This window comes from Rheinheimera sp. A13L (assembly GCF_000217935.1).
Classification (GTDB): Bacteria; Pseudomonadota; Gammaproteobacteria; order Enterobacterales; family Alteromonadaceae; genus Pararheinheimera.
This window is the reverse complement of record NZ_AFHI01000019.1, coordinates 1-57,671: the sequence shown is the minus strand read 5'-3', so window position 1 is coordinate 57,671 and position 57,671 is coordinate 1. Positions and strand designations below refer to the sequence as shown.

The 57,671-nt window shown below is 46.4% G+C and carries 55 protein-coding genes; 23 read left to right on the top strand and 32 right to left on the bottom strand.

The features are described from left to right. Nucleotides 1-26: 26 nt before the first annotated feature. From RHEIN_RS11670 to RHEIN_RS11655, 4 genes are all read left to right on the top strand, one after another. Complete coding sequence (locus RHEIN_RS11670; RefSeq protein ID WP_008899177.1) at nt 27-590, top strand: SPOR domain-containing protein; 564 nt, start codon at nt 27-29, stop codon at nt 588-590. A 119-nt stretch (nt 591-709) separates the two neighbouring features. Beyond that, nucleotides 710-1,228, top strand: a complete 519-nt coding sequence (gene hslV, locus RHEIN_RS11665; RefSeq protein WP_008899176.1) for an ATP-dependent protease subunit HslV — start codon at nt 710-712, stop codon at nt 1,226-1,228. A gap of 11 nt (nt 1,229-1,239) precedes the next feature. Next, nucleotides 1,240-2,571, top strand: a complete 1,332-nt coding sequence (hslU, locus tag RHEIN_RS11660; RefSeq protein WP_008899175.1) for an HslU--HslV peptidase ATPase subunit — start codon at nt 1,240-1,242, stop codon at nt 2,569-2,571. Between the two features lie 27 nt (nt 2,572-2,598). Further along, the gene (locus RHEIN_RS11655; RefSeq protein WP_008899174.1) at nt 2,599-3,009 is read left to right on the top strand and encodes a gamma-butyrobetaine hydroxylase-like domain-containing protein; all 411 of its coding nucleotides are present in this window, start codon (nt 2,599-2,601) and stop codon (nt 3,007-3,009) included. Between the two features lie 10 nt (nt 3,010-3,019). Here RHEIN_RS11655 and RHEIN_RS11650 read toward each other — a convergent pair whose 3' ends face one another. The 9 genes from RHEIN_RS11650 to RHEIN_RS11610 form a co-directional block, all read right to left on the bottom strand. Continuing rightward, complete coding sequence (locus RHEIN_RS11650) at nt 3,020-3,340, bottom strand: hypothetical protein (protein WP_008899173.1); 321 nt, start codon at nt 3,338-3,340, stop codon at nt 3,020-3,022. Nucleotides 3,341-3,656: 316 nt separating this feature from the next. Next, nucleotides 3,657-4,379 carry a GGDEF domain-containing protein gene (locus RHEIN_RS11645; protein WP_008899172.1) on the bottom strand — a complete coding sequence of 241 codons (723 nt, stop codon included), beginning with the start codon at nt 4,377-4,379 and terminating at the stop codon, nt 3,657-3,659. An 18-nt stretch (nt 4,380-4,397) separates the two neighbouring features. Beyond that, nucleotides 4,398-4,778, bottom strand: coding sequence for a DUF1987 domain-containing protein (locus tag RHEIN_RS11640; RefSeq protein WP_008899171.1), 381 nt, complete (start codon nt 4,776-4,778; stop codon nt 4,398-4,400). A gap of 43 nt (nt 4,779-4,821) precedes the next feature. Beyond that, nucleotides 4,822-5,391 carry a SiaB family protein kinase gene (locus tag RHEIN_RS11635; protein WP_008899170.1) on the bottom strand — a complete coding sequence of 190 codons (570 nt, stop codon included), beginning with the start codon at nt 5,389-5,391 and terminating at the stop codon, nt 4,822-4,824. After that, on the bottom strand, nt 5,391-6,560 hold the full coding sequence (locus RHEIN_RS11630; protein WP_202797817.1) for a SpoIIE family protein phosphatase: 1,170 nt from the start codon (nt 6,558-6,560) through the stop codon (nt 5,391-5,393). The genes RHEIN_RS11635 and RHEIN_RS11630 overlap by 1 nt, the downstream gene beginning before the upstream one ends. A 492-nt stretch (nt 6,561-7,052) precedes the next feature. Beyond that, on the bottom strand, nt 7,053-9,503 hold the full coding sequence (locus RHEIN_RS20440; RefSeq protein WP_008899168.1) for a putative bifunctional diguanylate cyclase/phosphodiesterase: 2,451 nt from the start codon (nt 9,501-9,503) through the stop codon (nt 7,053-7,055). Between the two features lie 341 nt (nt 9,504-9,844). Beyond that, a complete protein-coding gene (locus RHEIN_RS11620; RefSeq protein ID WP_008899167.1) occupies nt 9,845-11,725 on the bottom strand; it encodes a methyl-accepting chemotaxis protein in 1,881 nt (626 codons plus the stop codon). A gap of 147 nt (nt 11,726-11,872) precedes the next feature. Next, complete coding sequence (locus tag RHEIN_RS11615) at nt 11,873-12,397, bottom strand: phosphatase PAP2 family protein (protein ID WP_008899166.1); 525 nt, start codon at nt 12,395-12,397, stop codon at nt 11,873-11,875. A 76-nt stretch (nt 12,398-12,473) separates the two neighbouring features. After that, entirely contained in the window at nt 12,474-14,471 is a 1,998-nt protein-coding gene (locus tag RHEIN_RS11610) for a putative bifunctional diguanylate cyclase/phosphodiesterase (RefSeq protein WP_008899165.1), read from the bottom strand. A gap of 556 nt (nt 14,472-15,027) precedes the next feature. Here RHEIN_RS11610 and rraA point away from each other — a divergent pair. After that, the gene (rraA, locus tag RHEIN_RS11605) at nt 15,028-15,513 is read left to right on the top strand and encodes a ribonuclease E activity regulator RraA (RefSeq protein WP_008899164.1); all 486 of its coding nucleotides are present in this window, start codon (nt 15,028-15,030) and stop codon (nt 15,511-15,513) included. A gap of 3 nt (nt 15,514-15,516) precedes the next feature. Beyond that, a complete protein-coding gene (locus RHEIN_RS11600) occupies nt 15,517-16,548 on the top strand; it encodes a formimidoylglutamase (protein WP_008899163.1) in 1,032 nt (343 codons plus the stop codon). On the opposite strand, the gene RHEIN_RS11595 is transcribed toward RHEIN_RS11600, so the two are convergent. Together RHEIN_RS11595 and hutI are read right to left on the bottom strand one after the other, a co-directional pair. After that, entirely contained in the window at nt 16,545-18,101 is a 1,557-nt protein-coding gene (locus tag RHEIN_RS11595; protein ID WP_237704360.1) for a putative bifunctional diguanylate cyclase/phosphodiesterase, read from the bottom strand. The genes RHEIN_RS11600 and RHEIN_RS11595 overlap by 4 nt on opposite strands. A gap of 52 nt (nt 18,102-18,153) precedes the next feature. Continuing rightward, nucleotides 18,154-19,464, bottom strand: a complete 1,311-nt coding sequence (gene hutI / locus RHEIN_RS11590; protein WP_237704359.1) for an imidazolonepropionase — start codon at nt 19,462-19,464, stop codon at nt 18,154-18,156. Nucleotides 19,465-19,514: 50 nt separating this feature from the next. Here hutI and hutC point away from each other — a divergent pair, with 50 nt between their 5' ends. From hutC to RHEIN_RS11570, 4 genes are all read left to right on the top strand, one after another. Beyond that, nucleotides 19,515-20,240, top strand: coding sequence for a histidine utilization repressor (hutC, locus tag RHEIN_RS11585; protein WP_008899160.1), 726 nt, complete (start codon nt 19,515-19,517; stop codon nt 20,238-20,240). A 13-nt stretch (nt 20,241-20,253) separates the two neighbouring features. Further along, the gene (gene hutU / locus RHEIN_RS11580; protein ID WP_008899159.1) at nt 20,254-21,930 is read left to right on the top strand and encodes a urocanate hydratase; all 1,677 of its coding nucleotides are present in this window, start codon (nt 20,254-20,256) and stop codon (nt 21,928-21,930) included. A 16-nt stretch (nt 21,931-21,946) separates the two neighbouring features. Continuing rightward, entirely contained in the window at nt 21,947-23,482 is a 1,536-nt protein-coding gene (gene hutH, locus RHEIN_RS11575; RefSeq protein WP_008899158.1) for a histidine ammonia-lyase, read from the top strand. Nucleotides 23,483-23,668: 186 nt separating this feature from the next. After that, nucleotides 23,669-25,696, top strand: coding sequence for a methyl-accepting chemotaxis protein (locus tag RHEIN_RS11570; protein WP_008899157.1), 2,028 nt, complete (start codon nt 23,669-23,671; stop codon nt 25,694-25,696). A 468-nt stretch (nt 25,697-26,164) separates the two neighbouring features. On the opposite strand, the gene RHEIN_RS11565 is transcribed toward RHEIN_RS11570, so the two are convergent. Continuing rightward, on the bottom strand, nt 26,165-26,782 hold the full coding sequence (locus RHEIN_RS11565; protein WP_008899156.1) for a restriction endonuclease: 618 nt from the start codon (nt 26,780-26,782) through the stop codon (nt 26,165-26,167). A gap of 109 nt (nt 26,783-26,891) precedes the next feature. Further along, entirely contained in the window at nt 26,892-27,812 is a 921-nt protein-coding gene (locus RHEIN_RS11560; RefSeq protein WP_008899155.1) for a bifunctional GNAT family N-acetyltransferase/hotdog fold thioesterase, read from the bottom strand. A gap of 35 nt (nt 27,813-27,847) precedes the next feature. Between RHEIN_RS11560 and RHEIN_RS11555 the strand changes: the two genes are divergently transcribed. Beyond that, a complete protein-coding gene (locus RHEIN_RS11555; RefSeq protein WP_008899154.1) occupies nt 27,848-28,465 on the top strand; it encodes a hypothetical protein in 618 nt (205 codons plus the stop codon). On the opposite strand, the gene dtd is transcribed toward RHEIN_RS11555, so the two are convergent. The 4 genes from dtd to RHEIN_RS11535 are packed head-to-tail and all read right to left on the bottom strand — an operon-like array spanning nt 28,443 to nt 31,755. Further along, the gene (dtd, locus tag RHEIN_RS11550) at nt 28,443-28,880 is read right to left on the bottom strand and encodes a D-aminoacyl-tRNA deacylase (RefSeq protein WP_008899153.1); all 438 of its coding nucleotides are present in this window, start codon (nt 28,878-28,880) and stop codon (nt 28,443-28,445) included. The genes RHEIN_RS11555 and dtd overlap by 23 nt on opposite strands. Further along, complete coding sequence (pip, locus tag RHEIN_RS11545; protein WP_008899152.1) at nt 28,877-29,851, bottom strand: prolyl aminopeptidase; 975 nt, start codon at nt 29,849-29,851, stop codon at nt 28,877-28,879. Before pip ends, dtd begins: the two co-directional genes overlap by 4 nt. Next, nucleotides 29,848-30,738 (bottom strand): virulence factor BrkB family protein, encoded by an 891-nt coding sequence (locus RHEIN_RS11540; RefSeq protein WP_008899151.1) that lies wholly within the window; start codon nt 30,736-30,738, stop codon nt 29,848-29,850. Before RHEIN_RS11540 ends, pip begins: the two co-directional genes overlap by 4 nt. Nucleotides 30,739-30,744: 6 nt before the next feature. Then, complete coding sequence (locus RHEIN_RS11535) at nt 30,745-31,755, bottom strand: FAD:protein FMN transferase (protein ID WP_158005481.1); 1,011 nt, start codon at nt 31,753-31,755, stop codon at nt 30,745-30,747. A gap of 227 nt (nt 31,756-31,982) precedes the next feature. On the opposite strand from RHEIN_RS11535, the gene RHEIN_RS11530 reads away from it, so the two are divergent. The 3 genes from RHEIN_RS11530 to RHEIN_RS11520 all read left to right on the top strand — a co-directional run bounded on the left by RHEIN_RS11530 (nt 31,983) and on the right by RHEIN_RS11520 (nt 35,642). Then, the gene (locus tag RHEIN_RS11530) at nt 31,983-34,052 is read left to right on the top strand and encodes a S9 family peptidase (RefSeq protein ID WP_008899149.1); all 2,070 of its coding nucleotides are present in this window, start codon (nt 31,983-31,985) and stop codon (nt 34,050-34,052) included. A 143-nt stretch (nt 34,053-34,195) separates the two neighbouring features. Next, nucleotides 34,196-34,783: a DUF6624 domain-containing protein gene (locus RHEIN_RS11525; RefSeq protein ID WP_008899148.1), complete on the top strand. Its 588-nt coding sequence runs from the start codon at nt 34,196-34,198 to the stop codon at nt 34,781-34,783. Nucleotides 34,784-34,898: 115 nt separating this feature from the next. Further along, the gene (locus RHEIN_RS11520) at nt 34,899-35,642 is read left to right on the top strand and encodes a ferredoxin--NADP reductase (RefSeq protein WP_008899147.1); all 744 of its coding nucleotides are present in this window, start codon (nt 34,899-34,901) and stop codon (nt 35,640-35,642) included. 16 nt (nt 35,643-35,658) lie between these two features. On the opposite strand, the gene RHEIN_RS11515 is transcribed toward RHEIN_RS11520, so the two are convergent. The 3 genes from RHEIN_RS11515 to RHEIN_RS11505 form a co-directional block, all read right to left on the bottom strand. Then, nucleotides 35,659-36,384 carry a hypothetical protein gene (locus tag RHEIN_RS11515; protein WP_008899146.1) on the bottom strand — a complete coding sequence of 242 codons (726 nt, stop codon included), beginning with the start codon at nt 36,382-36,384 and terminating at the stop codon, nt 35,659-35,661. 199 nt (nt 36,385-36,583) lie between these two features. Then, nucleotides 36,584-37,240 carry a substrate-binding periplasmic protein gene (locus RHEIN_RS11510; protein ID WP_158005480.1) on the bottom strand — a complete coding sequence of 219 codons (657 nt, stop codon included), beginning with the start codon at nt 37,238-37,240 and terminating at the stop codon, nt 36,584-36,586. 97 nt (nt 37,241-37,337) lie between these two features. Next, nucleotides 37,338-38,060 carry a substrate-binding periplasmic protein gene (locus tag RHEIN_RS11505; RefSeq protein ID WP_008899144.1) on the bottom strand — a complete coding sequence of 241 codons (723 nt, stop codon included), beginning with the start codon at nt 38,058-38,060 and terminating at the stop codon, nt 37,338-37,340. A 201-nt stretch (nt 38,061-38,261) separates the two neighbouring features. Between RHEIN_RS11505 and RHEIN_RS11500 the strand changes: the two genes are divergently transcribed. Beyond that, nucleotides 38,262-39,179: an alpha/beta hydrolase family protein gene (locus tag RHEIN_RS11500; protein WP_008899143.1), complete on the top strand. Its 918-nt coding sequence runs from the start codon at nt 38,262-38,264 to the stop codon at nt 39,177-39,179. A gap of 34 nt (nt 39,180-39,213) precedes the next feature. Here RHEIN_RS11500 and RHEIN_RS11495 read toward each other — a convergent pair whose 3' ends face one another. The 4 genes from RHEIN_RS11495 to RHEIN_RS11480 all read right to left on the bottom strand — a co-directional run bounded on the left by RHEIN_RS11495 (nt 39,214) and on the right by RHEIN_RS11480 (nt 42,816). Then, nucleotides 39,214-41,022 (bottom strand): ABC transporter transmembrane domain-containing protein, encoded by a 1,809-nt coding sequence (locus tag RHEIN_RS11495; protein WP_050801184.1) that lies wholly within the window; start codon nt 41,020-41,022, stop codon nt 39,214-39,216. Nucleotides 41,023-41,025: 3 nt separating this feature from the next. After that, nucleotides 41,026-41,424, bottom strand: a complete 399-nt coding sequence (locus RHEIN_RS11490; RefSeq protein WP_008899141.1) for an MAPEG family protein — start codon at nt 41,422-41,424, stop codon at nt 41,026-41,028. A gap of 94 nt (nt 41,425-41,518) precedes the next feature. Next, on the bottom strand, nt 41,519-42,466 hold the full coding sequence (locus RHEIN_RS11485; RefSeq protein WP_008899140.1) for a hypothetical protein: 948 nt from the start codon (nt 42,464-42,466) through the stop codon (nt 41,519-41,521). Further along, a complete protein-coding gene (locus tag RHEIN_RS11480; protein ID WP_008899139.1) occupies nt 42,466-42,816 on the bottom strand; it encodes a PadR family transcriptional regulator in 351 nt (116 codons plus the stop codon). The genes RHEIN_RS11485 and RHEIN_RS11480 overlap by 1 nt, the downstream gene beginning before the upstream one ends. Before the next feature lie 492 nt (nt 42,817-43,308). Between RHEIN_RS11480 and RHEIN_RS11475 the strand changes: the two genes are divergently transcribed. Next, a complete protein-coding gene (locus RHEIN_RS11475; protein ID WP_008899138.1) occupies nt 43,309-44,178 on the top strand; it encodes a bile acid:sodium symporter family protein in 870 nt (289 codons plus the stop codon). Nucleotides 44,179-44,300: 122 nt separating this feature from the next. Here RHEIN_RS11475 and glpK read toward each other — a convergent pair whose 3' ends face one another. The 6 genes from glpK to RHEIN_RS11445 all read right to left on the bottom strand — a co-directional run bounded on the left by glpK (nt 44,301) and on the right by RHEIN_RS11445 (nt 49,619). Then, on the bottom strand, nt 44,301-45,779 hold the full coding sequence (gene glpK / locus RHEIN_RS11470; RefSeq protein WP_008899137.1) for a glycerol kinase GlpK: 1,479 nt from the start codon (nt 45,777-45,779) through the stop codon (nt 44,301-44,303). Between the two features lie 53 nt (nt 45,780-45,832). Continuing rightward, nucleotides 45,833-46,228: a CBS domain-containing protein gene (locus RHEIN_RS11465; RefSeq protein WP_008899136.1), complete on the bottom strand. Its 396-nt coding sequence runs from the start codon at nt 46,226-46,228 to the stop codon at nt 45,833-45,835. Between the two features lie 3 nt (nt 46,229-46,231). Next, complete coding sequence (locus RHEIN_RS11460) at nt 46,232-46,588, bottom strand: hypothetical protein (protein WP_008899135.1); 357 nt, start codon at nt 46,586-46,588, stop codon at nt 46,232-46,234. Next, nucleotides 46,585-48,060, bottom strand: a complete 1,476-nt coding sequence (locus RHEIN_RS11455) for a DUF1538 domain-containing protein (RefSeq protein ID WP_040555098.1) — start codon at nt 48,058-48,060, stop codon at nt 46,585-46,587. Before RHEIN_RS11455 ends, RHEIN_RS11460 begins: the two co-directional genes overlap by 4 nt. Before the next feature lie 50 nt (nt 48,061-48,110). Beyond that, complete coding sequence (locus RHEIN_RS11450; RefSeq protein WP_008899133.1) at nt 48,111-49,076, bottom strand: universal stress protein; 966 nt, start codon at nt 49,074-49,076, stop codon at nt 48,111-48,113. Nucleotides 49,077-49,289: 213 nt separating this feature from the next. Next, entirely contained in the window at nt 49,290-49,619 is a 330-nt protein-coding gene (locus RHEIN_RS11445) for a type II toxin-antitoxin system Phd/YefM family antitoxin (protein ID WP_237704358.1), read from the bottom strand. 140 nt (nt 49,620-49,759) lie between these two features. Here RHEIN_RS11445 and RHEIN_RS11440 point away from each other — a divergent pair, with 140 nt between their 5' ends. Further along, the gene (locus RHEIN_RS11440; protein WP_008899131.1) at nt 49,760-50,044 is read left to right on the top strand and encodes a type II toxin-antitoxin system RelB/DinJ family antitoxin; all 285 of its coding nucleotides are present in this window, start codon (nt 49,760-49,762) and stop codon (nt 50,042-50,044) included. Then, on the top strand, nt 50,041-50,316 hold the full coding sequence (locus RHEIN_RS11435) for a type II toxin-antitoxin system RelE/ParE family toxin (protein ID WP_008899130.1): 276 nt from the start codon (nt 50,041-50,043) through the stop codon (nt 50,314-50,316). The genes RHEIN_RS11440 and RHEIN_RS11435 overlap by 4 nt, the downstream gene beginning before the upstream one ends. Before the next feature lie 415 nt (nt 50,317-50,731). Here the strand turns inward: RHEIN_RS11435 and groL are convergent, their stop codons facing one another. Together groL and RHEIN_RS11425 are read right to left on the bottom strand one after the other, a co-directional pair. Further along, entirely contained in the window at nt 50,732-52,369 is a 1,638-nt protein-coding gene (gene groL, locus RHEIN_RS11430) for a chaperonin GroEL (protein WP_008899129.1), read from the bottom strand. Nucleotides 52,370-52,420: 51 nt separating this feature from the next. After that, nucleotides 52,421-52,711 (bottom strand): co-chaperone GroES, encoded by a 291-nt coding sequence (locus tag RHEIN_RS11425; protein WP_008899128.1) that lies wholly within the window; start codon nt 52,709-52,711, stop codon nt 52,421-52,423. A 214-nt stretch (nt 52,712-52,925) separates the two neighbouring features. Here RHEIN_RS11425 and cutA point away from each other — a divergent pair, with 214 nt between their 5' ends. The 5 genes from cutA to accC all read left to right on the top strand — a co-directional run bounded on the left by cutA (nt 52,926) and on the right by accC (nt 57,606). Beyond that, the gene (gene cutA, locus RHEIN_RS11420) at nt 52,926-53,246 is read left to right on the top strand and encodes a divalent-cation tolerance protein CutA (protein WP_008899127.1); all 321 of its coding nucleotides are present in this window, start codon (nt 52,926-52,928) and stop codon (nt 53,244-53,246) included. Next, nucleotides 53,239-55,062 (top strand): protein-disulfide reductase DsbD, encoded by a 1,824-nt coding sequence (locus RHEIN_RS11415; protein ID WP_008899126.1) that lies wholly within the window; start codon nt 53,239-53,241, stop codon nt 55,060-55,062. The genes cutA and RHEIN_RS11415 overlap by 8 nt, the downstream gene beginning before the upstream one ends. Before the next feature lie 254 nt (nt 55,063-55,316). After that, nucleotides 55,317-55,775 carry a type II 3-dehydroquinate dehydratase gene (gene aroQ / locus RHEIN_RS11405; protein WP_008899125.1) on the top strand — a complete coding sequence of 153 codons (459 nt, stop codon included), beginning with the start codon at nt 55,317-55,319 and terminating at the stop codon, nt 55,773-55,775. 15 nt (nt 55,776-55,790) lie between these two features. Further along, a complete protein-coding gene (gene accB / locus RHEIN_RS11400) occupies nt 55,791-56,246 on the top strand; it encodes an acetyl-CoA carboxylase biotin carboxyl carrier protein (protein WP_008899124.1) in 456 nt (151 codons plus the stop codon). Nucleotides 56,247-56,262: 16 nt separating this feature from the next. Then, on the top strand, nt 56,263-57,606 hold the full coding sequence (gene accC / locus RHEIN_RS11395; protein WP_008899123.1) for an acetyl-CoA carboxylase biotin carboxylase subunit: 1,344 nt from the start codon (nt 56,263-56,265) through the stop codon (nt 57,604-57,606). Nucleotides 57,607-57,671: the final 65 nt, after the last annotated feature.

Sequence of the window (57,671 nt, the reverse complement as noted above, 5' to 3'; positions counted from 1 at the left end):
TTTCTTTTTAACAAAACTGCAGTAGAATGCGGACATCAGGCCAGTTGTCCTTAGTTGTGAAGATGCCACAAAAAGATTATGTCAAAGCAGGTCGGGCCGCGCCCAGACCCAGAAAAAACACCAAAACAGTGAAACCTTTCCCCTGGCCATTAGTGATAACGGTCGGTGTTTTAGTCATTGGTTTTATTTGGTTTTTATACCATTTATCGCAAAAAACTCCGGTAGCAGATCCAGTCACTCCGGCGATCACCAGCAAAAAAGACGATTTGCCACCTAAGCCTGCGAAAGAGCCTTACCAGTATATTGAAGAGCTGGAAAACAAGGAAATTCAGGTGACAGTGGAAGAACTGGAAGCCAAAGGGCCGTTTTTAATGTTTTGTGGTACTTACCGTGCCAACGAAACGGCTCAGCAAATGAAAGCCAAAGTGGCCTTTGCTGGTTACCCTTCGGAAGTACGACGTATAGAAGGCAAAAACGGCGTATTTTTTCGGGTTACTTTAGGGCCTTACAGCAGCAAACGTCAGGCGGAAAGTGACAGAAGTCGTTTACTACGCCAAAAAGTGGCTGACTGCCGTATCGCCACACTCTGATCCTCCTCTTAGCCCTTTCTGCTCAAAGCAACAGCTTTCCACAGAAAGGGCATTGAAAATCTGCATATCCACCCTTATCTCCTTGGTAATTCGTTTTCCTCAGCCAAAAAGGGCTTCTGATGACCACTATTGTTTCTGTACGCCGCAACGGCCATGTTGCCATTGCAGGTGACGGCCAGGTATCGCTTGGCAATACTGTGATGAAGGGCAATGCCCGCAAAGTTCGCCGTTTATATCATGGCAAAGTGCTGGCAGGTTTTGCCGGAGGCACGGCCGACGCTTTTACTTTATTTGAACGCTTTGAAGCCAAACTCGAGATGCATCAGGGCCATTTAATGCGTGCAGCTGTTGAATTAGCCAAAGACTGGCGCACCGACCGCATGTTACGCAAGCTCGAAGCTTTATTAGCAGTGGCTGATGCCAATTGTTCGCTGATCATCACAGGCAATGGTGATGTGATCCAGCCGGAACATGATTTGATTGCCATTGGCAGCGGTGGCCCTTTTGCCCAGGCGGCTGCCACTGCACTTCTGGCCAACACTGATTTAAGCGCCCGCGAAATTGCAGAAAAAAGTTTAACCATAGCTGGTGATATTTGTGTGTATACCAATCATCACCAGACCATTGAAGAATTGTAAGGGTAATTTGAATGTCTGATATGACTCCAAGAGAAATAGTCCACGAACTGGATCGCCATATTATTGGTCAGGCCAATGCTAAACGTGCAGTAGCCATAGCGCTGCGCAACAGATGGCGCCGTATGCAGCTGGACCCGGCTTTACGTCAGGAAATCACGCCAAAAAACATTCTGATGATAGGCCCAACTGGTGTAGGTAAAACTGAAATCGCCCGTCGTCTGGCTAAATTAGCCAATGCGCCTTTTATTAAAGTAGAAGCCACCAAGTTCACTGAAGTGGGTTATGTCGGTAAAGAAGTGGAAAGTATTATCCGAGATTTAACCGACAGCGCTGTGAAAATGTTCCGTGAGCAGGAAGTGGCGAAAAACAAATTCCGCGCTGAAGAAGCAGCAGAAGAACGTATTCTGGATGCGTTGTTGCCACCGGCCCGTGATGCCTGGGGTAAAGCTGAAACCAGCGAATCAGACAGCGGCACCCGCCAGACTTTCCGTAAAAAGTTACGTGAAGGCCAGTTGGATGATAAAGAAATTGAAATCGATCTGGCAGCCCCTGTGATGGGTGTGGAAATTATGGCGCCACCCGGTATGGAAGAAATGACATCCCAGCTGCAGTCTATGTTCCAGAATCTGGGTTCAGACAAGAAAAAAAGCCGTAAGCTGAAAATTAAAGATGCCTTTAAACAGCTGGTGGAAGAAGAAGCCGCCCGTCTGGTGAATCCGGAAGAGCTGAAACTAAAAGCGCTGGAAGCGGTAGAACAAACCGGTATTGTCTTTATTGATGAAATCGACAAAATTTGTAAGCGCGGCGAAACCAGTGGGCCTGATGTTTCGCGTGAAGGTGTGCAACGGGATTTGCTGCCATTAATCGAAGGCTGCACTGTCACCACTAAACATGGCATGGTAAAAACCGACCATATTCTGTTTATTGCCAGTGGCGCCTTTCAGATGGCAAAACCATCAGATTTAGTGCCAGAGTTGCAAGGCCGTTTGCCAATCAGGGTTGAGCTGGATGCGTTATCAGCCAATGATTTTGAGCGTATTCTGACCGAGCCTAAAGCTTCGCTGACCGAACAAAGTGTGGCTATGCTGGCGACTGAAGGTGTGCAAATACGTTTTGCCGAAGATGGCATTCAGCGTATTGCCAACGCGGCCTGGCAGGTCAATGAACGCACTGAAAATATAGGCGCCCGTCGCTTATACACTGTGATGGAAAAATTACTGGAAGATCTTTCTTTTGATGCCGCCGATCATGGTGGTCAACAAATTTTGATCGATGCAGCTTATGTGGATTCGCATCTGGACGCTTTAGTACAGGACGAAGACTTAAGCCGCTTTATTTTATAACCTGATAGTTGACTCAAGGTGGACCCGATGACAGCACAGACTTCAGCTTCTTTTACAGCTGCAAAAACCTCGTTGGTGTCTGTGCTGCATTACCATCGCTTCAGCAAAGTTCTGGACGTTAAATTTTCAGACAGCCAGAGCTGTAGTTTTAGCGCTGAATTTTTACGGGTGTTTTCGCCTTCGGCTGAAGTGCGTGGTCATGGCAAACCCCAACTGGTCAGCCATAAAAAAGACGTAGCGATCAGCCAGATCGTGCCTGTCGGTTTATACGCGGTGAAACTGGTATTTGACGATGGACACCAGACAGGTTTGTATAGCTGGGCTTATCTGGCAAAACTGGCGGCTGAGCAGGATGAACTCTGGAAGGATTATTTGCTACGCTTAAAACAGGCTAACAGCAACCGCGACAGCCAACTGAGTATTAAACAGATTTCTTGAGCCCAGGAGACTACCCAAACGAAAGTTCATGTGAACCCGCCAAGCTTGAGGACTCACACTCACATTGTTCATCAATGCTGTTGCGCATCTCACTCAATTGCTGCATACGCTCTGGGTACATCGACTGAAGAAATGACTCAGGCAAATAGAAACTGTTATTCACAAAAACAAAAGCCACTTGCTGTTGAGCAGCTTTGTCCATCAGGTCTTTTTCTGATCCAAAAAGCCCTGTATACATAAAAATTTTACCCTGCTCGTCAACTATCGCCAGTCGCTCACGCTCAGATAATTGCAGTTTACGCGAACATTGAACACTCACACATTTCAACATAGTGATGCAAATCCTTGCTGCAATTGAACCGCATAACTATAAGCAAAACTACGCTATAAAACGAGAAACTGCTGCCAAAAATCTGCAACTACTTTGATTTACAACAAATTTGGCCCCGCCAGCCAGATATAGCTAGCCTGATAAAAAAATTCTCTGATTACTGGAGCAGTTTTATTACTTTATGGATATCGCTGCAGCATTTACGGGTGGTAAGCATAGGTTGAAGCAGCTGTATCACAATTAGGATCAGCTATTTCACTCAGACTTGAGTTGGCAGCTTAGGTATTTTGATCATACGAGGATAAGGTTAATCTGGTTACAGCTGGTCGGCTCGCATCACGCGGTTGCGGCCGGCTTTTTTGGCTTTATACAGCGCTTCGTCTGCGGCACCATAAGCAATACTGAAACTCGCGCCTGCCGGTGTCCAGCTTACACCAAAGCTTGCAGTGATTTGCCTCGGTTGAGGTAAGGAGAAATCCCAGCCTGCAATTTCAGCGCGAATGTGCTCTGCAATGGTAAATGCCTGAGTGTAATCGCTGTCTTGCAGCAACACGGTAAATTCCTCACCTCCAACCCGCCCTACCAGGCCACTTTCGGGTAAGCAACGCTCCACCGCTTCTACGACGCCACAAATTACTTTGTCACCCACCAAATGGCCAAAACTATCGTTTACCTGTTTGAAAAAATCTATATCGAGCACAATGATTGCAAGCCCCTGGCTGCGGATAATCTGATTTGCCTTTGCTATAACTGCACCTCTGTTCAGTGCATTGGTCAGTGCATCGTGGGTGGCACGGTATTCCAGTTCACTTGCCAGCTCATTTAGCCTGTTATTAAGCTGATTCATTTCAAATTCTTCGCGGTCACTGCGGCGGATTAAACGGCTGGTCTCACGCAGTAACCGTTCATAGCAGTTAATCAACTCGCCAAGTGCTTCGCGGTACTGGGCAGAGGATGCTGTGTCGCTTTCAAAAGTTGAGCGAGCCGCGGCAAGCGCAAGATTTTCCTGGTCAAACAAATCGGGATTAGGCTGAGACATAATACTGCATCAGTCTTGTCAGACGGCGTGGTTGATAAAGGTGATGTCAGTGAAATCGTCGCTGAGTTCCTGACCAAACTCCAGCATGGTATCGTCTTCTTCATCGTGATACCAATTCACCGTAATTTTATTACCAGCACGTTGTGCATCATTCAGCGCTTCAAAAATATTAAACAACATCTTGGTACTGGAACTGTTGAAATAAGCCAGAGCAATATCCATGCTAATACTAGTATCGGTACAAAGCGCTAAGTAATCACGCAGGGATTTGATGATGTCGCCGTAAAATGCTGCTGCATTCTCCGGATAAGACTCGCCGCGAACACTAAGGTGGTGTTGCGCAAAATCGAAGTTCACTTCTGGCGAACTTGGGGTGGCGGCTATATATAAATTTTCCATCAACAATTTTCTCTCCATCGATTCAGTTTATAGCTTAATTCTTTCAGATAGAGGCTTTGAGGTAGAACATAGCCACATCTGGGCGTTGTTCCATAGGCCAAAACTCAAACTCCAGCGGTTCACGTGAATCACGTGCCATCGTCAGAAAACCCAAACCTGCTCCCTTACTACCTTCGTGAGCTTCAGCGCGCAGTGACTCCTTATAGGCTTGCTTGATCTCATCCATCGTCATGCCCCGCAATGCCTCTAAGCGCTGGCGCAGGTCTTCAGCAACATCAGTGCTAATAGGGTTGGCACAGAGTAAGTTGTATTGTCCGGCATTTTCACTAATGCAGACCGAACCATGACGTATTTCATGGTTAACTTGCTCTGCGGGCGTTAAGGCATCCGCAGAATAATGAATAATGTTCTGAGCCATTTCGACAAAGGATGAAAACAATTTACGCCGGGTCGGGCCGTTTACACCGCTGACTTCCAGTTTAAGTTTTACTGCATCGGCCATGGCAGCAACAATATTCTGCGAGAAGTAACCAACATAATAAAAAATCACGTGATGCTTGCGGGCAATTTCACAAAACGCCAGCTGATCATTAACGAACAAAGGTGTAGTCATTAAGATTCCTGTACACGAAAGCAGAAAAAAGTTAAATCATCACGACGCTGCTGCTGTCCTTGCCATTCGCCAAAAGTATCAAGCATGATCTGGTTAATGGTGCAGCTGGGTTGATGGCGGTTTGCCAGCAAGACCTCCCGAATACGACGTTTGCCAAAGGCGATCGCCTTTGGGCCGCCAATCTGATCAATCAGACCATCAGTGGTCACAAATACCAGGCTGCCTGCCCTGAGCTGCACTAAGCGATTCGTCCAGTTAAAATCCATATCACTGTCAACATAGCCCACCCCCTTGCGGTCGCCGTCTATCATTTCCACCCCCTCTTCACCGGGGTGGAGCACAAACAGAATGGATTTGGCACCAGCAAACAATAAGGTCCGCTCGGCGGTGTTAAACCAAAAGAAAGCCGCATCCATGCCATCATCTGATCCCGGCGTAGCATCCTGATCATTGATCTGGCCAAGCATTTGTTTAATGCCGCGGTTGACCTGACCTAGCAATTGCGACGGGTTATCCGCCCCCAGTTGCTCAATGGCTTGGCCCAGGCTACTGCTGGCAATCAGCGTCATAAATGCGCCAGGGACACCATGACCTGTGCAATCGGCCACAGCACCAAACCAGCCACCCTTTTGCGAAGCAAAGTGGTAAAAATCACCGCCGACTATGTCGCGTGGTTCCCATACCAAGTCGGAATCCGGCAACACATTTTGCAGTGCCTCGCTTGAGGTGCGTAACATAGAGCGCTGAATAACACTAGCATATTCAATACTATGGGTTACTTGACGGTTGCGCGCAGCTTGAATGTCCGCAACAATACGCATCAGTTGCAAGCCATGGCCAACGCCAGCCAGCTTACCCTCCCGGGTAATGATAAAACCATCGGCCAGCGCTTTTTCGCCGAACTCTACGGCTTTGAAAGTAAGGCTCTCAATATCCATTCCCGCATCAACAACCAGAGGATCTTTATCCATAAAAGCAATACAGCTTTTACGGCCATAGAGTTCCTTGTGATAAGCTTTGCTCATCTGCGATAAAAAAATACTGCGGCTAATAAGTCCAATAGGCCGATCGTCTTCAGTGACAGGCAAACTGGTCAGGTCACGGTGTTTGCTAAATACCTCTAATACCCTTTCATTGAGATCGTCTGCAGTAACCCAAGGGGTTTCCACACACAGATCCAGCGCACTGGGCTGCTGAACGACTGCTCTAAAACTCATTGGCGGAAGCGGCGACATTTGCATAGTGGTCATCGTCAGTTATGGCTGAATTATTGAGTTACAGTGATTTAAAACAATATGTAAATCACTCATCTTTATGGGCAAAATGCTATGCCATTGCAATTACGTGTGTATTACAGAAATACTGGTTTTTTATGACGCTGTGGAACGACCAAACTACTTAATCATCTGGTTCTATGACACAACATAAAACTGAGTTGACTTATGCTATTGGGGCTGACACTTATAACTATGCTCAATAGCAGAATTTAAAAGGTGTCGATCCATCTTTAAGACCGAGACACAGTTCAGACAAATTAAGTTTGCGTGTGCATTTACCACCGACAACTTAAACCTGTTATTGAAAATCCCCGTAGCAATTGAGCTGCATAACTATAAACAACAAAGCTACTTTCAAAGAGAAGCTTCTGCTAAAACCTATAACTATTTAGATTTATCGCAAATTTGTGTCCACGGCTCAGGCATAGCAAGACCAAAGCCCTGACCATATTCAACGCCAAATTCTTTGAGCAAAATACAGGTTTCGTTGTCACTGACAAATTCAGCAATAGCCTCTTTTTTCATGCTATGGACTATATCTGTCATGGCTTTTACTAAAGCCGCGTCAGAGCTGTCACACTTCATATTTCTGACAAAAGACCCGTCAATCTTGACGTAATCCACGTCTAAGGTTTTCAGGGAACCAAAAGAAGACATACCCACGCCAAAATCGTCCAGCGAAAAACGACAACCGAGTTGGCGTAGCTCTCGGATAAACTTCTGAGCATGAGCCAGGTTTGTAATAGCTGCAGTTTCTGTTATTTCAAAACACAATTTAGAACCTGGTACATTGCTGGCTTTTAGTTGAGCCACCAACCAGGGCAAAAAACTCAAATCGCACAATGACACCGCAGAGATATTAATGGCGCATTTATCCAGCTCGGTTAAATACTCCGGGTGATGTTCCAGTTCACTTAAGACCTTAGTGATCACCCATTGGTCTATTTCCCGCATCATGCCCTGACGCTCAGCGAGTGGAATAAATACTCCAGGGGAAATGTCCTCCCCCGTATCGCCTTTGAGTCGCAACAAAATCTCGATATGGATTTGTCCTGTTTTAGCCAGCGGGATTATAGGCTGTGCGTAAAGAGTAAACTCGTCATTCACCAGAGCTCGACGAACCACATTCATAAAGTAGCGTTCTTGTTCAATATGGTTAAATTCCGGCGTTCTGTCGTCCACAATAAAATACTGATTTCTGCCTGCATTTTTAGCAATGTAGCAGCCTGCATCTGCGGCCTTCATCATATCAATCGGATCTCTGTGATAACCATCGCTCAGCTCAAGTACGCCTATACTGGCACCAACAATGAACACCTGATCATTCCAACGGAACCTGAAATCAGCAATGAGTTTGAGAAGTCGATCCAATACGATTTTTACCTGGGGTAGAGTCTTATTTCTGATCACCAGACAAAACTCGTCTCCTCCGACTCGAGCCAGTACATCATTTCGCTTTAAGCAACTGGACAATAATTGAGCAACCTTTTGCAGCAATTCATCTCCCGCCACATGGCCGCAGCTATCGTTCACTTGCTTAAACCTGTCCATATCGATGTAGCATAAAAATGACCTGGATTGTTCACCAACTAAACGCTGCAATTCATGACTAAAGGCATAGCGGTTTAATAGTCCGGTTAATTGATCATGATGTGCCTGGAATACAATTTTTTGTTGCAGCTCTTGCTCTTTCGATACATCGTGCAAGGTTAATGCAACACCTTTTTCGGTACGCACCAATTGAATCTTTAGCCAACTTACTGGACTCATACGCTCATGCGTCTGAATGATATCGCTGAAGGGTTCGCCATGCTGATACACCTTCAGACTAAGCTCTTCAAGTTGCGGATAGCCAATATGATGACTAAAGGTTGTCAGACTGGTGTGCGAAGGAATAGGGTGTATTTGATAAAACAGCTCTGCTGCGACTTTATTAAGGCTAATCACAGTAAATCTGGGCCTGGTTACAATGGTCGTAGCAACAAAAAGCAAGACGCCGTCTAAAGAAGCGTCGGCTGCAGATTGATAAAAAGACTGCAGCTCCTTGATATGTAGTTCACGTCGAAGCCACCCCGACAGTATCAGGTACACAGCTATAGATAATAAAAAGCCGGTTAGTGCAATAAGGGAGGGCTGACGATACGTATCTTCGTAACTTTGGGTTTGTAAACGCCAGTCTCGTTTAGCGAAGCTGCTATGGATCTCTGCGTAAGGGTATCTGTTTTTGATCTTACCCAAGGAGAGAATTTGGAAATTCCCATCCATGACATCCAGACTAATTTGCCGTTCTTCAAAATCACTGGTTAATGCATAGAGCACAGCTCTGTTGTCGATCAAGGCCGTCAGATACCAGGCCAGTTTATCATTGATATAGACGGGCATACTCAGTGCTACATAGTGCTCTGAGCGTAACGTGATCACGACAGAGTGAAACTCATGAGTAAAATCAAATGTACTGTTCAATAAATTCTGCAAGGGTGTAGCGATCAAGCTTCGGTTGTCTTGCTGGATAGACCATGTGATCTGAGCTTGAGCATCAGACAGGATTATATCTTCAAAGCCAGGTAGCATCCTGCTGATATCTTTTGCTCTGACATTAAACCAATCTACCGGATTCGCTAATCCGGTTGGCCAGTTCTCTGCAAGGCTACGAAGAGCTCTCGAACGGTCTGCAGACAGTATCTCCAGTGAAGTGCCTAGTTGCTGAGCCAGATTGCTAGAGCGTAATTTGCTTTTATTAAATTCTTGCTGATAGGAATAAGCGGCAATAATCAGGGTCGTACTGAGAATGACAAGAGCGCTGGCGAGTGGTAAATAGTCCAAAAACTTTCGCATACATAGACCCCCGACAATACAGCCGCAAGCATACGACACATTTATGGCAGAATTATTGCTCCATGGTCAGATAAGAAAAAGAGGAGCTAAAGAGCTCCTCAAAGACAAGGACTAAAACTGCTGGATCAACAGGGAAAGAATCAACATACCTCATGTCTGCCTAAACAAATTCAAACCGCTTACACAAACATAATAAATTCCTGAAAAACTCAACAAGGTATTTTGTTTTACTTGCTACGGAGCTGGCAGTGCAGACCAGATGCGCAAAAGCTGCATCTGGTCTTTGCAAACGATGAATTAATACTACGCGGTAAACCACAGCATGTTAGCAGGCTAAAGTTTTAAGCCTTAAATTTATCCACAGTTTGATGCAACATACTGGCCTGATTGGCAACTTCTTCACTGATTTGGGCATTGTGTTTGGAAATATTTAACGAGTCTTCAGAAATATCCCGAATACGCACTACATTTTTATTCACATCAGCAGCCACTAAACTTTGCTCTTCCACTGCAGTGGCAATTTGGGTAGTCATATCCATAATCTGAGCCACGTCGTTGGTGATTTGTCTTAACAACTCTATGGTCGAGCCTGCCTGACTGGCACTTTCTTTGCCTTGAGTCTGGCAGTTTTGCATCACAGCCACAATGTTTTTGGTGCGTTGCTGTAGACCTGAAATGATTTTCTCAATCTGGCCTGTTGATTCCTGAGTACGCTGCGCCAGGCTACGAACTTCATCCGCCACAACGGCAAACCCCCTACCTTGTTCGCCAGCACGCGCCGCTTCAATAGCTGCATTGAGCGCCAACAAATTGGTTTGTTCAGCTATACCCCGGATCACATCCAGCACAGAGCCTATAGTAGCGCTGTCTTGCTCCAGTTCTGTCAGAACCACTGAAGCTTGCTGCAGTTCCTGGGATAAACCATTAATACGTTTAACGGTTTGCTCTACCTCTTTTAAACCTGACATGGCGTTGGCGTTGGTGTCTTGTGCTTTAGACGCAGTGTTTTCGGTATTGACCGCTATTTCATCGACAGTAGCGCCCATTTCCGTCACAGCGGTAGCCACCATATCGCTTTCCATTTGCTGCTGTGCCATACCTTTACTGGTTTCCGAGGTGGATTTTGCCAGTTCATGTGTGGCAACATCCAACATTTCCAACGCTTGGTTGACGTTACGTACCAGCCCCTGCACATCAGACAACATATGATTAAAATCTTTAGCTAGAGTGGTCATTTCATCCTGACCCTCTTCGTCCACCCGTAAACGGAAGTCGTTGTCTCTGCGAACTAAAGCTATGGTCGCGCAGACCTTTTGTATAGGTTGCAGAATGCTGTTACTGGTCATCAGCACTAAAGCTATCACCAGAACCAGTACCAGGACAAACAAGCTGATGGCCAGAGTTTCACTGGACGAACTGGCTTGCTGTACTGCAGCTTCAGCTTCTTTTGACATAGATTCCAGGCTGTCTTCAGTCTGATGAATAGCAGCACGCATTTGTCCCATCAGCCCCTGGTCATGGGCCAAACCAATTTTTTGCTCCCCTTCCACTAATTGCACAAAAGCTACACCATAAGCATCTGCCAATTGCTGCAATTGCGACACCAAAGCAGGGTCTGAAATATTTTGCTGAATTTGTGCACGAAAACCTGCGAGCCCTTTGTTAAAAGCTGTTAAGTACTTCAAATCTTTTCGCAGCATAAAGTCTTTTTCATCACGACGCAGTTGTAATAACTGAGCTGTTAATTGCCAGTCACTGATGTCTTTAAAAGCCTGGCCTAACGCATGAGCTTTTGAACGGAACTCGCCATATAAACCGGATTCAGGGTCTAAACCCACCTCAACCGAAAGTTGCACCAGTTGATTAAACAACTGCTGATAGGTTTGAGTGAACTCACTAAAAGACTTCAAGGCGGTGGTGTCTATACCTTCGGCTGCCAGGCCATCTGTCAGCACTTTGACTTTATTGTTCAGTTCAGTTGAAGACTGATTAAATTTTTGCTGATATTCGATATCAGAGCGCAGTAAAAAGTCCTTTTCATCACGACGTAATTGCAGTACAGCTGGCTTGAGGTTTTCAACCTCAAGCCGTAACTCTGATAAAGAATTAAGCTGGTTGCTTTGGAACAATAACAACCCCAACATAATTAACATCGACACAGCGACTGTCACTGCATTCAGCAACAAACGCTGACGTATTGAAAACTGACGTAAAAAGGCCATTTGAGCTACTCCACAAACAAAGGCAAGGCTATCCAACGGACTGAATCGACGAAGGATTAGTCGGAACTCGTTAATTATAGAGAAGCAAACTGAGAGAGTGATACTTTAGTCGAATGAAATATGAAATATTTAGTAAAACGTGCAAAATTAATGCAAAATTTGCTGTGCAATCACGCTACTGGACACACCCAAAGAAGAACCTGCCAGAATATCCAGTGGAAAGTGTACCCCTAACAGTATACGTGACAAACCAATTAAGCCTGCCCAGCTAAAAGCCAACCAGGCCCACTGTGGATAAAAACACAACAAAGCACTGGCAACAACAAAAGCCGCAGCTGTATGACCAGAAGGTAAGCTGAATTTATCTGAGGCTTCAATATGGGCCTGCATCATTCCCGCCATTAACTGATAAGGGCGTTGACGGCGAATCGAGTTTTTCAGCAACAGATACAAAGGCAGTTCGATCGCAAAGCTGAGCAGTAGCAACTCGGTAAAGGCACTGGCATGGGTCAGTTCTAACGCAAACAGCAACGCAACTAACAACAGGTATAAAGGGCCGTCACCGGTTTTAGAACACCAGAAACTAAATTGATAGATACGTTTTCGTTCACTTTTGCTAAAAAGCGCAAGAAAACAGCGCTGGTCCCACAAGCCGAGCTTTTGTAACCACATAAGCCACCCGTCGTTTTACCCTGACTCTTGTAGCTTAAAGAGGCTTAGTGACAAAAACATGACAACCAATAAATGGTCAGGACAAGGTACAGCCATTCAACAAAGCCAAAGCTTCAGCTTCAGGCAAAGGTTTAGCCAGTAAGTAGCCCTGAATCGCATCACAGGCTAAAGTACGAAGTAACTGCAACTGGGTTTCAGTTTCAACCCCTTCCGCCAGAATACGCTTGCCTAAGCCATGAGCCAGAGTAATCATGGTTTTAACTATCATCATATCGGAATCATTCGCGGCCATATCGGTGACAAAGCTACGGTCAATTTTGATTTTGTCGATTGGCATTTTTCGTAAATAACCTAAAGACGAATAACCAGTACCGAAGTCATCAATAGAAACACGGATACCCATTTGCTGTAACTCATTGATGTAGTTAGAGCCTTTTTCCATATCACTCATGGCCGTATTTTCTGTGATCTCAAGTTCCAGTACAGCTGGTGAAACCTGATACTTCAACAGTAACTGCTGAATTCGCCCTTTTAAGCCATCCACCTGAAAATGCACGGGTGACATATTTACAGCGATGGGAATATGAATACCTTGTTTTTTCCATTCGGCTAAAGTGCCGACCGCTTTCTCCAGCAGCAACAAATCCAGCTCTTTACTTAATCCGACTTGCTCAACTAAAGGTAAAAACTGGCCCGGCATCAGCAAACCTTTTTGCGGATGCTCCCAGCGCACTAAAGCCTCAAAAGCCTCAATTTTTTGCTCACGAAGGTCCCATTGGGGCTGGAAATAAAACACAAATTGATCTTGTTCCAGAGCCAGTAGCAAGTCTTTTTCTAAATTCAGCAAACGGGCTGATTCTTCTTCCATGCCTGGCTGATAAAAGGTACAGCGTTGCTGCAGACGCTTACAGTGGTGAAAAGCAATATTGGCTTTCTGCAATACCTGATCGGCTTCCACAGCATGCTGTGGTGCATTGGCTAACCCTATACTGGCCGTTAATTTGATCAAGCCGTTGTCTGTGGTAAAGGGCTTTTCAATCAGTTGCTCCAGATGCTGTAACGCAAACAGCTTTTGTCGGTCTGTACTGCAATCTTCCAGTACCAACGCAAAAATATCGCCACCTGTGCGGGCTATCAGCCGGGGCTTCACAATAGAGGATTCAAAACGCCGGTTGACTTCACGTAAAATACGGTCGCCTTGTTTTAAACCAACAGACTCATTCACCACCTTAAAGCTATCCAGACCAATCATCAGCAAGGTCAATGGCGTATCTGCCTGCAACAATAATTCTAACTCCCGCAACAAAGCGTCCCGGTTTAAAGCTCCGGTTAAAGGGTCATGACTATCCAGATACTGGGTTTTGGCCGTTAATTCGCGGTTCGTGCTGCGCTCATCTTCCTGTAACCAAATGATCAGGCCTAAGCCTAAGATCACCTGGATCAGTAGTTCCAGATGTTTGAAATACATAGCAACCTGATGGTAGTCGACTTCAGCATTCTGCCAGGCTATAGCGCTGCCACTGGTCAAAAAAAGCAAGCCCCAGGCCAACATCGCACTGGCAACCACTTTGGTGGCAAAAATAAGTTTAGTTAAACTCCATAACCAAAATCCTGCCACACACAAAGCAGCACCAATCAAAAATAGCCGCATATAAAGCTGCAGGTAGACCAGCCAATCCTGGGCCTGAGGGAAAACCAGAAACGGGACTACAGAAAAAAATGAAATACCTGTCACCAGCAACAACAGCTGATTCACTGTTCTTGCGGCCAGTCGTTGTTGTTTTACCGCTTCAAAAACCCCAACCAGGATCCAAACGGCGAAGCCATAACAAAAACAGATTAATAAAAATTTAACCATCTGCCCCAACCAGACAGCGGCAAATACAGGTCGCCAGAACACATCCACCAGGACTAAAGCTGCGTAGGCAGTAAAACAACAGAAAGCTATAGCCCAGGATTTCAGGTAGTTGCGTTGATACACCCTGAAAAAATACCAAAGTAAAGCAGAGAGGGTGATTGCAAACCCTATTTGCGTCAGGTGTAACAAGGTACGGGCTAACAGCTCTGAACTCAAAGGCAGGATCCTGATTAAACAACTTTAATTAAATTAGCAAAGTCACCTTAGCACTGGCAACACAGAGTCACAATCAAGGTGTAGAAGAATAGTGAAATGAACAATTAACCTTGCTGTGCTAAAAGGTTCTTGCGATAAAACAGCGAGCGAATCTAAAGAATTGAATTTGTATTAAAGCCACGTAGTTACATAAGCATAGACGAACTATGGTATTGGGCGAATGAGCGCAATTCACGACCTTGCAGCTTCAGATGAGACGGGTTAATAACCAAAGCAACTGGAGTTGCAAGTAAGCGACAGACGAGTGAGCCCCCATGAACATAGATAAACTCTGTGATTGGGGCGAATGAGCGCAGTCAACGACCTTGCAGCTTCAGGTGAGACGGGTTCATACCCTAAGCAGATGAAGTTGCAACGAGGCGACAGACGAGTGAGTCCCCATGAGCATAGACAAACTATGTGATTGGGGCGATTGAGGGCTGTCAACGACCTTGCAGCTTCAGGTGAGACGGGTATACTGTGTTTTTGATCAAAGACTTAACCTTTGGAGCACAACATGGAATATAACACTTCGGAATTATGTGACCTTTATGCAGACATGATCGATGTGGTTGAGCCCATTTTCGCCAACTACGGTGGTCGTCGTTCTTTTGGTGGCACAATCCAGACGATTAAATGCTTTGAAGACAACGGTTTAATTCGTCAGGCTTTAGCTGAACCTGGCGTCGGTAAAGTGTTATTGGTTGACGGTGGTGGTTCAGCCCGTCGTGCTTTGATCGATGGCGAGTTAGCATCTCTGGCTGCAACTAACGGTTGGGAAGGTATTGTTTGTTACGGCAGTGTGCGTGATGTTGATACGCTGGAAGATTTTGATATTGGCATTCAGGCAGTCAACGCTATTCCTGTAGGTGCTGATGATCGTGGTTTTGGTGAACACGAAATTCCTGTTAATTTTGGTGGTGTGACTTTTTTACCTGGTGATCATCTGTATGCAGACAATACAGGTATTATTTTGTCACCCGAGCCTTTAGATCTGGAATAACAGATGAGTGATGCTGTCATTCGCTATCAGGCCGCCGCTTTGGCGGCCTTTCAACAACAACGTGAAGGTGAAACCCGTTTAGGTCAGGCTTTGCGTTATCCGGATCCCGGCTTGCCTTTAGCTGAAGCTTTGGCTACTGCAAAGCAGCAAGGCTGTGCTTTTGTGTTATTGGGTGTGCCTGAAGATATAGGGCCACGCGCTAACCTGGGTCAGGGCGGCTCCGAGCTTGGCTGGCAGGCTTTTGTCCGTAAGTTTATTAATTTACAACAAAACGATTTTTTAGACGGCTCACAAATATTGATGCTGGGTGAGCTGAACTGCGCCGACTTGCAACAGCAAAGCCAAAATGCCGATATCGCGACCTTACGTACCCTCTGCGCAGACATTGATTTACGTTTAGAACCCGTGCTGCTGGCCATCTTCAATGCGGGTTTAACGCCCATTGTTATAGGTGGGGGTCATAATAACAGTCTGCCGTTATTAGCCGCTTTAGCCAAAAGTGAACAACAGGCCGTCAATTGCATTAACCTTGATCCTCATGCGGATTTTCGTTTACTCGAAGGACGCCACAGCGGTAATGGTTTTAGTTATGCCAAAGCTGCGGGTCATTTAGAGGGTTATCTGGTCATGGGTTTGCACGAGTTGAAAAACTCAGCGAGCTCTTTAGCGCAAATTAAATCGGCTGGCGTGGATGTGCTGAGTTATCAGCAACTCTTTGTGCGGGAACAGGCAACATGGCCAGAGCTGCTGAAACTCTGGTTAAGTCAACGCGATCCGCAGCAGGTCTTTGGTATAGAGCTGGATACAGACGCCATTACCGGTATGCCCGTCAGTGCTTACAACAGCTGCGGTGTGTCAGTGCAACAAGCTGAACATTTTGTTTATCTGCTGGCAAGCCAAGCTCAAAGCCGTTATTTACATCTGGCTGAAGCAGCTCCGGCTCAGCATCCGGCAGGTTTAGCCGCAGGTATGAATGATGCAGGCCAGATCTTAACTGCTTTAGTCTGTGCTTTCCTATTCGGAAAACAAAACTAATACGTCGCTTTGCTATAACTCCACTGTTTTACCCAGTCAGGGAAAGCGTCCAATGCAAAGGGTTTGGCATATAAAAAGCCCTGCCCTCTGGCACAACCCATAGCAATCAGTTTTTGCTCCACTTCAGGTTGTTCTATACCCTCGGCTACCACCATAAAATTCATATTTTTTGCCATATCAATAATGGCGCCGGTAATAGCGGTATGGGTATCGGAGCGGTGCAAATCAAAAATAAAGGAGCAATCCACTTTCACCTGACTGATAGGTAATTCCCGCAAATAGGCCAAAGAGGAGAATCCGGTTCCAAAATCGTCCAGTGCCAGCTCGACACCAAGCTGTGCCAGATGGTTGAGCATCCGCATCGCTTTGTCAGGTTCTGCCACTAAAGCACTTTCTTTTAATTCCAGCACCAGTTGCGAAGGCTTCACCTTATATCGTTTAAGCAAGAGCTCTAAACTGTCCACCAGCTCATCCTGCAATAAATCTTTACTGGATATATTCACCGCTATTTTGCAATGGATCTCTTGCTGCGCCAGTTCAGCCAAAGTCATCACCGCCTTTTCCAATACCCACTGAGTCAGCGGATAAATCACGCCCATTTGTTCGGCCAGTTCTAAAAACTCAGCTGGACCTAACAAACCACGGCGTGGATGATGCCAGCGTACCAAAACTTCACCAGCTACGACCTGGCGTGAACTTAAAGCAATTTGTGGCTGGATATGCAGTTTCAGTTGCTGCTGACTAATGGCATGCCGCAGCTCGGCCATTAAGCCCAGTTTTTCATTGTTGTAACTGATCAGATCCGGATGGAAAACTTGCGAGCTGGTCTGGGTCCATTGCCGGTTTTGCATGGCAAGATGAGCGCGGTCAATCAAATCAGATAACAATTCCCCATGTTGTGGATAATGTGCAATACCACTTTTGAGCTGGTATTCCACGGCACAGCCATGAATAAGTAAAGCTTCAGGGACCTTATGTTCCAGTCGGCGGGCAATTTGCTCAGCTGCATGTTGACGGGTGCTGGCATCCACCCACAATACAAAATCCACTCCGCCTAAATGTGCAACTTTGCTGCTTTGTTTACCTTCTTGTTCCAGTACCAGCAGCTCCTGATCCTGTTGCACTGCTGCATTAATACGCTGCGCTATCTGCAACAACACTAAATTGGCATTCTGATGACCCAGAGCCTGATTCACCCGTTCAAAGTTCTGAATTTTTAATAACAATAACGAGGCTTTCTGATTGGAATGGCTGCGACACCAAAGCTCAAACTGCTGTTGTAACTGCAATTTATTCGGCAAACCACTGGTATCATCATGCAAAGATAAAAAGGACAGGTCTTGGGGTTTAGCTTCTTCTTCCACGGGTTGTTGCCGGGCCAGACGTTTTTTCAGCACCAGCACCCAGCCAGCTAACAGCAGGACCAAGGCGGCTAACAACAGCACTATATACAACAAAGGCTGGCCAGCCAGACTCTGGGCCAAAGCAGGGGCAGAGCTGGTCAGCAATACAACAGATAAAACAGACCTGAAAGGTAACAACACAGCTAACACTCAAAAGATCAGATAAGATCTTAAGATTACTCTGTTTTCCTGCCTTGTAAAGTTAGCTCAGTCCACGCAGATTGACATCCCGCCCTGCTTTGACCAATTGAGTTAAAGTGTTGACCCCAAACTGATAACACAGCTCTGCCGGCTGACTGATTTGATAGAGTCCAAAGTCAGCCTGCAGCCCAACAGCTAAAGTACCTCTGTCGGTTTTACCCAAAGCAGCTGCCGCATGCCGGGTGACACCGGCTATCGCCTCTTCCGGCGTAAAGCGGAATAAAGTACAGGCCATATTCAGCATCAACAGCAGGTTACAGAAAGGCGAAGTTCCAGGGTTTAAGTCAGTGGAAATTGCCATAGGCACCTGATGTTTACGCAACAGTTCAAAAGGAGGTAACTTAGTTTCACGTAAAAAATAAAAGGCGCCAGGCAACAGCACAGCCACAGTACCTGCAGCTTTCATTGCCAGCACGTCTTGCTCTTGTAAATATTCAATATGATCAGCAGATAAACCATTAAACTCAGCCACTAAACTGGCACCACCTAAATGCGATAACTGTTCAGCATGGGCCTTTACCGGCAAGCCCAAAGTTTTGGCTTTTTCAAACAATAAACGGCTTTGTTCTACGGAAAAACCTATGCCTTCACAAAATACATCTATAGCGTCAACTAAGCCTAACTGATGCAGTTGGGGCAACATCTGATCCACCACAAGCTGCATATAGTCTTCAGGACGTCCGGCATATTCCAAAGGCAAAGCATGAGCACCTAAAAAGGTTTTCTGAATATCTATTGGATGAGTGCGATCAAGCTCTGCTGCTACTTCGAGGATTTTTTGCTCTGTTTCCAGATCCAAACCATAACCTGATTTGATTTCTACTGTCGTCACGCCCTGTCTTAAAAGTGCATTCAACCGCTGTTTACTCAGCACAAACAAGTCTTCATGGCTGGCGGCACGGGTTGCAGCCACAGTGGATTTAATACCACCGCCTGCCTCAGCTATTTGCTGATAAGTCGCGCCATTTAAACGCATTTCAAATTCATTGGCGCGGCTACCTGCATACACCAGATGAGTATGGCAGTCGATCAAACCCGGCAATAACCATTGGCCCTTACCGTCATACAAAGGAGTAGATAACAAATCCGTTTCCGGCAATTCTGCCTTAGGACCCAACCAGGCAATACGCCCCTCTTTCACGGCCAAAGCGCCATTGGGTATGGCACCATAAGGTTCACCATTATCGGTCATAGTGGCTAAATTGACATTAATCCAAATTGCATCAAAGACTTGCATTTCATCCCCTTCATGGCGTTTGGCCTGATTTTTCAGCGCTGAAATTAATTCTACCCGATCAACTTGTATATACAACCAAATTCAGCTATTTTTCTTAGCATTAAACTCGAGGCGTCAAAGCGGTCATGGAAAACAGTTCAGGGCAAAAGAAGTTTGCCACTATCAAAGATTATATTTTGAGTCAGGTTGAAACTGCAGCCTGGCCTGAGCATAGTCGTATTCCATCGGAAAACGAGCTGGCTACTCAATTTTCGGTCAGTCGCATGACGGCACGCCGTGCTTTGCAGGAACTGACCGAACAAGGCGTTTTATATCGCACTCAAGGGGTTGGCAGTTTTGTCGCCTCGCCTAAGTCACAATCTTCCTTGCTGGAAATTCGTAATATTGCCGATGAAATTCAGCGCCGTGGCCATTTTCATAAAGCTGAACTGGTGCAACTGACCAGCCTGCCTTGCCCTGGTGTGGTGGCTACGGCTTTAGGTTTAAGCCGCAACGCTCCGGTGTTTTTTTCACTCATTGTGCATTATGAAAACCAGCAGCCACTGCAGCTGGAAGCCCGTTATGTGAATCCACAGCAGGTGCCGGATTATTTAGCTCAGGATTTTGTATTACAAACGCCTCATGAATACTTAAGTGCTGTAGCGCCTTTAACAGACGCCGAGCATATAGTTGAAGCTGTATTGCCAGATGAACTGACCCGTCAGCATTTAAAAATACCAGCTTCTGAACCTTGTTTACGCCTGACACGCCGCACCTTCAGCCGGGGTGGCGCAGTCAGTTTTGCTTACCTTACCTCTGCAGGCAGCCGCTATCGTTTAGGCGGCCATTTATCTATTAAACCCAAGACTTAATGAGAGAATCCCTATGAGTAATCCACGTTTAGACCCAAGCCGTGTGATCCGTGCCGCCCGAGGCAGTGAAATTACCGCTAAAAGCTGGCAGACCGAAGCCGCCAAACGTATGTTGATGAATAACCTCGACCCTGAAGTGGCAGAGCACCCAACCTCTTTAGTAGTGTACGGTGGCATAGGCCGTGCAGCTCGCGACTGGGCTTGTTATGACAAAATTGTTGAAGTACTGGACAGATTAAACGACGACCAGACCTTATTGATCCAAAGCGGCAAACCAGTGGGCGTATTCCCGACTCACCCGGACGCCCCTCGTGTCTTGCTGGCCAACTCAAACCTGGTGCCAAACTGGGCCAATTGGGAACACTTTAACGAGCTGGATAAACAAGGCCTGATGATGTACGGCCAGATGACTGCTGGTTCATGGATCTACATTGGTACTCAGGGCATAGTTCAGGGCACCTACGAGACTTTTGTTGCCATCGCCAAACAGCATTTTTCCGGTGAGCCCAATGGCAAATGGGTATTAACTGGTGGTTTAGGTGGCATGGGCGGTGCTCAGCCATTAGCTGCTACTATGGCTGGTTTTCATATGATTGCCTGCGAAGTGGATGAATCCCGTATCGATTTCCGCTTACGCACTGGTTATGTTGATCAAAAAGCCTACAACCTGGATGAGGCTTTAGCTCAATTAGAAGCAGCCAAAGCATCAGGCAAACCCACTTCTATCGGTTTGTTAGGCAATGCGGCAGATATCTTCGCCGAACTAGTGAAGCGCAACATTATTCCTGATGTAGTGACTGACCAAACGTCGGCTCACGATCCACTGAACGGTTACCTGCCACAAGGCTGGACCATGGATCAAGCCAAAGCGCGTCGCCTTGAAGACGAAACAGCTGTAGTACAGGCCGCCAAAGCCTCTATGGCAATCCAGGTTCAGGCGACTTTGGATATGCAAAGCAAAGGCGCTGTTGCTGTGGATTATGGCAACAATATCCGTCAGATGGCTTTGGACATGGGTGTAACAAACGCCTTTGATTATCCGGGTTTTGTGCCCGCTTATATCCGTCCGCTGTTTTGTGAAGGCATAGGCCCATTCCGCTGGGTGGCTTTATCAGGCGATCCTGAAGATATCTACAAAACCGATGCGAAAGTCAAAGAACTGATCCCGGATAATCCACATTTACACCGCTGGCTGGATATGGCGCGTGAGCGGATTAAATTCCAGGGTTTACCAGCCCGCATTTGCTGGATTGGTTTAAAAGACCGTGCCCGCATTGCTTTAGCTTTTAACGACATGGTGAAAAATGGCGAGTTAAAAGCACCGATCATTATTGGCCGTGACCATTTAGATTCCGGCTCTGTGGCCAGTCCAAACCGTGAAACTGAAGCCATGATGGATGGATCAGATGCAGTGTCTGACTGGCCATTATTAAACGCGCTGTTAAATACAGCGGGCGGCGCAACCTGGGTGTCATTGCATCATGGTGGTGGTGTAGGTATGGGTTACAGCCAGCATTCAGGGGTGGTGATTTTAGCCGACGGTACTGAAGCTGCAGCACGCCGTTTAGGCCGCGTATTGTGGAATGACCCGGGCACTGGCGTGATGCGCCATGCCGATGCAGGTTATGACATAGCGAAAAATTGCGCCCGTGAACAAGGCCTTGATCTGCCAATGATCAACCAGAACTAATTTGAAGGATAAGACTATGACTTACGCTTTAACCATCACCCCTGGTGAACTGACTCTGGCGCAACTGCGTCAGGTGCAACAACATGCAGTCACTGTGACTTTGGACCCAGCGGCTTTGCCAGCTATTGAAGCATCAGCTGCTACAGTGGCCAAAATAGTCGCCGAAAACCGCACTGTGTATGGCATCAATACAGGCTTTGGTTTATTGGCCAATACCAAAATTGATCAGGACAAACTGGAAACTTTGCAGCGTTCTATCGTTTTATCTCACGCCGCTGGGTTTGGCGATTTGATGGACGACAGCACAGTACGTTTAATGCTGGTACTGAAAATTAATTCCTTGGCCCGTGGTTATTCTGGCGTTCGCCCTTTAGTGATCGAAGCGCTGATTAAACTGGTCAATGCAGGTGTTTATCCTTGCATTCCGAAAAAAGGCTCAGTAGGCGCTTCAGGCGATTTAGCCCCTTTATCTCATATGGTGTTGCCACTGATAGGTGAAGGCGAAGTTTGTATCGCAGGCCAGATTTATTCTGCCAAAGAAGGTTTAGCAATAGCAGGTTTAGAGCCAATCACCTTGGCAGCGAAAGAAGGTCTGGCCTTATTAAACGGTACTCAGGCCTCCACTGCTTTTGCCTTAGAAGGCTTATTCCGCGCTGAAGATTTATACGCAGCAGGTTCTGTGATTGGTGCTATGAGTGTGGAAGCTGCTATGGGCAGTCGTTCTCCTTTTGATGCCCGTATTCATGCGGTACGTGGTCAGCAAGGCCAGATAGATGCAGCTTTGATTTATCGCCACTTGTTAGGTGAAAGTTCAGAAATTGCAGATTCACACAAAAACTGTGAAAAAGTACAAGACCCATACAGCTTACGTTGCCAGCCTCAGGTGATGGGTGCCTGTTTAGCTCAAATCCGTTTCGCAGCTTCTGTGTTATTGGTTGAAGCCAATGGTGTGACAGACAATCCGTTGGTGTTTGCTGCTGAAGATGACATTATCTCTGGTGGTAACTTCCATGCTGAACCTGTGGCTATGGCCGCCGATAATCTGGCTTTGGCTATTGCTGAGATAGGTTCTATTTCAGAGCGCCGTATGGCTCTTCTGATCGATTCACATTTAAGCAAGTTACCCGCCTTCTTAGTCAATAACGGCGGCGTAAACAGCGGCTTTATGATTGCTCAGGTCACAGCAGCAGCTTTGGCTTCAGAGAATAAATCTCTGGCGCATCCGGCATCTGTCGACAGCTTACCTACGTCAGCGAACCAGGAAGATCATGTGTCTATGGCCACTTTTGCTGCCCGTCGTTTAGCCGATATGGCTGAAAATACGTTAGGCGTACTGGCTGTTGAGTATCTGGCAGCTGCTCAGGGTTTAGACTTCCGTGCACCATTAAAAGGCGCAGTTGCAGTAGAACAAGCCAAAGCCGTATTACGTCAGGAAGTCAGCTTCTATGATGTTGACCGCTACTTCGCGCCAGATATCGAAAAAGCCGCTGAACTCTTGCGCCATGGCAGCTTAAATTCTTTACTGCCTGCTAATCTATTAAGCAGTTTTTAAGCTTCTATTTTTATTAGTTTTTTTGAAAAAGAGCACCAAATTGGTGCTCTTTTTTTATCTGCATCGAATAAATTTGCACCAATCTGGCTAGACCAGTTGAAAAAACTTTGTTAGTTTCAGCTGTCTATTTTCTATCTATCGCATTCTAACCAATACTAAAACCATAACAGCTGTTGGAATTATCCTATGAAACTTCGGGTTGCACATAAAATTTATCTGGGCTTTGGCTTTATTGCCTTGCTGTTATTAGTCGCCAGTTTATCTTCACTCTGGAGTTTTGCCGTAGTAAACAGCACCAGCAGCCAGATGAATGAAACTGCAGTGCCAGTGCAACAACAAAGCAATATGGCACAAATTCAATTATTGAAACTCGCCAAGTTGTCTGCTTTGGGTTACACAGCTGAAGATGCAAAGAGAATTAAGAGTTATCAAGATGAATTTACTCAGGCAGCCGAAGTCTACCGTAACAGAATGGCCAGCCTGACGCCTTTAGTTGCCAAAGAACCTACTTTACAAAAACCCTTAGCTGAAGCTCAGCAAACCTATCAGGCCTATCAACAGGCTGTTGAACAATTATTTAAAGCCCGTTTAGAAGCCATAGCTCAGGGTGATCAAGCCTCAGCTGAATTAAAAGAGCTGGAAAACCTGATTGATACAGCAGGTGCTACCTTAGTGGATATTTCATTTTTGGAAGCACCGGGTAAAACCAGCCAAATGGAACTCTTAGAAGGGGCAGCTGGCCGGGTAGATGGTCAGCTTTTGGGCCTGCTGAAAACTGTACGTGAAATTGCGGCCATGACAAATCCGGAGCAATTAGCCAGCAGTCAGGAGAACTTAGGTTTTGCTTTTAGTGATATGCAAGGCAACCTGGATTACATCGCCAATATAGTGAAGCAAGTGAATGCAGAGGACTTTTGGCAGGATTTTCTGGCTCAGCTGGACGACGCCAAAAGCCGGATTGAGGGCGAAAATAACTTAGTCAGTATCAAATTATTGCAGGTCAAACAACTACAAGCAGCGCGGCAGCAACTGGACCAGTCCGAGCAACAGGTGACCCAGGCTGTAGCCGCTTTAGATCAAATGATCAGCCAGGCAGACAGCCAGTTTAACTCGTTGCAGCAGGATCTATCCTCAGCTCTAAATTCCGGCACTATCCGCGCTGTGATTATGCTGATTGTTTTGGTTGGCTTAGCTATAGGTGCTGCTTATCTGACCATCAAAGCCATGATAACCCCTTTGTCCGGGATCAACAGAGTCTTGGGTCGCATAGCCCAAGGTGATTTAAGCCGCGAGCTGACCATCAATTCCGATGATGAATTTGGTGAGTTATCTGCCAATGTGAATACACTGATTAAAGCCTTACGCCAGTTGATTGAACAAATACAACAAGGGGTACTGGAACTGAATCAGAGTGCCCGTTTATCCAGTCAGGAAGTCAGCGCTATTCATCAGGCTTTAAGTACCCAGCATCATCAGGTGGCTGAGGTCAACGGTATCACCCAGCAGTTAGCAACCAATACTCATCAAATCGCCGAACAAGCCGATCAGGCGCAGCAACAAATGCAGCAGGCGTTAAGCCAAAGCCTGCAAATTGATCAGGTTTCAGCGGCCAACAATACCCTGATCCAGGAGCTGGCGCAGCAACTGAATGACACCAGCAATACAATGCAGGCCGTCAACGTTGAATCAAACAACATAGGCGGCATTCTGACGACCATTCGTGGCATTGCTGAGCAAACTAACCTGCTGGCGTTAAACGCCGCCATAGAAGCAGCCAGAGCCGGTGAGCAAGGCCGTGGTTTTGCTGTAGTCGCAGATGAAGTACGTTCTTTAGCGGTGCGCAGTCAGCAGGCCACGGATGAAATCCGCACTATGATAGCCAGCTTGCAGCAACAAAGTATGCATGCAGTGAAGTCGATTGAAAAAGGCCAGACTGATGCCAATAACTGTGTAGCGCAAAACAGTCAGTTGATGACTGCTTTGGCCGAAATTAATCAGGCTATAGAAGCTATGCATCAGATCAGTGACAACATAGCCACTACGACATCCAGTCAGTTACAGCTTGGAACTGCGATAGAACACAGCATGCACAGTATGGTGGATTTAGCAGAACAAAGTACTGAACGTGCAACCTCCACACTGGAACAAAGCGCTCAGGTAGCTACAGCAGCCAGTACACTGGAAAACGCAGTACGTAGCTTTAAATTGCATTAAACTTGTTGCAAATCCTCTCCAGCCAGAGCAACTGCTCTGGCTTTTTTATGTCCGTCAGGTACGAGTGAACAAAGCTCTTTGTACTTTAAAAGCAATGATCCAGATGCAAAGATTTCGCACACTGCGGTTCAATGGGTGTTTATTTCAGGTGCAGCTGTTTCTGCTGTTATTGGTTCAGAAGAATGGCCAGGCAGGATAAATTGAACAGAGGCTCTGCATACAGAATTGTGTTTACCACTTCTGATGCCAGGTCATATCAGCCAATTCATTGGATGAAACAAAGCAGATATAACTCAGAGATTGTTAGTGTGGAAGTAAAAAAAATGGCCAGACAGTGTCTGGCCAGGCAGGAAGTGTGTAATCCGTTATCTTTGTTCGTTCCATGTCTAACATTCGTAAACGCCTGATCATCATGACAAATTTGGCGAAAAAAACATGATGGAAGCTTTATATAGCGTGATAACAGCCTTATATCAGCGCTAATTGGTCGAAACTTTCAGCATTCATGTATTTTTTCAAACGTTGTTGGTCAAAAAGTTCTATACCTGCTTCAGCCGCAAAGAGCCGTACCTGACTATTAATTTTTTGATAGCAGACAATCAAACCACGTTGGCAGTTGAGCGATAACATTTGTTGAAATACGGAGCGAACCTGAGCCACAGTTAAAGCCTGATCTAATTCAGGTTGAATATAAAGCAATAAAGCCTGCTGCTGGCGACGCACTAAAAAGTGGGAATCACAGTCTTCCAGCGATTCCATCTCGCGGCCAAAAAACTGCAATAAAAGTTGAGTGTTTTCTTTGAACTGTTGCTGTTGCCGTGCAAGCTTATTGCCTTGTGGCCACCACATTGGATTCAGCACCTCTTCCTGACGCTCCAGTTCCAGAAATGCCAGAATATTAAACAACAGGGCCAGCAGAAACATAGAAACAAAAAGCCATAACATGGCACTGGACCAGGTGGAACTTAACACCCAGTTTTGGCTGCCGGATAAAACTGAATACTCAGAAAATAGAAGGTAGGTTGCGCCTGCAATTATTCCTGCGGCTGTCGCAACACATGAGCTGATCAACCATTTATTATTCATTAGTGGCACTCCTGACGGACTTGATGACTGTAGTATCAAATCTGTCAGGAACTTTTACCTGAATTAACCCTGATATTTGCTTGACATATCTCAATATAAAAATACTGGTTTATGGAGCTAAAGGCGGGCGGGAATTTTTTGGTAACACAGCAAAACGCCCTTCAAAAACAGCCACTTGTATATCATCACAAAAAATACCCACTTTGATATCCAACCTGGCTTTACGTTGTTGATGCAAAGCAGAAAAGTCTGGTGCGCACTGATGTCGCCAGCAACGGCCTTCAGCAGCGCCAGTCACAGGTTTCAGATAACGGATATGTGCATCAGCCAATACAATATCGCCATCCAGTTGCTGATCTTTTAATAACAACCAGACCATACCCCACCCCGTTAAGGTACCCAGGGTATAAATACTGCCGGCAAACATGGTGTGATGTAAGTTGATATTGGGATCTAAAGGCGCGACACAACAGATCTTATGTTGATCCACCGACTGCACCTGCAATTGCATATAAGCGGACAACGGAATTTTTTGCCAGAAGGTGCTCTGCAATTCAGGTCGCCATTGTTGTAGCAAATCAGTTGAAGCAGAAAAGCCTAAGGTTTTGACGTAACGATGATGAGCTATACCAAATAACGAATTGGCGGGTTCAAGGTAGCTATAGCCTGCTTTTTGATAAAAACCTGAAGCTGTATCGCGGGCATTGAGAATGATCCGCTGCATGCCCTGCTCCAGCGCTACCTGTTCTAACTGCTGCAGTACCATAGCCCCTAAACCATGACCCTGCCATTGAGCTGACACCGCCATATAACGCACCTGAGCAGTCCGTTCATCCACTTTATGCAAACGGCCAACAGCCACCACCTCACCTTCTTCGGTGCACACCATACGATGAAAAGACACTGCTTCTGACTCGTCCTGTTCCGAGCCTTTGGGTTGATCCCAGGGGGCTCGCAACACTTGCCAGCGCAATTGATAATAAGCTAACCATTGAGCTTCAGTTTGTGGGGCGCTAAGCTGCCAGTTCACATCGTAGTCCTGTAGTCAGTTGATTTGAGGGTATTGTGGAACAAAAACCTGACGCTATACAACAGTTAGTCTGGTTTCAAGCGGGTCCGCCCCGGCTGGAACTGACTGAAGAAGGTCCTTTTTTATGCCTTTATCTGGACGGCATAATGCAAAGTAAGATGAACCAATTAGCACCGGCTGCGACACTTTCGCCGCATTTGGTGCCCATTTTACGTGCCCTGCAACAGCTAAAACCTGCGTCTGTATTACAGTTGGGATTGGGTGGTGGTGATATCAATCGTTTTATCAGCACTGTGTTGCCAAACACTCAGCTGGTGACAGTGGAGCCGCATCAGGCCGTGATTGATGCCTATCAGCGTTTTTTTTGCCTGAATGGTAAGGAAGAGTTAATAGCAATGCCTGCTCAGGATTTTCTGCAACACAGGACTGAGCAATGGTCTTTTGTACTCTGGGATATCTATCCGCTGTTTGACGGCTGGCAGCAGGCGATGCAAAAGACATTAGAGCTAAGCGGAACCATTTTGATTAATTTGTCACAACCTGAATACCAGCAGCAACTGGAAGCTTTGCTGACAAAACGTAGTTATCAGTGCCATCGCATCGAAGGTTACCTGAATCTGTTGTACGAGATTAAGTCTCAAGCAGAAAAGTGACAGGACCATTGTTCACAAGAGCCACCTGCATATCGGCGCCAAACTGCCCTGTAGCGACTTCAATACCGTAGCTTCTGCAATAAGCGACAAAGTCCTGATACAGCTTCAACGCCGTGTCAGGCACAGCAGCTGTGGAGAAACTGGGTCTTAAGCCTGAGTTAGTGTCTGCGGCTAAGGTAAATTGCGATACCACCAATAAGGCGCCACCCGCTTGCTGCACATTCAAATTCATTTTGCCGTTTTCATCGGAAAACACTCTGTATTTCAGCACTTTATCAGCCAGCTTTTTTAACTGTAATTCTGTATCGTCTTTTTCTACACCAAGTAATACCAATAAGCCGGTATGAATGGCACCAACCCGCTGGTGATCGACAGTCACACTGGCGGAGCTGACCCGTTGGATCAAAGCTTTCATAGTACTTCTACTTCCACAGCCTGCAACACATCAGCCATCACCAGACTGGCCTGATACAAGGCGCTGCGGATCCCAACTTCAGAAGCTGAATGCCCCGCATCGACCACCCAATTCAATTCTGCACCAGGCCAAAGCGACGCCAGACTAAAGGCATTTTCGGCTTTGCATACCATGTCATAACGACCATGCACTATCTGACAAGGTAAATGACTGATTTTATGTATGTTATTAAGCAACTGGTCGGTTTCAAAAAAACACTGATGCTGAAAATAATGATGCTCAATTAAGGCTAAAGCTAAAGCCGACCGGGCATCCATGTCACCGCCTCTGGAAAACTCATTAGGTAACAAAGTAGCAATGCGCGACTCCCAGATACTCCAGGCTAAAGCGGCCTCCAGTCGGAGGCTTTCGTCTTGATGATGCAACTGCAACTGATAAGCCTGCAGAATATCCAGATGTAACAGCTGCGCCACTGGCTTAATAAAATCCTGATAATAATCAGGAAAAACCTGACTGGCACCAAAACCAGCCCGGTACAACCAATCAATGTCCTGCTGACGCCCAAGGAAAATGCCACGTAAGATAAAACCCAAACAACGATCCGGATAAGCCTGCCCATAAGCCAAAGCCAAAGTGCTGCCCCAGGATCCACCTGCCACTACCCAACGTTGAATGTGCAAATGCTGACGAATTTGCTCCATGTCGGCAATCAAATGCACAGTGCTGTTGTTTTCCAGCTGCAAAGCAGGAGTGGATAAACCACAACCTCTCTGGTCAAAAATAATAATGTGGTACAAAGTCGGGTCAAACAGCTGGCGATGAAAAGGTGAACTACCGCCTCCAGGCCCACCATGGCAATAAATCACCGGAATACCTTGCGGGTTGCCACTTTGCTCCAGATAAATTTGCTGTCCATCTGCAGTGTCCAGCCATTGAGTCGAAAAGGCTTCTATAGCGGTAGCCGTATTCATGCTGTGGTGTCCTTTTCAGCTGCTTTTTCTGCTTCCGAAGCCGCTTGCAGATAACGTTCTTCCAGCAAAGCCGTTAACTCAGCCCCTAACAACACCACCAGCCACACCAGATAAATCCACAAAAACAAAATAGGCACTAAAGCCAAAGCACCATAAATGGCCTGATAAGACGGGAAATGAGTGATATAAAGAGCAAACCCCTCTTTTAACAACTCAAACAATACGCTGGCTGTTGTTGCACCAATCAGGGCATGGCGATACTGAACCTTGGCGTTAGGAACCACCAGATACAGCAGGAAAAACGCCAGAATAGAAAAAACATAAGGAGTCAGGGTCAGTAATATGCTGCTTAACCCTGGTGTATAACCTTCAGCCAGACTGGACAAAGACAAGATATAAGAGGTGACAGCGATGGAAGCCCCCAGCAGAATAGGCCCAAAGGTCAGCACCATCCAATAAATCGAAAACGAAATAATCAATCGTGGCCGTTTTTTGATGCGGAATATGCTGTTGATGGTTTTGTCGATATTGTGGATCAGCATTAAAGCCACCAGCACCAAAGCACCAATACCCACAGCTGTCATTTTGCCAATATTTTCAACAAAACCAGCAATATATAAACGTAATTCATCGCCTTTCGCCGGTGCTACATTGGCATATAAAAAAGCTTCAAGCTGGTCACGTAGCTCCCCAAACATAGGAAATGCGCCCATCACCGAAAACATCACCGCAATAAAAGGCACCAGGGACAATAACGAGATATAAGCCAGATAACCACCAATCACATTGATTTGGTCGTGCTGGCAACGTCTAAAATACAAAGTTAAAAAATCATTGCCCTTTAAACGCAACTGCTGCAGCTTCTCTTTGTCCCATCCTTGCGCCATCAGGTTTTACTCCACGAAGCTGAAGGCTGTACCTGAAGCTAAAGCTTCAGTTAAGGCCTGGCTTGGTTTTTCAATAAAATCAGCACCTTGCTGATCAATAAATAACACAGGCAACTTCAGTTCATCTGCCACTTTCAGTCCCTGCTCGCTACCCATACACAAAAAGGCGGTTGACCAGGCATCCCCCCAGGTTGGGTCTGGTATCAAAATAGTGGTAGACACCGTATTGTGGGTGACAGGTGTACCAGTGCGGGCATCCAGTACATGACTGTAGCGTACACCATCCAGATCATAAAAATGGCGATATGTGCCCGAGGTCATAATAGATAAAGGCTCGTCTTGCTGCACACTGATGATTTTTTGTAGTTTTTGTGAATCAGGTAAAGGTTTTTCAATAGCGACACGCCAGGCTTTAGCTTCCGGCTTTTTGCCTTTGCTCACCAGCTCGCCCCCTACTTCCACCAGATAATTTTGAATGCCTGCCTTATCGAGAATTTTTGCCAGTTGGCCTACTGTATAACCCTGAGCTATGGAGGACACATCCACTCTTAAACCCGGACTATGTTTTACCAGACGGCTGCCGTCACTGCTTACCTTGTCTAAACCAATAGTTTGTTTCAGTGTCTGAATTTGCTCAGCACTGGGTTTGGTTAATTTATCACCCCGAAAACCCCACAGTTCAAAATAGGGTTTTACCGTTAAGTCGTAACAACCTTCACTGTGGGCAGATATTTGTTTGGCAATATCCACCATCAGCACCAGTTCTTCCCCTACTTCCATCAGGTCCTGGCTTTGCTGAGCGTTAAAGGCCTCAATGACAGAGTCTGGTCTGTAGTTAGACATCAGCAGGTCAATGCGATCCAGTTCCTTTTTTAGTTGCTTTTCCAAAGCACTTTTGTCGATCCCCTGCTCTGTCCAGAAACTGACTGTAAAGCTGGAACCCTGGGCAGGGCCTGAAATACGTTGTATCGGATCGGGTTGACTACAGGCGGTTAAACCAACAAGAAGGAGGGCCAAAACACTCAAACTTTTTAACGACATAAGAGACTACAAACCAAAAGAAGGGTGGCGCCAGTGTAAACAAAATGAGTGGTAAAATCCAGCTGCCAGCGCCGTAGTGACTGGCTCCAGGCTAAATAAGCAGGCAAACTAAACGCTTAAATTCAGGTTTTGGTCGCTGCTAAATTGTGCATCACTCCAAGGCAGGTTAGTTTAGTCGCTGTCTTATCAGAAGAGGTTTACCAATGAAAAAGCCCGTGGCCTTTGCGCCCTTTATTTATTCCTGTATCGCCAGCACTGCTTTATTTTGTGCAGCACCTGTTTTGGCCTCAGCTGCAACCAGCCCTTACTTTGAATCTGAAGATATTTTTGCGCTGGAATATGCCAACGATCCACAAGTTTCACCAGACGGCAAACAAGTTGTGTATGTGCGTAACAGCAACGATATTATGACAGATGGCACCCATAGCAGCTTATGGTTGCTGGACGTAAAAACTGGCCGCCAAAGCCCTTTATTTGTTGATCAGTTTAACTATGGCAGCCCACGCTGGTCTGAAGATGGCAGCCGCATTGCCTTTATTTCTGACCGCTCCGGCTCACGCCAAATCCATGTGCATTACCTCAAAGAAAACAAAACTGCTTTAGTCAGTCAACTGCCTAAAAGCCCGGGTAACTTAAGCTGGTCGCCTGATGGTGAACACCTGGCCTTTACCATGAATGTGCCGGCTCAGCCGACTAAGCTTGCCAAAGCCACCAAAATGCCGAAAAAACCAGAAGGTGCTAAATGGTCAGAGCCAGCTGTTTTAATTGAGCGGGCTCAGTATCAGGCTGATGGTCAGGGATTTTTAAAATCAGAGTTTCGCCATCTGTTTGTATTGCCTGCAACTGGAGGCAAAGAACGTCAGCTGACGAGCGGTGATTTGAATTACGGTTCAGATTTAAGCTGGACACCGGACGGTAAAGCGCTGGTTTTTTCAGCCAACACCCACAAAGAATGGGAATATCAGCCACGCGACAGCGACTTGTATCAATTCACTTTGGCCAACAGCGAACTCAAACAGCTAACCAGTATGGCTGGCAGGGAAAGCTCCGCAGTGTTTTCACCCGATGGCAAGTATCTGGCTTTTGTCTGGGGTAATAATGAAAAAGTGCCTTACACCAACGGCAAACTGAAGCTGATGGACTGGCGCTCAGGTGAAATAAAAGATCTGACCAAAGAGCTGGATCGTGACGTCGACAACCCGCAATGGCTGGACAATGGCAGTTTAGTGATCCAGTTTGATGACAAAGGCAAACGTACGCTCGCATCAGTGTCTTTGTCCGGCAAGCTGCAGCAACTGACGGATCAGGTGTCAGGCGCTGGTTTACCTCAGCCTTATTTAAGCGGTGAATACAGTGTCGCCAATGAAGTTATTGCCTTTACTCAGGGCAATGCCCAGCGCCCTGCCGATGTGGCAGTGATAGTGAACGGCAAAACCCGCACTTTAACTCAGTTAAACGAAGATCTGCTGGGGCATAAAAAGCTTGGGCAAGTGCATGAAATTAATTACAAATCCTCTTTTGATGGCGAGCCAATCCAGGGCTGGTACATTACGCCGCCAAATTTTGATCCCACTAAAAAATACCCAATGATGCTGGAAATTCATGGCGGCCCACATCTGGCTTATGGCCCACATTTCAGCGCTGAGATGCAACGTTTTGCCACCGAAGGTTATGTAGTGTTTTACAACAACCACAGAGGCAGCTCTTCGTATGGAGAACGTTTTGCCATGTTGTTACACGGAAAATACAGCTCGCCTGAAGACTATGCCGATCACGATTCAGGTGTGAACGCGATGATTGAGTTGGGTTTTGTCGATAAAGACAACCTGTTTATCGCTGGTGGTTCAGCTGGTGGTATAGCGACAGCTTATGCTGTGGGTTTAACCCAGCGTTATAAAGCAGCGGCTGTGGTCAAACCTATTATCAACTGGCTGAGCAAAGTACTGACAGGGGATAGTTACCTGTACCAGACCTTCCACCAATTCCCAGGTGTGCCTTGGGAGCATGTGGAACATTATTGGCAACGTTCGCCTTTATCGCTGGTAGGTAATGTGACCACTCCAACCCTGTTGATGACAGGTGAAAATGACAGACGTACCCCCATCAGTGAATCTGAGCAGTTTTATCAGGCCTTAAAAATTCGCAAAGTAGATACAGCTCTGGTCCGTATTCCTGGCGCGCCTCATGGCATCGCCAATAAACCCAGCCGGATGATCACAAAAGTGGAGTACATTCTGGCCTGGTTTGAGCAATACAAAACCAGTTCAAACTAAAAGCACATCACCACATCAAGCCCGGAATTCCGGGCTTTTTTTGCTTTAAGCAAAAAGCCGGTTAGGCGCTGTTGCGACAAGAGAGCTTGCTGATATGCTAGCTGACATGACAAGCGAGAGTTTTTAAGGCGAGGATATTTTTGATGACAACGTTTGTTAAATCAGTAACGAAAGCACTCCGAATGGCTGGGTGTGCTTTGGCCTTTGGTATGACTTTCTACAGTGTAGCGGATGCGGCTAATAGTGACTTGGCAAAACAACTTGTTGAAAGAGCAGAAAGAGATCAACAGGCCCGGTCTACAGGGGATTTTGTTCATGTAGAGAAGATTGACCGGGATAATAGTACCTTCTTAAGAAAACTATTGGACACCGATGGCTGGCCCAGAGTGAGTGAAGTAGGGGAATCTGGTGCTCGGGCAGCGTGGCTATTGGCCCAACACGCTGATCATGACCCAGAGTTGCAAAAGAAGATCCTTGGTGTTATGTATGAGTTGGCGGCAATTGGCGAAGCATTGCCAGCAAACGCCGCCTTTCTCCATGACAGAATACATGTCGCAGAAGGTACGCTCCAGAGGTTTGGTACACAAGGGGATTGCGAAGCATCAGGTAAGTGGGCACCTAAAGCAATGGAAAGCAGGGATTTAGTGGACGAGTACCGCTCCCGGGTTGGCCTTCCACCTCTTAGTGCCTATATCGACAGAGCTTCGGCTTCGCTATGTGCAGCGCGCTGATCTTATGTGCTCTGGGAAGTTGAGCAGCAGAAGTGTAATGGCCAACTATAACCAGATACTTTTCTTAAGCCTTATTTATTAGTCTTACGTAATTTACTTCGACAGGAAACAGCTTATGGCGCAGTGGCTTAACGGCACAGTAACAGCAAATACGCACTGGACTGATACTTTGTTCAGTATCAAAGTACAGACAGAGCCCTTTGACTTTATTGCCGGTCAGTTTGTCAGGCTGGCTTTGGATACAGCGGATGGCAAGGCGCAACGCGCTTATTCGCTGCTCAATAGCCCAGGTAGCAAAGAGCAAGAGTTTTTAGTCAGCACTGTCGCTGATGGTTTACTTTCACCTTTGCTGCAGCAGCTAAAACCAGGCGATACAGTGCAAGTCAGCCAACCTGCCAGCGGATTTTTTATTCTGGATGAAGTCCCTGACGGCGAGAACCTCTGGCTGATCTCTACCGGCACTGGTATTGGTCCTTATCTGTCGATGCTGGGCACTGAAAGTCTATGGCAACGTTTTTCTTCCATTATTCTGCTGCACAGTGTGCGCTTTGAAGCTGAATTGGTGTATCAGCCGCTGATCCGGCAGTTTCAGCAGCGTTATAGTACGCAACTGCATTATCAGCCTGTAGTCACCAGAGAAAAGTCAGTGGGCGCTTTGCAGCAACGTATTCCGGAGTTAATCCAAAGCGGCACGCTTCAGGCAACTTGTGGCCAGAGCTTGGGTACTCAATCCCAAGTATTGTTGTGTGGCAACCCACAAATGATTACTGAAACCAAAGCAGTGCTGGAAAGCCTTGGTCTGAAAAAGAACTTGCGCCGCGATCCGGGGCAAATCACTGTGGAGCAGTACTGGAAATAACAACCCCTTCAGACTGTTAACACTGAGTCACAGGCAAGGTCAGCGAACCTTTTACAGCCTGATGCTGATGAATTTCTACCAGACAGAGCTGGCTGGCTACAGCCTCTGAGCTGATTTTCAGCTTGGGCACTGTTTTACCTTTAATTTTCAGCTCAACCTGTTTGTCCTGTGCCAATTGATTCAGGCTATGTACCACACAAATATTGTTTGCGAGGCGATGATTCAGCGCCAGATCCAAATCTGCCACACCAGCCACCCTGCTGAGGTCCCTGTCCAGATGAATACGCAAATCAGGCTTATGATCGGCAGTAAAACCGGCAAAGTGCAGATTAAATACCAGCACATCATCAAAAGCTAAATGGTCTTGTTCAGACTGAGGAAATTCCATCGTCAGTTGTTGTATCTCGCCCGGGAAGGCCACTTTGGTGAAAGCTTCAGTACCGGGCCACACTGCCTGATTTAACCTTTCTAACCAGGTAGCGCCATAAATCCAGCGATACAAGGCGGTATGAGGTTCTTCACTGGCTTGCTGATACCAGGTATTTTGCAACGCCGTAATTTTTTCGGCTTTCAGATAATAACGCAGCGCCGTATCTTCCGGGCAGTTTGCCACCGACAGCACAGGCTTTTTACCCAAAGCTATCACCTGGGTATTATTTGGATCCTGTTTGGTTTGCCACCATTCAGTTGCCATCACCGAATTGGCCGTTAAAGCCAACGCTATTACCGCCGAAAATTTCATCACCACCCTCCAGTTGCCGCGCCATTGTAGGAGAACAAGGCCGATTTGCAACCATTCATATTGTCTGATTTGCCTGACTGGCGGCTGAACCTCAGAATAAATTAACCATCAGGGCAAATGCAGTGAAGTCAGATGAAAGAATCAGCAAATAGTTTCAGCACTGAATGAAGAATAGGTGCACAAAGCCATTGCTGTTTAGTTAATGAAGAGCATGAGTGGCCGGGTTCTTTTGACGATCGTGGTAGCGCGCAATAGCCTGATTTAGTTTTGGCATAATATCCGGATTGCGGGCTATATAAGCTTTGCTGATATAAATGCCAAAAGGGAGTTGCACTTCCAAATGCATCGAATACAAATCAGGGTCTAGTTTTTCCTGTTGCATCACAGCTTTTGCCGTCAGTTCAGGCAACAGAATAGCATCTACCCTGCGGGAATTTAACATGGTAAATAACATACGGATATTGCTGGGGGCTCCTGCCATTTTGTAGTTCTGCTTCACTATCCAGATATAAGTGTTACTGTTTAATTGAGCTGAAACTATGGCGTTTTTTTTAAAATCAGCCGAAGCAGGATCTAATTCAGTGCGTTCTTTTAACCATACCCAGGTCCAGCCACTGTAAGACACTGCCTCAGAAAACTCAGCCACAGCATTACGTTCTTCGTTCTCAGAAGCCAGAAACAAACCATCCACCAGCTGATTTTGCAAATCCTTCACCGCCCTGCCGTAATTAGGCGCAGGCACAATGGTAAAACTCTGCTGCAGATCGGCCATGATACTGACAAAAGCCTCATAACCAAAACCTTGATAGGTACCATTTTGAATAGTGGTGTAAGGCGGGTAATCCGGCATCGCCATCCGCAAGGTTTCATTTGCGTTTAATGCCGCAGGCCAAAAAAGGCAGCACAAGATGAAAAGGCGCAACTTTCTGCCACCATAACTGTTGATCCGTTGATCAATCAGGCTGTAGAGCATGAACTCTGGCCTGATAACGACCAATAGCGGCGTTTAGTTTTTGCATAAAGTCCGGGTGTTTTTTCAGGTAATTTTTATTGATATAAATTGAGAAGGGTAAATTAATTTCCTGTTGAAAGCTGTACAAGTCAGCATCAACAGCCTGTTCTGACAGTAAAGTTTTCACTGTCAGTTCTGGCAACAGAATAGCGTCCACTCTTTTGTATTTCAGTAAATTCAACAAGCCCCTGATATCGGTAGTTCCTGCTGTGACCTGATAGTTATGCTCTTTTAACCATCTGTGTATATTACTATTGGATTGGGCTGATACCTGAGCATTGTGCTTAAAGTGGCTTGATTCCGGGTTTAAGTCTGAGCGTTGTTTTAACCAAACCCAGGTCCATTCAATCGTTAAAACCGGCTCTGAAAACTCAGCCACTTTATTACGTTCTGCACTTTCAGTGGCCAGAAAAAAACCATCCGCCAAACCCCGCTGCATATCGCTAATAGCATGACCAAAATGCGGCACTAACTGCACAGAAAATGGCTGCTGAATATCCGCCATAATAGCTGCCACTGCTTCATAGCCTATTCCCTGATTCTGTCCGCTTACCTGATAGGTATAAGGCGGATAGTCAGGCATCAAAAACTTTAATGGATGCTGTGCTGCAACATCCAAAGAACAGGCCAGCCATAGCAGGCAACTGAAAAAAAACTTAGCCATAAATCGCTACCACAAAAACAAAAACGACAGCTGATACTGCATTAACTCTAGCAGTATTCTGTGAAGCTTGATGGTAAAAACTACCAGTCCTTTCACAGCACAGGACTATTTCACATTGTTTTGACATTTGCTTCTTTATTCTTTGTGACAGAGGTCCACATATTTGTTTCTCATACAGAAAAAACAAAGCAGGAAAAGGCTATGTCACTCACAAAAGGAAAAAAAATCATGCTGAGTATCGGCGTTGTGGTCGCTGGTATAGCGGCACTTTGGTATGGCCTGTTTGGCTTAAAACCTTACAATCTGAGCGCGGAGCAACTGGCGGCTCGTTATGCTTACCCTGTAAAACAGCAGGTGCAACTGGAGATCAAAAAACTGACCCCACAAAGTTTTGATTTTACCTATCAGAGCTTTGATGGAGCCATAGTCAATGGTCGTATCCACTACCCACAAGATCTTAAAGCCATCACAAGCCCGGTTCCTGTACTCATTGGTGCTCATGCCATGGGGCGTAGCCAAATTCGCTGGTGGCAGGACAGTTTTAAAGACAGAGCTACCTTTGAGCAAACCGACAAAATCACAGCTATGGCATTAGCTAAAGGTTATGCAGTTGTGGCCATAGATGCCCGTCATCATGGTTTACGTAAAGACCCGGATCTGACCGTAGTGGATATTATTGATAATTTGCACTGGTGGGGAGAGCGTGACCCTTATGAACAAATGCTGGTGGATACAGTTCGGGATCACCGTGTATTGCTGGACTGGCTGGTGCAACAACCTCAATTTGATAGCAGTAAGATTAAACTGGCAGGCTACAGCATGGGAGCACAAATCAGTTTACTGTTAGCCGGAGTAGACTCACGTATTCAGAGCATTGCCGCCATAGTGCCACCCCATATGAACAACACGACCGCACTCGTTGCACCACTGAATCTGATGCCAGGTCTTGCCGACAATCAGGTATGGCTTTTCACCGCAGATGACGACGAATACGCCAGCATCAAACAGAACCAACAACTGTTTTATGCTTTACCCAACGCTGATAAAAGGCTATTCCGCTTCGACAGTGGTCATCTGTTGCCAGCAGATTATGTAACCAAACTCGAGCCCTGGCTTTAAACCAAAGCTCTTCCTGCCTGCATACAGATCTCCACTAATGGCTAAACTGCAGCGCCGCCAAACGGGCATACAACTCACTGCTTTGCAGCAATTCAGTATGAGTACCCTGAGCTACAATGCGCCCAGCCTCCAGCACAATAATACGGTCGGCGGCCAGAACTGTAGCCAACCGATGGGCTATCACCAGGGTAGTACGGTTTTGTGCAGCATTATCCAAAGCTTGCTGCACTTGCCTCTCACTTTCAGCATCTAAAGCGCTGGTGGCTTCATCCAGCAATAACACTGAAGGGTTACTTAAGATGGCTCGTGCTATGGAAATACGCTGGCGTTGACCACCGGATAAACGCACTCCTCGTTCGCCTAAATAAGTGTTGTAGCCTTCGGGCAACGCCAGAATAAAGTCGTGCGCTGCAGCCATTTTCGCTGCATCTTGCACTTCTTGCTCTGATGCTTCAGGGCGGGCATAACGGATATTATCCAGCACAGAAGCTGCAAAAATCACTGTATCTTGCAACACTATGCCAAAAGGCTGACGGGCATCTGTTAAACGCAGATCTTTTAAATCCATGCCATTAAATTTCACCTGGCCTTGTTGTGGATCGTAAAAGCGCAACAACAGCTGGAACAAGGTGGTTTTGCCTGCGCCTGAAGGCCCAACCAAAGCTATATGTTCACCGGGTTTAATCTGCAGCGAAAAATCCTGCAAGGCCAAAGTGTCTGGCCGCGACGGGTAACTAAAATGAACGCCGTTAAACTCAATACCAGTGCCAGCCAGATTATGTTCAGGCAACACCAGAGGCAAAGGAGCAGGTCGTTCTACCACAGGAGACTGCACATTCAGCAGCTGCATTAGGCGCTCTGCAGCGCCGGCCGCACGCTGTAAATCGCCCCATACTTCAGCAATAGCGCCAATAGCTCCGGCTGTGAGTACCGCATATAAAATAAACTGCGATAACTCGCCGCCTGTCATTTCGTTCGCCAGTACCGCCTGAGCACCTAACCAAAGCACAAAAGAAATAGCACCAAACACCAAGACTATGGCGACCAAAGTCAGCATAGAGCGGGCTCGAATACGGGATAAAGCCGTGGTAAAAGCCGTTTCCACTGATTGTGTAAAACGCGAAGTTTCACGCTCTTCCTGCCGGTACGACTGCACTGTTGGAATGGCGTTTAACACTTCACCTGCCACAGCACTGGCATCGGCAATACGATCCTGACTGTCACGCGACAACTTCCGGACTTTGCGGCCAAATAAGAAAATCGGCAAAATCACCAGCACTAAGGTCAGCAGAATATAAGCGGCTAATTTTGCGCTGGTGACAAACAACATCACCAATCCGCCAACCAGCAAAAATGTGTTACGTAAGCCCATCGACAAACTGGTGCCTACCACAGCCTGGATTAAGGTGGTGTCTGTAGTTAAACGCGACAAAACTTCGCCGGTTTTGGTCAACTCAAAAAACTGCGGGCTCATTTTTACCACATGAGCATACACAGCACTTCGTAAGTCTGCCGTCACCCGCTCGCCAAGCCATGACACATAATAAAACCGCAACGCAGTAGCTACAGCCAGCACCACAGAAAGACCAAATAAGGCCAGGAAGTATTGATCGATGTGCCCAGCCTGATCGGTAGAAAAACCAGCATCAATCAGATAACGAAAAGCCACGGGTAAAGTAAGAGTGGCCACAGCTGCCACTGTTAAGGCGATAAAAGTTAAAATCCAGCGGCTGGCGTAAGGAGTTAAAAACGGAATTAAACTAAAAAGCGGCCCAATTTTTTTGGCCGGAGCCTGAACTTCAGTATCAGGCTCTGCTTCGGTCACGAGGGATGTGCTGCTCATGACTTATAAGCCAGCCATCATACGCAGTACTATGCCAACAGCTGCGCCAATCATCAGCACCAGCAAAGCAACAAAACCAATCATAAAACCTGGTCCACGGCTTTTCGCGTCCTTGATATAGCTAACCGCATAATACAAACGGCCCACTAACCAGACCAAACCCACTAAGCCAGCCCAGACCGGACTGACATATTCACTGAATAACCAAAGCGCAGGTAAAAACAACACCAGATGTTCCAGCGTGTTCATTTGCACACGGAATATGCGCTCAAAGTCCAGATTGCCTGTAGTCGCAGGAGCAGCAACACCATATTTTGTCCGTGCCATACCCACAGCAGTGCAAGTGTATAAAAACAAGAAAAGTGCCAGTAAAGTAACGATAGCAGGAAGATGTAAAGCCATGGTAAACCTTCAATAAGGTAGAGGCGGATTGCCTTAAAATGTTATGGGGGTGCAGTGAAACGAAATCAACAGCCCCCCAACCGCTGAGTAGCACTTAATTCAGCTTGTTGAACCTGAACAAATCCCGTATTGCTTCATACGCAGGAATACAAGCGGCGAACAGCAACCCATAAGTGAAACCCTTCTCCAGCTGTAACAGAGTAAACAGGCTTTTTAGCTCAACGGGACCTACCTGCAGCAAGGGGCCACTAAAAGCCAGCGCGACAAAAAATGCAGAAAAAGTCGCATTCACCAAAATGTTGCCCAGCAACAAACTGCGGTTCCAGATCCGTTGGCGTAATTGCCATAAGCTGAATAACACAGACAAGGCCACTACAGGGCTAAACCATTGCAACATCAACAGAGCACTGTCTGTAAACATAATACTGCGATCCGCTATTTGTTCCGGGCTCATCCACAGCGGATACCAAATCACAATCAGCAGGAATAAACAGGTGGCTAAATCAGTAAATACATCGGTCATGCTGATACGCTGCCAGCCTAAATCCGCTTTAGGTAAATCTTTTGGCGACCAGTCTTTGCCTGCACAGCGGCTTACCCTGTCTCCTGCGCTATTCACCACAGCAAAACTCAGCACTATCACAGTAAAAGCAAAACAGGCGTCTGCCATAAAACCAGCAGCCAACTGCAATAAAAAGCGAATTAAATGACCTTCACTGCTGCCCATCCAATGGGTCGTAGAGCCCACAATTTGTACGACAAACAACACACCCAATACCATATACAACACATGCTTCAGCAAAGGCATATCTTCAGCAGCCACTAAAGCTTTAGGTGGCACAAACTGATTAGCCACGGCTTCCGGACGGCCCATTTGTTTCAGCACAGCAGCTATATCATCTTCTGACAACTGGCCATTTTGCTCTTTGAGCGCATCCAGCTGATCCATAATATTGGCACTCAGCTCACGACCTATTTCCTGCCTTTTCGTTTCAGGCAATTCACGCTGCACAGCAGCGACATAACGTTCAACCAGTTCCATTATTCTGTCTCCCCACTTTGATCTTGTGTTAACAAAGGGCCCAAAGCCGAATTGAGTTGTAGCCATTCATCGGTTAACTGCGCCAATAGCTCTTTGCCTTGCTCCGACAACAGGTAATAACGCCGCTCGCGCCCTTCCGCCTGCTGCCATTCACTGTCCAGCAAACCTTGCTCCGCTAAACGCCGGACCAGCGGGTACAAAGTACCTTCGTCTATGTCGATGCCTCTGTCCTGCAATTGCTTTCTAAGCGAGTAGCCATAATGTCGCTGCTTCAACGAGGCCAGCACGGCCAGCACCAGCACACCACGGCGCAGTTCCAGTCGCATTTTGTCCAGCTGTGAAGTGGTCATAAAAAATCCTGTTTTGTCTATATCACTCATACTGTGCCACACACACTGTGCGCCACACAGTGATGCTAGGTGAGACACAGTATAGGTGCAAGCTTATTTTCTAAACAAAATTTAAGTGATTGGAAAACAAAGTTTTTTAGTTCTTTCACTGCAAGGCTAATGTGAAAAAACCGCACTGCAGCAGCCAGAATCGAGCAACTCTTGCTCAGTCAGGAATTCCAAGGTAGGTTAACTACACTATCTCTTTGAAGAGGGGTAACCTGAGCCTGAGATAAGCAGAGCCACTGAATGAGCATCTTTTCGCGCCTCTCTGCGTTGCTCTGTCTAACCATAGCCAGCTATGGCGTACGACAAAGCGCCTTGAGATCCACAAAAATCTGTGCATTCAGCCAGAAAGGGGTTAAGCTGCATAAACATATATTTTATCTAATTTATTCATATAGTTAAGCAAATGACGTTTGACTCTCATTATCCCAAGCTCAGGTTAATAAAATGTTTGAAGCTTTGACCCAAATTGGTTTACCTATAGCGCTAATACTGATTATGACGGGCGTTGGCATGAGCCTGCGGCTTGCTAATTTTTCGGAAGTGGTGCGTCAGCCCAAAGCGTTTTTTGTTGGTGCCCTGGCGCAGTTATTACTGCTGCCGCTATGTGCTTTAGGGGTGATTTATCTGTTTGATTTGCAGGGCGAACTGGCGGTAGGTTTATTTATTCTGGCCTTATGTCCGGGTGGCACTACCTCAAATTTGTACAGTTACTTGTGTAAAGCCGATCTGGGTTTGTCTGTGGCTTTAACGGCGCTGGTTGGTTTTATCACGCCCTTTACCTTGCCACTCTTGACCGTCTGGGCCATAGAACACTTTTTAGGCGAAAATACCTCGCTGCAACTTCCGCTATTAAAAACCTGGCTGACGTTAATGATCGTCAGTGTTTTTCCTGTATTGCTTGGCATGTGGTTTAACTTTAAATGGCCTGAACGCTCACATCGTTTTCAGCCTGTGATCAGCCGCTTTTCGGTAATAGTGCTGGTGTTATTGATCATCAGCATAGCCACAGATTTAGGTGCAGATCTCTGGCTGTTTTTAGAAAAAACCGGGCCTGCCACTTTAGCTTTGAATGTATTCACCATGCTGGCAGGTTATTGGTTAGGCCGGTTTTTGCTGCATCAGGAAAAACAAGCCAGAACCATCTGCCTTGAAGTGGGCCTGCAAAATGGCACGCTCGCTTTGATGATCACCACAGGTATTTTGCAAAACACCGCCATGTCGATAGCTCCCAGCGTTTATAGTTTGCTGATGTTTATGACCGCCAGTTTGTTTACGGTGTGGGTGTTACGACAAGACGAAACCCGTCTTACTTGAAGCTGCAGCTTTGTTGCCTTCGCTCCTCACCGCAGTCACATAGGTGAACTATGCTCCTGGGGTCTCGCTCACTTGTCGCCTCGCTGCAACATCAATTAATTAGGGTTCGTTATCTTTTTGTTTTAACCGAGCACCAAAGCCAAAGCTTTCTGCCAGCCGCTTAGCAACTGCTGGCGTTTAGCAACTGACATCTGCGGTAAAAATTGTTGAGCATCAGCGCTGAATGGCGCAGCATTCAGACTTTCAATCCAGCCTAACTGCACAGCTGCCAGTATCGAAGCACCATAAGCCGAAGCTTCGTTTTGACTGGGTTTAAGCACTGGAATATTCAATACATCAGCCAGATGCTGACATAACCAGTTATTTGCCACCATGCCGCCATCAACCTGCAACTGCTGCACCTTGGCACCATCAGCCTGCATGGCAGAGAATAAATCAGCAGTCTGATAGACCACTGCTTCCAAGGCAGCGCGGGCTATATGCGCTTTGCCTGTGCCCAGTGTCATGCCTACCAAAGCAGCCCTTGCTTCAGGTTGCCAGTGTGGTGCAGCTAAACCAGTAAAAGCCGGCACTAAATACACTCCACCGTTATCCGGTAAACTTTGTGCCAACGCTTCTGTTTCACTGGCTTCACTAATGACACCCAGCTGATCACGCAACCATTTGACTGCTGCACCAGCGACAAAAATGGCCCCTTCAAGTGCATAAAAAGTGTGGCCCTGCACAGTAAAAGCCACTGTGGTCAGTAACCTGTGTTTAGAAAACAACGGGTTGCAGCCGGTATTTAATAAGGCAAAACAGCCTGTGCCATAAGTGCTTTTTAACGAACCTGCACTGATACAGCCCTGACCTAAAGCCGCAGCTTGTTGATCGCCCACCAGCGCCAGCACAGGTAAGGCCAAACCAAATAAGCGGGTGTCACAGACCCCATACGAATCAGCGCTTTGTTTTACCTGCGGCAGAATATGCTCAGGCACGCCAAACAACTGCAGCAGTTCTTGATCCCAGCTTAAGCTTTGAATATTCAGCAATAAAGTGCGGCTGGCATTGGTCGTATCTGTGGCATGCACCAGGCCTGAAGTTAAACGCCAAAGCAAAAAACTATCTATGGTGCCAAAAGCCAATTCGCCTTGAGCCAAAGCTTGCTGCACATCGGCATTGTGAGTGAGTAACCACTGAATTTTGCTGGCAGAAAAGTAAGGGTCAAGCAATAAACCAGTTTTTTGCTGCACCAGAGCTTCATGGCCCTGATCTTTAAGCTGCTGGCAATAGTCTGCTGTGCGTCTGTCTTGCCAGACAATAGCGGGAGCTAACACTTTATCTTTGGCTTTATGCCAAAGCACTGTAGTTTCGCGCTGATTGCTGATACTGACAGCCAGTACTTCAATGCCCAGCTGCACGGCTTGTGCTAAAACCTGCCGACACACCTTAAGCACAGAGAGCCAAATCAGCTCTGCATCTTGCTCTACCCAGCCTTGTTGTGGATAGACACAATCCAGCTCTTGCTGCGCCACAGCCAATACCTTGCCGTCCCGGTTAAATAACAAAGCCCGGCTGGAAGAAGTGCCCTGGTCTATAGATAAAATGGCTTGCTGGCGCATAAATGGCTCTTAGAATACTGTTGATGGCGTTAGCCTAACTGCAAACCAGTGTTTTAGTCCAACAAACGAAATACATTGCTGACCAAATCATCCATCGTCAGCAAACCCACCAGTTGATTGTTATCCAGCACCAGTAAACGTTTGATTTTATGCTGAGTTAACAGCTCTGCGGCATGTTTCACTGCAAGTTCGGAGTGAACATGAATGGCAGGCTTAGTGCAAACGTCATACACGTTAATTAAATCTATATCACCTTGCTCAGCAATAATGGTTTTTAATATATGGCTGTACGTAATAATGCCATAGGCGTCGTGTACCGACTGCCTGTCCACTACCAGGCATTTTACTTTATGTGTTTTCATCAGTAACAAGGCTTCCCGGATCGGGGCAAAAGCACTGATGCTAATCACCTGACGTACCATTAGATCGTTAACGAGCTGCTGTTTCATACATCACTCCTCTTGTTGCTGCTCACGCAACTGTTGTTCGAATTTTGCAATCTGGTCTACATCAACTCCAATCAGGTGTTCAACAGGCAAAGTAAAAGCTATGCCTCTGGAATCGCCGTCCTTTACCAGCACTTGCTTCATTTCTTTTAAAATTGGCAAGGCAATATGACGCGCTACCAACATCAAAAACACCGTTTGATTGCCTTCAAAGGTCATACCAAAAAAGGTTTTTTTAGAGCTGTTGCTAATGCCCCTGCCCTGCAAAATAGTAATGCCTGTGGCACCGGCTGCTCTGGCTCTTTCTATGGCTAACTGCTCCAGATCATCAGGGGCAATCACAACAATAGCGGAGAATTTCATCTGGGTTGTTTCCTCATTAAACTGAGTTTTTCTGCAACAATTGCATACAGCATCACGCTGATAATTGGAAAAATAGAAGCAAAAGCGATAAGTCCAAAACCATCAATCAGTACATTACGCCCTTCAATGGAACTGGCTAAACCAATACCAAGCGCTGTAACCAGCGGCACAGTCACCTCAGAGGTGGTGACTCCACCCAAATCAAAAGCCAGCGCTGTAATGTAATCCGGAGCCAGTACAGTAAGTAACACCACCACAGCGTAACCCGCCATAATGTAATAGTGGATTGGTGTGCCCGCCATGATGCGGTATACACCTACAGCTATACCAACAGCTACCCCCAGTGCCACCATAAGGCGGATCACTTTTGCTTTAATTTTACCAGGTGCGGCTTGTTCGGCTTGCTCGCCAATAGCCAGCAAGGCAGGTTCCGCCATAGTAGTGGCGAAACCAATCATAAAACCAAATAACAAGATCCAGCTTGCCTGGTTTTGGCCTATCAACTGTTCAGCCATTAAAGTACCAATGGGGAACAAGCCCAGTTTCAGGCCAATGACAAAAGCGTATAAACCCAGCAGTACCAGCACAAAACCAAAGGCCACCCGCACCGGATTAGCCAGCGAGCGTTTCAGCACCAGATACTGGAAAAACAGCACGACCACTAAAATGGGCAATACATCTTTGATCAGCGAGGCTAAATCAAGCAGCACTGTCACCAGCCAGTGCCGGGATTCCGCGACAAGGGCAGCCACGGGCACAGCCTGAACATCACTAAACTGATACACCCAAATGCCATACAACTGCACAGTAATCATTGGCACCATCACCGCCAGCGCAACCAGTCCAAAACCGTCCCGCAATGGATTCCGGCCTGCTATGGAATTCGCCAGCCCAATGCCCAAAGCTGCAACCAGCGGCACAGTGACTATATTAGTGGTGACTCCACCTGAATCATAAGCCAGGCCTACTATTTCTGCAGGAGCAAAAAATGTCACGGTCAGCACTAACAAATAACCCACTATCATTAGCTTTTGAATACCCCAGCCCATCACAGTGCGCACTATGCCAAGCGCCACCACAGCGCCCACCGACAAAGCAACTATCAGCCTTAAAGTAAAGCCATTCACACGCCCTTCGCTAATCACCTGAGCCTGCTCGGCCACAGCAATAAGTGCAGGCTCTGCCACCACAGCAGCAAAACCTATGGCAAAACCAAAAGCGACCAAAAGTGGCAATGAGCCTTTTAGTGCAAACTGATTAGCCAGATTTTTGCCGACGGGAAAGATACTGAGCTCAAGCCCTTGCAAAAATAAGGCAATACCCAGCGCAACAATAGCCAGCCCAAGCATCAGCTCAAAAGGATTTTCAGGCACGGTTTGTAATACGGCCAGCTGGAAAAACAGCACAACAACTACTATCGGAAGCAGGTTTTTAGACGCATGCAGCAGCTGGTGAAAAAATGCGTTAGAAATTGTTGGTTTCCTTCTGAAAATCAATCGCTTAATTAATGCTCATCTACTACTTATTCTTCAAGCGTAACAGGAGTCACAAAACCCAGAGGTTTGACTGCCAACACTGAACAATTCAGCTGCTCCAGTAAAGCTTCAGCTGTGTTTCCGATCAGAAATCCGGCAATACCAGTTCGGGCGACAGTGCCCATAACAACTAAGCCAGGGTCCAGTTCTTCTACTCTTTTGGCAAGAATATGTGAAGCGTCCCCCCGCAGTAACTCGAAATGAGGAGTGCAGTAGTCGTAGGCTTGTTGCCCAATCCATTTGGCCATCAGCAGTTTTAATCTGTTGATGCCGGCCTGGTGAGATGAAAAAAGGCTTTGATTGTACTCAGCTTCAGCGCTTTCCGGGTTGTCGCTCCACATCAGTACCACTCCGGCAGACTCTACCTGCCAGGCATGCAAAATATGCAGACTGGCCGAATTGTGGATAGCAATGGAGCTGGCCAGTTCGAGGATTTGTTTGTTCAGTGGTTGCTCGACACTTTGTGGCTCGTCCGGATTAAAATCTACTGTAGCCGCTATTTTGCTGTAGTTGGGCGCCACATCAGGTTTGAGTAACCACAAAGGACAAGGGCATTTACGCAGCAAGTGCATATCAGTGCCGCCAAACAGCCGTTTCACCCAACTGGCAGGCTCAGCCGTTTTGATCACTAGGTCGTGATGGTTACGCAAAACAGAGCGGATCACTTCAAGAAATTCAGTACCTATTACTACTTTGCAGCGAATTTCAGCGCGTTGCTGATACCGCCCTGCCCTTGCCAGTAACTCGTTTAAATGATGCTGAACATAGTCTTTTTCTATGTCCTGTTGCGGCCGCTCTGGTTTAATCAGATGAAAGCTACTCAGAGCAGGTAATACCATCAGCAAGGTAATTTCCGCAGAGTTTTGTTCAGCCAGTGTCAGCGCAGCTTCAAGTTCAAAGGGGTGCTCGCACTGAGGTTTAGCTACAAGCAAAATGTTCTTGAATCTTTTCATCGCCCTGTCCTCCTGAACAAAACAGTTAAAAATGTGTTTTGGAACCACCTGATACTACACAGCTTTTCTATCAAAGGTTTTGATACATATCAACATAAGGTAGCAGCTGAGAGGGGCATAGCAACTAATACATTATTCGTGGCGACAAGCCGGGATTGTCGATTAGATTGCTGGTTACTGGCATTGGTGCTGACTCGATCCGCATTTCATGATTCATCTATCAGAAAGTTTGCATGTTTCTTCCAGACTCAAAGTGTGACCCAAAGCAATATTGGCCATACCTGTTGCTACAGCTTTTATAAATCTTAATTCTTCTGCTGTTTTTGTGTAGTCATCCAGCCCTTGCAGGACAGCGACATCCTGTCCTTTGCTCGTCAAGAGCACTGGCTTACGCAGGACTTTGCTGAGCCGAACTACCTGAGCCAGGTTTTGTTTCAACTCAGACAAAGCAACAACCTCATCAAAATGGGATATTGGCATAAAAGCTCTGGTTTTCTGACAAGCTCTGCCCAACTTTTTAAGCTCTTTTTCATAGTTTTTCAACCAGGTTTTTCAGCGCCACCGACATGGAGTTGTAGGTTGTACCCAGAGCGGAGCGCCAGTGCAACCTGGCAACCTGATTTGGCTCACACATGCATTCAGTGCTAACATTTGTACACACACTAAACCTCGAGTCTTTTGCTATGGAAACCAGAATTCAGTTTCGTGTTGATGAAGAAACCAAACGCCTTGCTCAGCTGATGGCTGAAAGTCAGGGACGGACTTTAAGTGATGCCTGTCGCCAGCTCACTGAGCAACTCGCTGCTGAACAACGAAAAGTCAGCGCCCATGATCAATGGCTCACAGAGCAAGTAAATGCTGCCTTTGAAAAATTGGATACAGGTAATGCGAAGTTTGTCAGCCACGAACAAGCGAAAATCAGCATGGCAGCACGCAAAGCTAAAATTCGCAGTAGAGCTAAGGAATGATTTACTGGGAAGACGAAGCGCTGAACGACAGGGAAAAAATCTTTGAATACCTTTATGCGGTAAACCCTGTAGCCGCTGAAAAAACCGATGAACTGCTCGAAGCCAAAGTCGAAAATCTATTGGCTCACCCACTTATGGGTGTTCAGCGCGCTTCGGTCCGTGGTCGTTTGCTGATCATTCCTGAAGTATCCATGATAGTTTCTTATTGGGTTGATGGTTCAACTATTCGCGTAATGCGGGTTTTGCATCAAAAGCAGCAGTTTCCGGGGTAGATAGGTGATTTTGTTATAAGTTAGCTTTTCTGGTTTAGTCTTAAAACAGTGAGTTTGGGATTAGTAGTAAGATTTGCTGCATTGGTGATACAAGGTTGCAGATCTTTAGATCTCATACCAAACACCAGTATAACTGCGTAGTGAACGATCAAAAGTGAGCGCGGGAGCCGCGAGCGCGCGAACTACCGAGGATTTCTAAGTAGTTCAAAAAACAAGTAAGCAGCGTTCAAGCCATAAGGTTAGGGATAATAGGCCTTGATACCACTAAGAGAAAGTTAAACTCAGATGGCAAACTGGGATCAGAGCAAATTTGCTTCGCAAATCTTGATCTGCCCCCTTCAGAATTCGCTATCCCCAAAAACAGAAAACCCGGCATAAGCCAGGTTTTCATTTAAGAAACAATGATGTAAAAAAATTACATCATTCCTCCCATACCACCCATGCCGCCCATATCTGGCATTGATGGAGCATCTTTCTTCGGCAGTTCTGTCACCATAGCTTCGGTTGTGATCATCAGAGAACCAACAGAAGCGGCGAACTGCAGAGCAGAACGAGTTACTTTGGTTGGATCCAGGATACCCATTTCCAGCATATCGCCGTACACGCCAGTTGCAGCGTTGTAACCGTAGTTGCCTGAACCGTTTTTCACGTTGTTTACTACAACTGATGGCTCTTCACCTGCGTTATCAACGATTTGACGCAGTGGTGCTTCCATCGCACGCAGTGCGATTTTGATACCGTGGTTCTGGTCTTCGTTGATGCCACGCAGTTCAACCAGTTTGGCAGCTACACGTACTAAAGCCACACCACCGCCAGGTACTACGCCTTCTTCAACGGCAGCACGAGTTGCGTGCAGCGCGTCTTCTACGCGGTGTTTTTTCTCTTTCATTTCGATTTCAGTGGCAGCGCCCACTTTAATCACAGCAACACCACCAGCTAACTTAGCCAGGCGCTCTTGCAGTTTTTCTTTATCGTAATCTGAAGTGGCGTCTTCCACTTGTTGACGGATTTGCTTCACGCGACCGTCAATGGCTTCCTGCTCACCAGCACCATCAATAATAGTGGTGTTATCTTTGGTGATCACAACACGTTTAGCAGTACCTAAATCTTCCAGAGTTGCTTTTTCCAGCTCTAAGCCGATTTCTTCAGAAATCACTACACCGCCAGTTAATACAGCGATGTCTTGCAGCATAGCTTTACGACGGTCACCGAAACCTGGGGCTTTCACCGCAGAAACTTTAACGATGCCGCGCATGTTGTTCACAACCAGAGTTGCTAAAGCTTCGCCTTCTAAATCTTCAGCGATAATCAGCAGTGGTTTGCCTGACTTGGCCACGCCTTCTAATACCGGCAGTAATTCACGGATGTTGCTGATTTTTTTATCAACAGTCAGGATGAACGGGTTGTCCAGTTCTACCTGGCCAGCTTCCGGGTTGTTGATGAAGTACGGAGACAGGTAACCACGGTCAAACTGCATACCTTCAACCACAGCCAGCTCATTCGCTAAGCCCTGGCCTTCTTCAACAGTGATCACGCCTTCTTTGCCTACTTTGTCCATGGCATTGGCAATGATTTGGCCAATTTCATCGTCAGAGTTTGCAGAGATAGTACCTACCTGGGCAATAGCTTTGGTGTCGGCACATGGCTGAGATAATAATTTCAGTTCAGCAACAGCAGCGATAACAGCTTTGTCGATACCACGTTTTAAATCCATTGGATTCATACCGGCAGCAACAGCTTTTACGCCTTCGTTGATAATGTTTTGTGCTAACACAGTAGCAGTAGTAGTACCGTCACCGGCTTCGTCATTGGCTTTAGAAGCAACTTCTTTCACCATTTGTGCGCCCATGTTTTCGAACTTGTCTTCCAGCTCGATTTCTTTGGCAACAGACACACCATCTTTGGTGATCATTGGCGAACCAAATGACTTGTCCAGAATCACGTTACGGCCTTTAGGGCCTAAAGTAACGCGCACTGCGTTTGCTAAAATATTGACGCCTTTGAGCATCTTGTTACGGGCGTCATCGCCAAAACGTACTTCTTTTGCAGCCATTTTAAAAATTCCTCTGAATACTTTGAAATTAAATTAGAAAGTTCGGTTTAATTATTCGGTGATCACGCCAAGGATATTGTCTTCTTTGGTGATGACATATTCCTGGCCTTCGATTTTTTCAGTGCGCTCTACATAAGCACCGAAGATCACTTTGTCGCCGACTTTCACATCTAATGGACGGACTGAACCGTTTTCTAAAATGCGGCCGTTGCCTACAGCAACAACTTCACCACGAGTAGATTTTTCAGCAGAAGCGCCAGTCAGCACAATACCACCAGCGGATTTGCTTTCAGCTTCTAAACGCTTGATGATGACGCGATCGTGTAATGGACGAATATTCATGCTTTTTTATCTCCTAAAAGCGATTTGAGTTTAACATTGAGTGTTAAAGCGGTTGACAGCTATATGGGGCAATCTCCTTATGAACCCAAGGGCTATTTTTTAAAAATTTTAGGCTTTTACGTCTTTTTGCTCAGTTTTTATGCAAACAGTGTTTTTGGTGCAACAAAATACCAGTGGAGCAGGTCTTGACTGCTGTGATTAAGAGGATTCGACCATGATGATGGAACTGATTTTATGTAATTGTCCTGATTTACAAGTCGCAGAACGCATAACAGAGCACCTGTTGGAGCGAAAACTGGCGGCTTGTGTTAACGTTTTGCCTGCGGTGCAATCGCATTATGTCTGGCAAGGCAAGTTAGAGCAAAGCACTGAAATTCCATTATTAATTAAAGCCAGAAAAGAAGATTTTATTGAAATAGAACAGGCCATTTGTGCTTCACATCCGTATGAAGTGCCTGAAATTATTGCCATTGCCGCGCAACAAGTATTCGCCCCCTATTTACAGTGGGTTCAAGAGGTAACGAGTCGTGATTAAGAGTTTTTTATTTAGCCTGCTTTTAAGCTTTTCTTTGTTAAGTCAGGCGCAAAGCACCAGTGTACTGGCCGCTTTGCAACAAGACTCGCAGTTCCTGCCGGTAGAGCAGGCTTTTGTGATGGATTTCCGTCAGCAGGACAATACTGCAGGACAATCAAAAGTACAGGTCAGCTTTACCATAGCCGACGGTTACTACTTATATAAAGACAAGTTTAAGTTTGTGGGCATAGATGCCGCCTTTTCTCATCCTCAGTATCCCAAAGGTGTGATGATCCACGACGAATACTTTGGTGAATCCGAAGTGTATTTCCATCAGGTAGTTCTGGATATTCCACTCAGCCAGTTGGGTTCTGAAGCCATGCTCAAGGTGCGCTTCCAGGGTTGTGCAGAAGCAGGTTTATGTTATCCGGTGCAAACACTGGATATTCCTTTGATAGCACCAGCGTCAACAGCAAGCGCCAGTACAGCTGATGCTGCAGCAGCTTTGGGTATCAACCCGGCTTCAACTGATTCAGACACCACAAGCTCAGCTCCTGTATCAGAACAACTGCAACTCTTAGATAAACTACAAACCGACAGCACGCTCAAAGCGCTGTTTTTGTTTTTTCTGCTGGGTTTAGGTTTGGCCTTTACGCCTTGTGTTTTCCCTATGTATCCAATTTTAACCAGCATTATTGTAGGGCAAGGCCAGCAGTTATCCGGCAAACGTGCTTTTAGTTTGTCGATGGCGTATGTGCAGGGTATGGCGGTCAGCTACTCGTTATTGGGTTTATTGGTGGCAAGTTTAGGTTTGCAGTTCCAGACCTACTTTCAGCACCCTATAGTCTTAGTTGCCATCAGCATTTTATTTGTCGCTTTGGCTTTGGCTATGTTTGGCGTCTTTAACTTAAGCCTGCCAGAAAAATGGCAAAACAAAGTCAATAGTTTGAGCAACAAACAACAAGGTGGCAGCATTAAAGGTGCGGCTTTGATGGGTTTGTTATCAGGTTTAGTTGCCTCCCCTTGCACTACAGCCCCTTTAACTGCAGCACTTTTGTATGTAGCTCAGTCCGGCGATTTAGCTTTGGGCGCTTTAACGCTGTATATCTTAAGTATGGGGATGGGCTTGCCATTGCTGATTTTAGGCAGCACTGGCGGTAAGTTTTTACCAAAAGCCGGCGCCTGGATGGATGTAGTCAAAGCCAGTTTTGGTTTCCTGTTATTAGCAGTACCAGTCTGGTTACTTAGCCGTTTCCTGCCAACTTACATAGTAGTCATAGCCGGAACCTTAGTTTTATTGATGCTGGCCGTCTATTTACACCGCTTATCGCAACAACTTGCTAAGGGAACTACAGGCCAAAGCATCAGTTGGATGCTGGCACTAGTGATTGTGTTGGGCACCACAGGCGCGAACTTATGGTATTGGCTGCCATCGCCAGTGGTTGTGACAGGGCAAAGTGGTCAAACACAAAACACTGAATTTACACTGGTAAAAACCTTAGATGAGCTGCAACAGCAAGTAAAAAAATCGGCTGACGCCGGTAAACCTGTGCTGGTGGATTTATACGCCGACTGGTGTGTGGCCTGTAAAGAGTTTGAGCACATCACTTTTTCCGATGGCGAAGTAAAAAGCTTAATGGCGCAATTTACGTTAATTAAGGTAGATGTGACCCATGCCACCGATCAGGATCAGCAATTATTGGATCATTTTCAGGTTTTAGGTTTGCCAACTTTGCTGTTATTTGACAAAAACGGCAGCGAATTAACGCAATCTCGCATCACTGGCTTCATGGGACCAAAAGATTTTAGTGCCCATTTAGGCCCAATACTGCAGTAAAAAATTCCGCGACACTCTCGGCAAAGTCAGACTGGCTCTGACTTTGCCTGAATTTCTCAACTTCAGTTTCAACTTCGTAAAAAAGTTCCGTTCTGCTGATAAGACCAGTATTTTGCTGCCATTTGCAACGATTTCACTATAATAAGCGGCAAATCTGCAGCGACTGCTGGTCGCTGAACAAAAAAGATGCAATTGCTTTATGCCTTTGGCAAGATAGTTGGCAATTAAACAAGATGACGGGAAATTCGCGCTATATGTCGACAAACTTACGTATTTTGCTGCTCAACGGCCCTAACTTAAATATGTTAGGCAAACGTGAGCCTCAAATTTATGGCGCCGCCACTTTACCGCAAATTGTTGATGGCTTAACTGCTCATGCCAAGGAGCTGAATGCCACTTTGACTCATCTGCAATCCAACGCCGAACATGAGCTCATCAACGCTATTCAGCAAAGTTTAGGACAACAGGACTTTATTATTATCAACCCGGGCGCATATACCCATACCAGCGTGGCCATTCGTGATGCATTGCTGGCTGTGGCTATCCCTTTTATTGAAGTGCATTTGTCCAATGTACATGCGCGGGAAGAATTCCGTCGTCACTCGTATTTATCCGATATCGCCAAAGGTGTGATTTGTGGTTTAGGGGCCAAAGGCTACCACTATGCACTGGAATCGGCGGTGTCGTCCTTATCAACCATTCCATCAAATTAATTAGGCAACTACGTCATGGATATCAGAAAAATTAAAAAATTGATCGAACTGCTGGAAGAGTCAGGCATTAACGAGCTTGAAATAACTGAAGGCGAAGAATCCGTTCGTATCAGCCGCAATGGCCCAATGCAGCAATATGCACCAATGCACTATGCTGCTGCGCCAATGCAACAGGCTCCAGCTGCAGCACCAGTGGCTGCCGCTGCTCCTGCTGAAGCTGCCAAGCCGGTAGTCACAGGTCATCAGATGCGTTCACCTATGGTAGGTTCCTTCTACCGCGCTGCTTCTCCTACTTCTAAATCTTTTGTTGAAGTGGGTCAGAGCGTTAAAGTGGGCGACACCTTGTGTATTATCGAAGCGATGAAAATGATGAACCAGATCCAGTCTGACAAGGCCGGTGTGGTGACACAAATTCTGGTAGAAAACGGCGAGCCGGTTGAGTTTGACCAGCCATTATTTGTGATCGAATAAGTTAAAAGGCAGACTCATGCTAGAAAAAGTACTGATCGCCAACCGGGGTGAAATTGCACTGCGTATTTTACGTGCGTGTAAGGAACTCGGTATCAAAACGGTAGCTGTGCATTCCACAGTAGACCGTAATCTGAAACACGTGCTGCTGGCCGACGAGACCATTTGTATTGGTCCTGCCCCATCACCACAAAGTTACTTAAATATTCCTGCGCTGATTGCCGCAGCTGAAGTGACCAATGCTCAGGCTATTCACCCTGGTTATGGTTTCCTGGCTGAACGTGCTGACTTTGCCCAGCAAGTGGAAGAAAGTGGTCTGGTCTTTATCGGCCCACGTCCTGAGTCTATCCGTTTAATGGGTGACAAAGTTTCTGCCATTGAAGCCATGAAAAAAGCCGGTGTACCTTGTGTACCAGGTTCTGACGGCGCTGTAGGCGACGACGATGAAGTCAACAAAGCCATAGCTAAACGTATCGGTTATCCGATTATCGTGAAAGCTGCTGGTGGCGGCGGTGGTCGTGGTATGCGTGTGGTGCGTAGCGAAGAAGAGCTGGTTGAATCTATTGCGATGACCAAAAACGAAGCAGGCACTGCTTTTGGTAATGACATGGTATACATGGAGAAATTCCTGGAAAACCCACGTCATATCGAAATTCAGGTGTTAGCTGATGGTCAGGGCAGTGCCATTCACTTAGGTGAACGTGATTGTTCTATGCAACGTCGTCACCAGAAAGTAGTGGAAGAAGCGCCAGCTCCTGGTATTACTCAGGAACTGCGTAACTTTATCGGCGCTCGTTGTGTGCAGGCTTGTATCGATCTGAACTACCGCGGTGCTGGTACCTTCGAATTCCTGTTTGAAGACGGCGAGTTTTATTTCATCGAAATGAACACCCGTATTCAGGTAGAGCACCCTGTGACAGAAATGATCACTGGTGTTGACCTGATTAAAGAGCAGCTGCGTATCGCCTCTGGCATGCCGCTGAGCATTAAGCAATCCGATGTTGTGATCCGTGGTCATGCTGTGGAATGCCGTATCAACGCTGAAGATGCCAAGACTTTTATTCCGTCGCCAGGCACCATCACCCGCTTCCACCCACCAGGTGGCAACGGTGTGCGTTGGGATTCGCATATTTACGCAGATTACACAGTGCCGCCAAACTACGATTCAATGGTTGGCAAGCTGATCACCTACGGTGAAAACCGTGACATCGCAATAGCACGTATGCGTAATGCATTAAGCGAGCTGCTGGTCGGTGGCATCAAAACCAATATCGAATTGCACAAGCTGATTATGACAGACGAGAACTTCAATAAAGGAGGAACTAACATCCACTATCTTGAACATAAACTCGGTCTGAAGTAATACCCTTTGCACTTGAAGCCGCAGCGTTGTTGACTTCAAGCTCTCGCCCCAGTCGTATAGGCAAC

Excerpts from the sequence above, each read along its gene's own strand:
- cutA (WP_008899127.1), top strand. The coding sequence starts at position 52,926 with ATGATGATGGAACTGATTTTATGTAATTGTCCTGATTTACAAGTCGCA.
- hutU (WP_008899159.1), top strand. The coding sequence starts at position 20,254 with ATGAGTAATCCACGTTTAGACCCAAGCCGTGTGATCCGTGCCGCCCGA.
- groL (WP_008899129.1), bottom strand. The coding sequence starts at position 52,369 with ATGGCTGCAAAAGAAGTACGTTTTGGCGATGACGCCCGTAACAAGATG.
- RHEIN_RS11515 (WP_008899146.1), bottom strand. The coding sequence starts at position 36,384 with ATGAAATTTTCGGCGGTAATAGCGTTGGCTTTAACGGCCAATTCGGTG.
- RHEIN_RS11600 (WP_008899163.1), top strand. The coding sequence starts at position 15,517 with ATGAGTGATGCTGTCATTCGCTATCAGGCCGCCGCTTTGGCGGCCTTT.
- glpK (WP_008899137.1), bottom strand. The coding sequence starts at position 45,779 with ATGCGCCAGCAAGCCATTTTATCTATAGACCAGGGCACTTCTTCCAGC.
- RHEIN_RS11505 (WP_008899144.1), bottom strand. The coding sequence starts at position 38,060 with ATGGCTAAGTTTTTTTTCAGTTGCCTGCTATGGCTGGCCTGTTCTTTG.
- RHEIN_RS11475 (WP_008899138.1), top strand. The coding sequence starts at position 43,309 with ATGTTTGAAGCTTTGACCCAAATTGGTTTACCTATAGCGCTAATACTG.
- RHEIN_RS11520 (WP_008899147.1), top strand. The coding sequence starts at position 34,899 with ATGGCGCAGTGGCTTAACGGCACAGTAACAGCAAATACGCACTGGACT.
- RHEIN_RS11425 (WP_008899128.1), bottom strand. The coding sequence starts at position 52,711 with ATGAATATTCGTCCATTACACGATCGCGTCATCATCAAGCGTTTAGAA.
- rraA (WP_008899164.1), top strand. The coding sequence starts at position 15,028 with ATGGAATATAACACTTCGGAATTATGTGACCTTTATGCAGACATGATC.
- RHEIN_RS11655 (WP_008899174.1), top strand. The coding sequence starts at position 2,599 with ATGACAGCACAGACTTCAGCTTCTTTTACAGCTGCAAAAACCTCGTTG.
- RHEIN_RS11570 (WP_008899157.1), top strand. The coding sequence starts at position 23,669 with ATGAAACTTCGGGTTGCACATAAAATTTATCTGGGCTTTGGCTTTATT.
- RHEIN_RS11615 (WP_008899166.1), bottom strand. The coding sequence starts at position 12,397 with ATGTGGTTACAAAAGCTCGGCTTGTGGGACCAGCGCTGTTTTCTTGCG.
- accB (WP_008899124.1), top strand. The coding sequence starts at position 55,791 with ATGGATATCAGAAAAATTAAAAAATTGATCGAACTGCTGGAAGAGTCA.
- RHEIN_RS11500 (WP_008899143.1), top strand. The coding sequence starts at position 38,262 with ATGTCACTCACAAAAGGAAAAAAAATCATGCTGAGTATCGGCGTTGTG.
- hutH (WP_008899158.1), top strand. The coding sequence starts at position 21,947 with ATGACTTACGCTTTAACCATCACCCCTGGTGAACTGACTCTGGCGCAA.
- RHEIN_RS11480 (WP_008899139.1), bottom strand. The coding sequence starts at position 42,816 with ATGACCACTTCACAGCTGGACAAAATGCGACTGGAACTGCGCCGTGGT.
- RHEIN_RS11440 (WP_008899131.1), top strand. The coding sequence starts at position 49,760 with ATGGAAACCAGAATTCAGTTTCGTGTTGATGAAGAAACCAAACGCCTT.
- RHEIN_RS11540 (WP_008899151.1), bottom strand. The coding sequence starts at position 30,738 with ATGGCGCAAGGATGGGACAAAGAGAAGCTGCAGCAGTTGCGTTTAAAG.
- RHEIN_RS11435 (WP_008899130.1), top strand. The coding sequence starts at position 50,041 with ATGATTTACTGGGAAGACGAAGCGCTGAACGACAGGGAAAAAATCTTT.
- RHEIN_RS11635 (WP_008899170.1), bottom strand. The coding sequence starts at position 5,391 with ATGACTACACCTTTGTTCGTTAATGATCAGCTGGCGTTTTGTGAAATT.
- RHEIN_RS11525 (WP_008899148.1), top strand. The coding sequence starts at position 34,196 with ATGACAACGTTTGTTAAATCAGTAACGAAAGCACTCCGAATGGCTGGG.
- dtd (WP_008899153.1), bottom strand. The coding sequence starts at position 28,880 with ATGAAAGCTTTGATCCAACGGGTCAGCTCCGCCAGTGTGACTGTCGAT.
- RHEIN_RS11495 (WP_050801184.1), bottom strand. The coding sequence starts at position 41,022 with ATGAGCAGCACATCCCTCGTGACCGAAGCAGAGCCTGATACTGAAGTT.
- RHEIN_RS11460 (WP_008899135.1), bottom strand. The coding sequence starts at position 46,588 with ATGAAATTCTCCGCTATTGTTGTGATTGCCCCTGATGATCTGGAGCAG.
- RHEIN_RS11565 (WP_008899156.1), bottom strand. The coding sequence starts at position 26,782 with ATGAATAATAAATGGTTGATCAGCTCATGTGTTGCGACAGCCGCAGGA.
- RHEIN_RS11650 (WP_008899173.1), bottom strand. The coding sequence starts at position 3,340 with ATGTTGAAATGTGTGAGTGTTCAATGTTCGCGTAAACTGCAATTATCT.
- RHEIN_RS11485 (WP_008899140.1), bottom strand. The coding sequence starts at position 42,466 with ATGGAACTGGTTGAACGTTATGTCGCTGCTGTGCAGCGTGAATTGCCT.
- pip (WP_008899152.1), bottom strand. The coding sequence starts at position 29,851 with ATGAATACGGCTACCGCTATAGAAGCCTTTTCGACTCAATGGCTGGAC.
- RHEIN_RS11620 (WP_008899167.1), bottom strand. The coding sequence starts at position 11,725 with ATGGCCTTTTTACGTCAGTTTTCAATACGTCAGCGTTTGTTGCTGAAT.
- RHEIN_RS11510 (WP_158005480.1), bottom strand. The coding sequence starts at position 37,240 with ATGGCGATGCCGGATTACCCGCCTTACACCACTATTCAAAATGGTACC.
- RHEIN_RS11530 (WP_008899149.1), top strand. The coding sequence starts at position 31,983 with ATGAAAAAGCCCGTGGCCTTTGCGCCCTTTATTTATTCCTGTATCGCC.
- hutC (WP_008899160.1), top strand. The coding sequence starts at position 19,515 with ATGGAAAACAGTTCAGGGCAAAAGAAGTTTGCCACTATCAAAGATTAT.
- RHEIN_RS20440 (WP_008899168.1), bottom strand. The coding sequence starts at position 9,503 with ATGCGAAAGTTTTTGGACTATTTACCACTCGCCAGCGCTCTTGTCATT.
- aroQ (WP_008899125.1), top strand. The coding sequence starts at position 55,317 with ATGTCGACAAACTTACGTATTTTGCTGCTCAACGGCCCTAACTTAAAT.
- RHEIN_RS11640 (WP_008899171.1), bottom strand. The coding sequence starts at position 4,778 with ATGGAAAATTTATATATAGCCGCCACCCCAAGTTCGCCAGAAGTGAAC.
- RHEIN_RS11670 (WP_008899177.1), top strand. The coding sequence starts at position 27 with ATGCGGACATCAGGCCAGTTGTCCTTAGTTGTGAAGATGCCACAAAAA.
- RHEIN_RS11490 (WP_008899141.1), bottom strand. The coding sequence starts at position 41,424 with ATGGCTTTACATCTTCCTGCTATCGTTACTTTACTGGCACTTTTCTTG.
- hslV (WP_008899176.1), top strand. The coding sequence starts at position 710 with ATGACCACTATTGTTTCTGTACGCCGCAACGGCCATGTTGCCATTGCA.
- accC (WP_008899123.1), top strand. The coding sequence starts at position 56,263 with ATGCTAGAAAAAGTACTGATCGCCAACCGGGGTGAAATTGCACTGCGT.
- RHEIN_RS11645 (WP_008899172.1), bottom strand. The coding sequence starts at position 4,379 with ATGTCTCAGCCTAATCCCGATTTGTTTGACCAGGAAAATCTTGCGCTT.
- RHEIN_RS11450 (WP_008899133.1), bottom strand. The coding sequence starts at position 49,076 with ATGAAAAGATTCAAGAACATTTTGCTTGTAGCTAAACCTCAGTGCGAG.
- hslU (WP_008899175.1), top strand. The coding sequence starts at position 1,240 with ATGTCTGATATGACTCCAAGAGAAATAGTCCACGAACTGGATCGCCAT.
- RHEIN_RS11465 (WP_008899136.1), bottom strand. The coding sequence starts at position 46,228 with ATGAAACAGCAGCTCGTTAACGATCTAATGGTACGTCAGGTGATTAGC.